This window comes from Trinickia terrae (assembly GCF_005144415.1).
Taxonomy (GTDB): Bacteria; Pseudomonadota; Gammaproteobacteria; order Burkholderiales; family Burkholderiaceae; genus Trinickia_A; species Trinickia_A terrae.
Map to the genome: position 1 here is coordinate 282,914 of NZ_SWJE01000004.1, position 57,671 is coordinate 340,584.

The 57,671-nt window shown below is 66.4% G+C and carries 40 protein-coding genes and 1 pseudogene (2 of these 41 running past the window's edge); 24 read left to right on the forward strand and 17 right to left on the reverse strand.

The genetic code is table 11. The features are described 5' to 3' along the window. The 4 genes from FAZ69_RS09065 to FAZ69_RS09080 all read right to left on the reverse strand — a co-directional run. On the reverse strand, positions 1-798 hold the 5' portion of the coding sequence (locus FAZ69_RS09065) for a C45 family autoproteolytic acyltransferase/hydrolase (protein WP_136893611.1). Its footprint begins 540 nt before the window's first position; 798 of the gene's 1,338 nt are visible here — the first part of the coding sequence; it begins with the start codon at positions 796-798; its stop codon lies off the left edge, out of view. Between the two features lie 171 nt (positions 799-969). After that, positions 970-2,703 (reverse strand): ClcB-like voltage-gated chloride channel protein, encoded by a 1,734-nt coding sequence (locus tag FAZ69_RS09070; protein WP_136893612.1) that lies wholly within the window; start codon positions 2,701-2,703, stop codon positions 970-972. A gap of 60 nt (positions 2,704-2,763) precedes the next feature. Next, the gene (locus FAZ69_RS09075) at positions 2,764-3,486 is read right to left on the reverse strand and encodes a glutathione S-transferase (protein ID WP_136893613.1); all 723 of its coding nucleotides are present in this window, start codon (positions 3,484-3,486) and stop codon (positions 2,764-2,766) included. Positions 3,487-3,627: 141 nt separating this feature from the next. Further along, positions 3,628-4,722, reverse strand: coding sequence for a YeiH family protein (locus FAZ69_RS09080; RefSeq protein WP_136893614.1), 1,095 nt, complete (start codon positions 4,720-4,722; stop codon positions 3,628-3,630). Positions 4,723-4,833: 111 nt separating this feature from the next. Here FAZ69_RS09080 and FAZ69_RS09085 point away from each other — a divergent pair, with 111 nt between their 5' ends. The 8 genes from FAZ69_RS09085 (at position 4,834) to FAZ69_RS09120 (ending at position 12,718) form a co-directional block, all read left to right on the forward strand. Then, complete coding sequence (locus tag FAZ69_RS09085; RefSeq protein ID WP_136893615.1) at positions 4,834-5,745, forward strand: LysR family transcriptional regulator; 912 nt, start codon at positions 4,834-4,836, stop codon at positions 5,743-5,745. Positions 5,746-5,837: 92 nt separating this feature from the next. Next, the gene (locus tag FAZ69_RS09090) at positions 5,838-6,653 is read left to right on the forward strand and encodes a TIM barrel protein (RefSeq protein WP_136893616.1); all 816 of its coding nucleotides are present in this window, start codon (positions 5,838-5,840) and stop codon (positions 6,651-6,653) included. A gap of 81 nt (positions 6,654-6,734) precedes the next feature. Next, positions 6,735-7,733 carry a sugar kinase gene (locus FAZ69_RS09095; protein WP_136893617.1) on the forward strand — a complete coding sequence of 333 codons (999 nt, stop codon included), beginning with the start codon at positions 6,735-6,737 and terminating at the stop codon, positions 7,731-7,733. 43 nt (positions 7,734-7,776) lie between these two features. Further along, a complete protein-coding gene (locus FAZ69_RS09100) occupies positions 7,777-9,057 on the forward strand; it encodes an MFS transporter (protein WP_136893618.1) in 1,281 nt (426 codons plus the stop codon). 15 nt (positions 9,058-9,072) lie between these two features. Then, positions 9,073-10,059: an NAD(P)-dependent oxidoreductase gene (locus FAZ69_RS09105; RefSeq protein WP_136893619.1), complete on the forward strand. Its 987-nt coding sequence runs from the start codon at positions 9,073-9,075 to the stop codon at positions 10,057-10,059. Positions 10,060-10,323: 264 nt separating this feature from the next. Then, complete coding sequence (locus FAZ69_RS09110) at positions 10,324-11,394, forward strand: LacI family DNA-binding transcriptional regulator (RefSeq protein WP_136893620.1); 1,071 nt, start codon at positions 10,324-10,326, stop codon at positions 11,392-11,394. 105 nt (positions 11,395-11,499) lie between these two features. Further along, positions 11,500-12,324, forward strand: a complete 825-nt coding sequence (locus tag FAZ69_RS09115; protein ID WP_136893621.1) for a YhfC family intramembrane metalloprotease — start codon at positions 11,500-11,502, stop codon at positions 12,322-12,324. A 28-nt stretch (positions 12,325-12,352) separates the two neighbouring features. Then, complete coding sequence (locus FAZ69_RS09120) at positions 12,353-12,718, forward strand: DUF3022 domain-containing protein (protein ID WP_136893622.1); 366 nt, start codon at positions 12,353-12,355, stop codon at positions 12,716-12,718. A gap of 15 nt (positions 12,719-12,733) precedes the next feature. On the opposite strand, the gene FAZ69_RS09125 is transcribed toward FAZ69_RS09120, so the two are convergent. Further along, positions 12,734-13,168, reverse strand: a complete 435-nt coding sequence (locus FAZ69_RS09125) for a PGDYG domain-containing protein (RefSeq protein WP_136893623.1) — start codon at positions 13,166-13,168, stop codon at positions 12,734-12,736. A 104-nt stretch (positions 13,169-13,272) separates the two neighbouring features. Here FAZ69_RS09125 and FAZ69_RS09130 point away from each other — a divergent pair, with 104 nt between their 5' ends. Next, positions 13,273-14,070 carry a sulfite exporter TauE/SafE family protein gene (locus tag FAZ69_RS09130; RefSeq protein WP_136893624.1) on the forward strand — a complete coding sequence of 266 codons (798 nt, stop codon included), beginning with the start codon at positions 13,273-13,275 and terminating at the stop codon, positions 14,068-14,070. A 99-nt stretch (positions 14,071-14,169) separates the two neighbouring features. On the opposite strand, the gene FAZ69_RS09135 is transcribed toward FAZ69_RS09130, so the two are convergent. Then, the gene (locus tag FAZ69_RS09135) at positions 14,170-14,619 is read right to left on the reverse strand and encodes a Spy/CpxP family protein refolding chaperone (protein ID WP_136893625.1); all 450 of its coding nucleotides are present in this window, start codon (positions 14,617-14,619) and stop codon (positions 14,170-14,172) included. A gap of 185 nt (positions 14,620-14,804) precedes the next feature. Here FAZ69_RS09135 and FAZ69_RS09140 point away from each other — a divergent pair, with 185 nt between their 5' ends. The 5 genes from FAZ69_RS09140 (at position 14,805) to qhpG (ending at position 19,342) form a co-directional block, all read left to right on the forward strand. Next, positions 14,805-15,695, forward strand: coding sequence for a LysR family transcriptional regulator (locus FAZ69_RS09140; protein WP_136893626.1), 891 nt, complete (start codon positions 14,805-14,807; stop codon positions 15,693-15,695). Positions 15,696-15,808: 113 nt separating this feature from the next. Then, complete coding sequence (gene panE, locus FAZ69_RS09145) at positions 15,809-16,750, forward strand: 2-dehydropantoate 2-reductase (RefSeq protein WP_136893627.1); 942 nt, start codon at positions 15,809-15,811, stop codon at positions 16,748-16,750. Positions 16,751-16,805: 55 nt separating this feature from the next. Beyond that, positions 16,806-17,267, forward strand: a complete 462-nt coding sequence (locus tag FAZ69_RS09150) for an Lrp/AsnC family transcriptional regulator (protein WP_136893628.1) — start codon at positions 16,806-16,808, stop codon at positions 17,265-17,267. 45 nt (positions 17,268-17,312) lie between these two features. Continuing rightward, positions 17,313-17,813 (forward strand): radical SAM protein, encoded by a 501-nt coding sequence (locus FAZ69_RS09155; RefSeq protein WP_240702157.1) that lies wholly within the window; start codon positions 17,313-17,315, stop codon positions 17,811-17,813. Further along, positions 17,810-19,342 (forward strand): flavin-dependent monooxygenase QhpG, encoded by a 1,533-nt coding sequence (gene qhpG / locus FAZ69_RS09160; protein ID WP_136893629.1) that lies wholly within the window; start codon positions 17,810-17,812, stop codon positions 19,340-19,342. The genes FAZ69_RS09155 and qhpG overlap by 4 nt, the downstream gene beginning before the upstream one ends. 46 nt (positions 19,343-19,388) lie before the next feature. On the opposite strand, the gene FAZ69_RS09165 is transcribed toward qhpG, so the two are convergent. Together FAZ69_RS09165 and FAZ69_RS09170 are read right to left on the reverse strand one after the other, a co-directional pair. Next, entirely contained in the window at positions 19,389-22,361 is a 2,973-nt protein-coding gene (locus FAZ69_RS09165) for a bifunctional diguanylate cyclase/phosphodiesterase (protein WP_136893630.1), read from the reverse strand. Further along, positions 22,358-22,627: pseudogene (locus tag FAZ69_RS09170) on the reverse strand (carbohydrate ABC transporter substrate-binding protein); the annotation flags it as partial. The pseudogene FAZ69_RS09170 and the gene FAZ69_RS09165, both read right to left, overlap by 4 nt. 469 nt (positions 22,628-23,096) lie before the next feature. On the opposite strand from FAZ69_RS09170, the gene FAZ69_RS09175 reads away from it, so the two are divergent. The 3 genes from FAZ69_RS09175 (at position 23,097) to FAZ69_RS09190 (ending at position 27,043) form a co-directional block, all read left to right on the forward strand. Further along, positions 23,097-23,498 (forward strand): hypothetical protein, encoded by a 402-nt coding sequence (locus FAZ69_RS09175; RefSeq protein ID WP_136893683.1) that lies wholly within the window; start codon positions 23,097-23,099, stop codon positions 23,496-23,498. 88 nt (positions 23,499-23,586) lie between these two features. Continuing rightward, positions 23,587-24,825, forward strand: coding sequence for a Bd3614 family nucleic acid deaminase (locus tag FAZ69_RS09180; RefSeq protein WP_136893631.1), 1,239 nt, complete (start codon positions 23,587-23,589; stop codon positions 24,823-24,825). A gap of 337 nt (positions 24,826-25,162) precedes the next feature. Next, entirely contained in the window at positions 25,163-27,043 is a 1,881-nt protein-coding gene (locus FAZ69_RS09190; protein ID WP_169708599.1) for an F-box protein, read from the forward strand. Positions 27,044-27,090: 47 nt separating this feature from the next. Here the strand turns inward: FAZ69_RS09190 and FAZ69_RS09195 are convergent, their stop codons facing one another. The 8 genes from FAZ69_RS09195 to FAZ69_RS09230 form a co-directional block, all read right to left on the reverse strand. Continuing rightward, positions 27,091-27,633, reverse strand: a complete 543-nt coding sequence (locus tag FAZ69_RS09195) for a hypothetical protein (RefSeq protein WP_136893684.1) — start codon at positions 27,631-27,633, stop codon at positions 27,091-27,093. Positions 27,634-27,642: 9 nt separating this feature from the next. After that, positions 27,643-28,806, reverse strand: coding sequence for an NAD(P)/FAD-dependent oxidoreductase (locus FAZ69_RS09200; RefSeq protein WP_136893633.1), 1,164 nt, complete (start codon positions 28,804-28,806; stop codon positions 27,643-27,645). After that, positions 28,803-29,489 carry an adenylyl-sulfate kinase gene (gene cysC / locus FAZ69_RS09205; protein ID WP_136893634.1) on the reverse strand — a complete coding sequence of 229 codons (687 nt, stop codon included), beginning with the start codon at positions 29,487-29,489 and terminating at the stop codon, positions 28,803-28,805. The genes FAZ69_RS09200 and cysC overlap by 4 nt, the downstream gene beginning before the upstream one ends. Next, a complete protein-coding gene (locus FAZ69_RS09210) occupies positions 29,401-30,603 on the reverse strand; it encodes an MFS transporter (protein ID WP_136893635.1) in 1,203 nt (400 codons plus the stop codon). The genes cysC and FAZ69_RS09210 overlap by 89 nt, the downstream gene beginning before the upstream one ends. 50 nt (positions 30,604-30,653) lie before the next feature. Next, positions 30,654-31,508, reverse strand: coding sequence for a family 3 encapsulin nanocompartment shell protein (locus FAZ69_RS09215; protein ID WP_136893636.1), 855 nt, complete (start codon positions 31,506-31,508; stop codon positions 30,654-30,656). A 50-nt stretch (positions 31,509-31,558) separates the two neighbouring features. Continuing rightward, positions 31,559-32,284 carry a sulfotransferase-like domain-containing protein gene (locus FAZ69_RS09220; RefSeq protein WP_136893637.1) on the reverse strand — a complete coding sequence of 242 codons (726 nt, stop codon included), beginning with the start codon at positions 32,282-32,284 and terminating at the stop codon, positions 31,559-31,561. Between the two features lie 17 nt (positions 32,285-32,301). After that, positions 32,302-33,285, reverse strand: coding sequence for an aldo/keto reductase (locus FAZ69_RS09225; RefSeq protein ID WP_136893638.1), 984 nt, complete (start codon positions 33,283-33,285; stop codon positions 32,302-32,304). A gap of 179 nt (positions 33,286-33,464) precedes the next feature. Continuing rightward, on the reverse strand, positions 33,465-37,028 hold the full coding sequence (locus FAZ69_RS09230; RefSeq protein ID WP_169708600.1) for a non-ribosomal peptide synthetase: 3,564 nt from the start codon (positions 37,026-37,028) through the stop codon (positions 33,465-33,467). 1,292 nt (positions 37,029-38,320) lie between these two features. Between FAZ69_RS09230 and FAZ69_RS09235 the strand changes: the two genes are divergently transcribed. Both FAZ69_RS09235 and FAZ69_RS09240 read left to right on the forward strand, forming a co-directional pair. Continuing rightward, positions 38,321-39,301, forward strand: coding sequence for a hypothetical protein (locus FAZ69_RS09235; RefSeq protein WP_136893640.1), 981 nt, complete (start codon positions 38,321-38,323; stop codon positions 39,299-39,301). After that, positions 39,282-40,280, forward strand: a complete 999-nt coding sequence (locus FAZ69_RS09240) for a hypothetical protein (protein WP_136893641.1) — start codon at positions 39,282-39,284, stop codon at positions 40,278-40,280. Before FAZ69_RS09235 ends, FAZ69_RS09240 begins: the two co-directional genes overlap by 20 nt. 290 nt (positions 40,281-40,570) lie before the next feature. On the opposite strand, the gene FAZ69_RS09245 is transcribed toward FAZ69_RS09240, so the two are convergent. Then, a complete protein-coding gene (locus FAZ69_RS09245) occupies positions 40,571-41,638 on the reverse strand; it encodes a purine-nucleoside phosphorylase (protein ID WP_136893642.1) in 1,068 nt (355 codons plus the stop codon). A gap of 662 nt (positions 41,639-42,300) precedes the next feature. On the opposite strand from FAZ69_RS09245, the gene FAZ69_RS09250 reads away from it, so the two are divergent. From FAZ69_RS09250 to FAZ69_RS09265, 5 genes are all read left to right on the forward strand, one after another. Then, positions 42,301-42,807: a VOC family protein gene (locus tag FAZ69_RS09250; protein ID WP_136893643.1), complete on the forward strand. Its 507-nt coding sequence runs from the start codon at positions 42,301-42,303 to the stop codon at positions 42,805-42,807. A gap of 123 nt (positions 42,808-42,930) precedes the next feature. Next, positions 42,931-44,214, forward strand: coding sequence for an aminotransferase-like domain-containing protein (locus FAZ69_RS09255; protein WP_240702158.1), 1,284 nt, complete (start codon positions 42,931-42,933; stop codon positions 44,212-44,214). 50 nt (positions 44,215-44,264) lie between these two features. Next, positions 44,265-44,861 (forward strand): anthranilate synthase component II, encoded by a 597-nt coding sequence (locus tag FAZ69_RS33565; protein WP_206171181.1) that lies wholly within the window; start codon positions 44,265-44,267, stop codon positions 44,859-44,861. 47 nt (positions 44,862-44,908) lie between these two features. Further along, positions 44,909-46,402 (forward strand): aminodeoxychorismate synthase component I, encoded by a 1,494-nt coding sequence (pabB, locus tag FAZ69_RS09260; protein ID WP_206171182.1) that lies wholly within the window; start codon positions 44,909-44,911, stop codon positions 46,400-46,402. A 64-nt stretch (positions 46,403-46,466) separates the two neighbouring features. Beyond that, positions 46,467-57,671, forward strand: the 5' portion of a protein-coding gene (locus tag FAZ69_RS09265; RefSeq protein WP_136893644.1) for a non-ribosomal peptide synthetase. 6,033 nt of this gene lie beyond the right edge of the window; the window shows 11,205 of its 17,238 coding nt (coding positions 1-11,205); it begins with the start codon at positions 46,467-46,469; the stop codon falls past the right edge of the window.

Consider the following 57,671-nt stretch of genomic DNA (forward strand, 5'->3'; position numbering starts at 1 on the left):
GCGCGCGATCTCGCCCGTCTTCCAGTCGCCGAGGAGCCAGCTGTTCGCGTAGCCGCCGTTGTTCGAGATCGCGAACATCTCGCACCAGTCGCCGATGCTGTTCGCGTATTGCGTCGCGCGGCGCGAGCGGTAGAACTCGGGCGCGCCCGCGGCGTTGTAGCCGGCGAAGTTCGAGATCGTCGTTTCGGTAATCATCAGGCCCGCCGACGTGATCCAGAAGTCGGTGAGGCTCGAGATGCAGCCGGGCAGCCCTTGCATCAGGAGGCGGTGGCCCGACTCGGGGACGATGTCGAACACGACGTTGAACGCGTCGCCGGCCGCGTAGCGGTCCCAGGAGTTGTGCGCCATCACGATGCGGCCGTCGCGCGTCGCGCTGCCGGTGGCGATGAAGGCGCTGCAGTGATGCCCGCGCCGGCCGCGCCACGGCTTGATCGTGAGGCGCGGATCGCGCGCGGCGGCCTGGCTCGGCCACCAGCTCTGCAGCAGGTCCATGTAGCCGTTCCAGGCCAGCACCTCGTCGAAGCGCAGCTTCGCGCCGTCGGCGATGCCCTGTATCTCGTCGGCGAATTCGGTGTCGAGCTTGGGCGCGAATTGCGCGACCGCGGCTTTCGTGAAGGTTTCGAAGTCTTCGCCCGTGTCCCAGCGCGCCAGATATTTGGCGGTGTGGATCGCGTTGCGGATCTCGGTGGCAAGGAGTTGGCCGTGCTGCTCGCCGCGGTCGTAGGGCTCGCCTTCGATATGGACAAAGATCCAGCCGGCGTGGTCGCGGCGCACGGCATCGAGGGAGGGTTCGCTCATCTTCGCTCCGAGATGATTGACTGGCCGCGTGAGGAAGCGCTTTGAATCAATTGTAGAAAATATGCCACGCTTTGCCATCGCCCGCGGCGGGGATGGCGAGGTCTTGGCGGCGCGCGATGCGGCGCGAGCCGGGCCTGGCGGGAGGCGTGAGCGCCGCTCCCTCCCGGGCCGTCAGAACGCCGGATTCATCCGACGGTAGGCGTCGAGCAGCGCCGTCTTGTAGACCGCGCCGACCAGCTTCGGCACCGCGGCGCTCTCGATCACCGGCAGCCGCTCCCCCTGGAACGCCATGAAATGCTGCAGTGCGACGCCGATCGGCATGTCCGGCGTGAGCACGTCGAATTGCTGCTGCAGGTAGTCGGCGGCGGTGCGCGTGGAGGTGTCGCGCTTCTCCAGCAGGTCGGAGGTGATGTCCTTCAAGGCGACCACGCCTCGAAAGCAGCCGTTGTCGTCGGTGACGTACAGGTACTTCACCGGGTACTCGAGGAAGATGCGCGTCATCTCGTCGACGCTTGCCGTGAGCGGCACTACGGTCTCGGCCGGCTGGACGAGCTCGCGCAACAGCAGCGTGCGCAGCCGCAGGCGCTCCTGCTCGTCTTCGAGGCGGCGCAGCGTGATCTCGTACATCGACGTCTTGCCGATCGCGCGCGCGGCGAAGTAGGCGACGACACACGACAGCATCAGCGGCAGCACGACCTGATAGCTGAGCGTCATCTCGAAGATCATCAGGATCGCCATCAGCGGGGCCTGCGTCGCGCCGGCCAGGAACGCGCCCATGCCGACCATCGCGTACGCATAGGCCGCCGACGTGCCGTGCGGCCAGATCGCGTGCGCGGCGAGGCCGAACAGCGAGCCGACGACCGCGCCGACGAACAGCGTCGGCGTGAACACCCCGCCGACCGCACCCGAGCCCACGGTCGCGGCGGTGGCGATCACCTTGAACGCGAGCACGGTGACGAGCGCGGTCCAGGTCCAGGGCGAATGCAGGATGTGGTTCACCACGCTATAGCCGTTGCCCCACACCTCGGGCACCCACACCGAGATCACGCCGACCACGAGGCCACCCGCCGCGAGCCGCACGGGCAGCGGCACGGGCAGGCGCCTGAACTGCTTCCTGGCGGCGTCGAGCAGGTGCAGAAACTGCGGCGCGGCCGCGCCGCACAGCAGGCCGAGCGCGACGAACAGCAGCACCTCGACGCCCGTGATCGCCGGAAACTCCGGCATCTCGTACGGCGGCTTGTAGCCGGTGAATTCGCGCATCGTGATGTTGGCGACGACCGAGGACACGACGATCGGCCCGAAGCTTTCCATCGCGATCGAGCCGAGCACGATCTCGGTGACGAAGAACGCGCCCGCGATCGGCGCGCTGTAGGCCGAGGTGATGCCGGCCGCCGCGCCGCAGGCGACCAGGAGGCGCAGCCGCGCCGGATCGAAGTGCACGGCGCGCCCGACCGCCGAGGCGGCAAGCGCGGCGAGCTGCACCATCGAGCCTTCGCGGCCGATCGAGCCGCCGAAGCCGATCGTGAAGAGCGACGACACGCTGCGCCACAGGCTCTGCCCGACCGGCACGACGCCTTCGCCGATCGCGATCGCCTCCATGTAGTCGGAGTTCGCGTTCTTGCCGGCGCTGCGCCGCGCCATCACGAGCGCGCCGCCGGCCAGGAGGCCGCCGGCGGCCGGCAGCCAGAAGCGCACGGTCCACGGCAGCTCGCGCGCCATCCGCACGAAGCTGCCGGTCTTGCCCGTGAAAAGCCATTGAAAGAAGTCGATGCCTTGGCGAAACGCGATGGTCGCGAAGGCGCCGAGGACTCCGACGATCACCGACCAGACGAGCATCGTGTGCGCGTCCGAGAGGCGGAACAGTTCTTTGGCGCGGGTGCGCAGGCGAAGCAAGAATGAAAGCACGGGTGAAAGCGCTGAGCGTTGGCGGTTCCGGATCGAGCGCAAGGATAGCATCGGGTGCTCTCAACGAACCGTCTTGTCGAGCTCCGGATAGTGCCGGAAGATGCACGACTCGTTGTGCCCTCCGCGCCGTTCGGAGGCCAGATAGGCGGCGATGTTCGGGCGCGCCGCCACGGCGTCGCAAAGCGCGGCCAGCCGCGGGTAATGCTCGCCGAAACGCTTCGTCGCGCGCGGAAACGCGTAGTGCAGGCCGTCGATCACCTGGAACATCGACAGGTCCGCATAGGTCAGCGCATCGCCCACCAGATGGCGGCCGCCGTGCGGATTCTGCTCGAGCACGCGCTCGAAGTAGCGCATGAACTTGGGCAGACGCTCGTCGATGAACGCGGTGGCGCGCACCTTGGCCGCTTCCTTTTGCTCTTCGTAATACTGGCCAGTCGACAGCGGGTGATGCGTGTCGTGGACTTCGGTCACGAGGTCCGCGATCGTCAGCTGCACGCCGTGCACGAGAAAGCGCGCGTCGTCCTTGGGCGCGAGGTGGAGCTTCGGCCCGAGATAGAGCAGGATGTTCGCGACGTGCGGGACGATCAGGTCGCCGTGCTTCAGGAAGGGCGGCGCGAACGGCGGGCAGGGCTCGCCGTCGCCGTCCATGATCTCCAGCATCCGCGCCGAGCCGCCGGGTTCGCGCGCGATGTCGACATAGGGCGCCTGCGCTTCTTCGAGCGCAAGCCGCACGAATTCGCCGCGGCCTTGCAGGCCGTCCCAGTAATAGAGCTCGTAGGCCATCGTCTTGTCCTCGCTGAAGTCGGCGGCGTCGCGCGCCGCGGGTTCACATCGAACAACGGGAAGTATGAGCGCGGGTTGCCAATGCCGCTAACGCATACGCCCCGCGCGAGGCGGGGCACAGGAGACCGGCGGGCGGCGCGATCAGGCAAACAGGCGCTCGACACCCCAGGTGATGGCGAGGCCGCCGACGGCCAGCCACACGTACAGGATGAATCCGGTCATCAGCGCGCGGGGGCCCGCTTCGCGGATCTGCGAGATGCGCGTCTCGATGCCGAGCGCCGTCATCGCCATCGTCAGCGCGAAAGTGTCGAGCAGATTGATCGCATGCGTGGCGGATTGCGGCAGCACGTGCAGCGAGTTCACGACGACGCAGGCGAGAAAGCCGATCGCGAACCACGGCACCGAGAGCTTGCGCGGCTTGGCGGCGGCGCCGGCCGCGTGCTTGCGCGCATCATGCGCATCCGCCGGCTTGGCGCGGTTGATCCACATCCCGAGCGCGAGCAGCACCGGCACGAGCAGCATCACGCGCGTCATCTTGACGATCGTCGCGACGTGCGCCGCTTGCGCGCTCACGTTGCTCGCGGCGCCGACCACCTGCGCCACCTCGTGGATCGTGCCGCCGAAGAAGAGCCCGGCGCCGAGCGTATCGAGATGCAGCCAGCCCGCACGATACAGCACCGGGTAGAGGAACATCGACAGCGTGCCGAACAGCACGACGCTGCCCACCGCCATCGCGCTCTTGTGCGGCTTCGATTGGAGCGTCGACTCGAACGCGAGCACGGCCGCCGCGCCGCAGATCGCGCTGCCGGCGGCGGTGAGGATCGCGGTGTCGCGATCGAGCTTCATCAGCTTCATGCCGGCCCAGGTGCCGATCGCGAGCGTGCTCACGACGATCAGCACCGATTCGGTGAGGCCGGGCAGGCCGACTTGCGCGATCTCCTGCAGGCTCACGCGCAGCCCGAAGAAGCCGACGGCGATGCGCAGCAGCTTGCGCGCCGAGAAGTTGACGCCCGCGGCCCAGCTGGCGGGCATGCCGTCGCGCAGCGCATTGCCGTAGATCGCGCCGGCGACGATGCCGACGATCAGCGGGCTCATGCCGAGCCCGGCGATCGCGGGCAGCGAGGCGACGCTCGTCACGGCCGCGGCGAACAGCGCGACGAACAGGATGCCGTTGAGCTGGCCGCGGATCGGCGAGTCATGCGCGGTGAGCGGGGCGGAAACGTGTGGAGTGGACATGATCTTGGGTCCTGTCTCTGATTTCGATGGCCTAATCCTAATTGGCGTATATCGATATGAGAAATCGTCATTTGCGACGTAAAATATCGAGATCGCCGATATTTCAATACCATGACCCCCGATCAGCTGATAACGTTCGCCGCCGTCGCCGAGCACCTCAACATCAGCCGTGCCGCCGTGGCGCTGCATCTGTCGCAACCCGCGGTGTCGGGGCAACTGCGCCAGCTCCAGGAGGAATTCGGCGAGCCGCTCTATCAGCGCGACGGCCGCGGCATCCGGCTCACGCCGAGCGGGACGCAGCTCGCCGAGTACGCGTCGCGGCTGCGTGACACCTACCGCCAGGCCCATGCCTATCGCGACGCCCTGCGCGGCCTCGAGCGCGGCACGCTGCGCGTCGGCGCGAGCACGACGCTCGCGAGCTATCTGCTGCCGTACCTGATCGCCGAGTTCCAGCGGCGTTTTCCCGAGGTCTCGATCCAGACCGCGGGCGGCAACACCGGGGATATCGCCGGCTCGCTGACCGCGCTCGATATCGCGATGATCGAAGGTCCCGTCGGGACCGATCTGCCGCCGGGCACCGGCGTGCATGCGTGGCGCGAGGACGAGATCGTCGCGATCGTGCCGAGCGAGCATCCGCTGGGGCAGCGGGAGTCGACGGAAGCGCAGACGCCCGGCGTCTTGCCTGCGACCTTCGCCGAACTCGGCGCTTATCCGCTCGTGCTGCGGGAAGAGGGCTCGGGCGTGCGGCAGGTCGTCGAGCGCGCGTTCACGCGCCACGGCGTGCCGATGCGCGTCGCGCTCGAAGTCGCGGGCGTCGAGGGCGTGAAAGAGGCCGTGCGGGCCGGAATGGGCATCGGCTTCGTGTCGGCGATGTCGATGCGGCACGAGGACGACGCTTTGTGCCGGGTCTCGCTCGCCCCCGAGCCGTTGACCCGGCGCTTCACGATCCTGGTGCCGCATGAGAATGCGCCGTCCCGGGTGGCGGAGCGGTTTCTCGAGATGTGCCTCGAAGGTTTTGGTTGATTCGCCCTAGGGATTTCCACTATGGCGCGGCGATGCGCGGGCGGCGCAAGATCCATTCACCAGCGCAGACCGCGCTTTTTTAAATCCTACAAATGGAACCGGTTCCAATCGATGGTTCGGCACGAAACCCGGGCCAAAACCAGGCGACGGAAGTCGTCATCGTCGCCAGCGCATTCGGCGTCGATGCGATCCGGCGCGACGGTCATCTCGCCTGGCTCGGCGCCGCGGCTGAAGCCGGGGCAACCGGGTTCGAGGTGCGCCGCGAATTGTTCGGGCTGGACGCGGAGGCCTCCCCCGAGGGGCTGGCGCTGCTGGGCCGTGCGATCGCGCGGCTTGGCATGTGGTCCGTCTATTCGACGCCCGCGTCGCTCTACCGCGAGGACGGAACCCTCGGTGAGGCCGCATTGAAAGCCGCGCTGGCTGAGGCCGATGCCCTCGGCGCCCGCTTCGTCAAGCTGCAGCTCGGCGCGTTCGGCGGCCGCGCCGACGGGGTCCGGCTTCGCAACTGCGTGGCCGGGAGCCGCGCGCGCCTCGTCGTCGAGAACGGGCAGGTGCGAGAGGGCGGCTCGCTCGGGCAGTTCGTCTCGCTGTTTGCGGCGCTCGAGCGGGAGGAGGCGGCCGGTGCGCTCGGCATGACCTTCGACATCGGCAACTGGCAGTGGACGGACGAAGCGCCGCGCGAGGCTGCGAAGTCGCTCGCGGCGCACGTCGAATACATCCATTGCAAGGGCGTCGCGGGCGAGGGCGCACGACGCTTTGCTGTCGCGCCTGCTGAAGGAGACCCGCTCTGTACCGAGCTTTTTGCCACACTGCCGCGCCACGCGCCGCGCGGCATCGAGTTTCCGTTCGATGTAAAAGCCCTGGCGGCCGACGCCAGGCGTCGCGTCGCCTGGCTTGCCGCGTTATGAGCCGGGCTTGAGCCGGACCTGACCCGCCGCCGTCCCCGGCCCGGCGCAACATGTGCAGCACAGCGTGAAGAAGGAGATTGCATGTCCACCCAGCTCGATGTCCTCACCTATGGCGAAGCGATGGCGATGCTCGTCGCCGACGAAGCCGGGCCGCTCGCCGGAGTCGAACGGTTCACGAAGCGCATCGCAGGCGCCGACCTGAACGTCGCGATCGGCTTGTCGCGGCTCGGCTTCAAGGTCGGCTGGATGAGCCGCGTGGGACACGACTCGTTCGGACACTACGTGCGCGACACGCTCGCCAACGAGGGCATCGATGCAAGTCATGTGACCGTCGATGCGCGCTACCCGACCGGTTTTCAATTGAAGTCGCGGCACGACGACGGCCGCGACCCGGCCGTCGAGTATTTTCGCAAGGGCTCCGCGGCGAGCCACCTCTCGCTCGACGACTACGACGCCGATTACGTGCTCGGCGCGCGCCATCTGCATCTGACTGGCGTGGCTCCCGCGATCTCGGCGACCTCGCGCGAGCTCGCGTTCCATCTCGCGAGGCAAATGCGCGCGGCCGGCAGGACGATCTCGTTCGACCCGAACCTGCGGCCGGTCTTGTGGCCGTCGCGCGAGGCGATGGTCGCCTCGCTCAATGCGCTCGCGGCGCTCGCCGACTGGGTGCTGCCCGGCATCGGCGAAGGCCGCATGCTCACCGGCTTCGCGCAGCCCGAGGACATCGCGAGCTTCTACCTCGACTCAGGCGCGCGCGGCGTGATCGTCAAGCTCGGCGCGCAGGGCGCGTACTATCGCACCGCCTGCAGCGACGGCGTGATCCCGGCGCAGGCGGTGGCGAACGTCGTCGACACGGTCGGCGCCGGCGACGGCTTCGCTGTCGGCGTCATCAGCGCGCTGCTCGATGGCTTGACGCTGCCGGCGGCGGTCGCGCGCGGCAACCGTATCGGCGCGCTCGCGATCCAGGTGCGGGGCGACTCCGAAGGCCTGCCGACGCGCGCGGATCTCACGCGTCTCGAGCGGCTCGACAGAGTCGAGCTGTCCGACGGCGCCGATGTGGCGCCCTTGCCCACGGCATGACGAAGGGCGCCGATTTGGAATCCGAGAGACAGAGGAGACAACCATGACTACCACGCTTGCCCCACGCCGCTGGTGGGCGATCATGCCGATCGTTTTCATCACCTACAGCCTCGCCTATCTCGACCGCGCGAACTTCGGCTTCGCCTCGGCCGCCGGGATCAACCAGGATCTCGGCATCGGCAAGGGGCTCGCGTCGCTGATCGGCGCGCTGTTCTTCCTCGGCTACTTCTTCTTCCAGATTCCCGGCGCGATCTACGCCGAGCGGCGCAGCGTGAAGAAGCTCGTGTTCGTGAGCCTGATCTTGTGGGGCGCGTGCGCGGCGCTGACGGGCGTCGTCAGCAACATCCCGTCGCTGATGGCGATCCGCTTCGTGCTCGGCGTCGTCGAGGCAGCGGTGCTGCCAGCGATGCTGATCTTCCTCTCCAACTGGTTCACGAAGTCCGAGCGCTCGCGTGCGAACACGTTCCTGATCCTCGGCAATCCGGTGACGGTGCTGTGGATGTCGATCGTCTCGGGCTATCTCGTGCATGCGTTCGGCTGGCGCAACATGTTCATCGCCGAAGGCGTGCCGGCGGTCTTCTGGGCCGTGTGCTGGTGGTTCATCGTCAAGGACAAGCCCGAGCAGGCGCCGTGGCTGTCGGACTCCGAGAAGCGTGCGCTCGACGCCGTGCTCGCGGCCGAGCAGGCGGCCATCAAGCCGGTGCGCAACTATCGCGAGGCGTTCAAATCGCCCGCCGTCGTCAAGCTCTGCGCGCAGTATTTCTGCTGGAGCATCGGCGTGTACGGCTTCGTGCTGTGGCTGCCGTCGATCCTCAAGAACGGGTCGACGCTCGGCATGGTCGAGACCGGCTGGCTCTCGGCGCTGCCGTATCTCGCCGCGACGATCGCTATGCTCGCGGCCTCCTGGGCCTCCGACAAGCTCGATGCGCGCAAGGCCTTCGTCTGGCCGTTCCTGCTCGTCGGCGCGGCGGCGTTCGCCGGATCCTGCGCGCTCGGCTCGACGCACTTCTGGACCTCGTATGCGCTGCTCGTGATCGCGGGCGCCGCGATGTACGCGCCGTACGGGCCGTTCTTCGCGATCGTGCCGGAGCTGCTGCCGAAGAACGTCGCGGGCGGCGCGATGGCGCTCATCAACAGCATGGGGGCGCTCGGCTCGTTCGTCGGCTCCTATGTGGTCGGCTACCTGAACGGGGCGACCGGCTCGCCCGCGGCGTCGTATGCGTTCATGAGCGCGGCGCTCGTCGTCGCGGTGATCCTCACGCTCGCCGTGAAGGCGCAGGCCGCGCCGTCGCATGCGTTCGCCGCGCATCTGCATGGAAAATAATCACGATTGACCACCATGAAACCCACGATCCTTGCCTATAAGACGTTGCCCGACGACGTGCTCGCCTATCTGCGCGAGCACGCGGAAGTCCTCACGCTCGATGCCGGCGCGGCGCGCTTGCCCGATGCGCTCGCGGCGGCGTTCAAGGAGGCCGACGGCGCGATCGGCTCGAGCATGAAGATCACGCCGGCGATGCTCGAAGGCGCGGCGCGCCTGAAGGCGCTGTCGACGATCTCGGTCGGCTTCGACCAGTTCGACGTCGACGACCTGACGCGGCGCGGCATCGTGCTCGCGCACACGCCGGACGTGCTGACCGAATCGACGGCCGATACCGTGTTCGCGCTGATCCTCGCGAGCGCGCGGCGCGTGGTCGAGCTGGCGGACTGGGTGAGGGCGGGGCAGTGGCGGGAGAGCCTCGGCGAGGCGCAGTTCGGCGTCGACGTGCACGGCAAGACGCTCGGCATCGTCGGGCTCGGGCGCATCGGCGGCGCGCTTGCGCGGCGCGCGGCGCTCGGCTTCGGCATGCGCGTGCGGTACACGAACCGCAGCCCGAACGAAGCGGCCGAACGCGCGTTCGGCGCGAAGCGCGTCGCGCTTGGCGAACTGCTTGCCGAGTCCGATTTCGTCTGCCTGCAAGTGCCGCTCACGCCCGAGACCCGCCACCTGATCGGCACCGCCGAGCTGAAGGCGATGAAGCGAAGCGCGATCCTGATCAACGCGTCGCGCGGCGCGACCGTCGACGAGGCCGCGCTGATCGAGGCGCTGCGCGACGGCACGATCCTCGCGGCCGGCCTCGACGTGTTCGAGCGCGAGCCGCTGCCAGCCGATTCGCCGCTGCTCGCGATGAAGAACGTCGTCGCGCTGCCGCACATCGGCTCGGCGACGCGCGAGACCCGTCACGCGATGTCGCGCTGCGCGGCCGAGAATCTCGTCGCGGCGCTGGCGGGCACGCTCGCGCGCAACATCGTCAACCCCGAGGCGCTGGGCCCGTCGCGGCGTTGAGCCGCCGCCTCCAGTGGTGCCGCCCGGCGGCGTGCGCTATGATGCGCGCACTGATGCAGTTCGAAAGCGCGCCTTGAGCGCGCTTTTGTCTATTGCGGCGCGGGCGGCGGGCGATCCTCGCGCAGCCGCTGCGATATCGCTTTCGCTTTCGACGATGAGGAGTCTTGGGTTGGCTGACGCATTTCTGCCCCTCTTTGCTGGCTGCCACGCTGCCCGCGTTTTTTGCGCCGGCGGGCGTTGCTACCCTGCTCGCGGGGACGCGCGATGAGCCTCCTGCGTGCGGGCGCGCCGCGCCGCGCGACGATCAGCGACGTCGCCCGCGAAGCCGGCACCGGCAAGACCAGCGTCTCGCGCTACCTGAACGGCGAGACCAACGTGCTGTCGCTCGATCTGCGCGAGCGGATCGAGGCGGCGATCAAGCTGCTCGACTACCAGCCGAACCAGATGGCGCGCGGCCTGAAGCGCGGCCGCAACCGCCTGATCGGCATGCTCGTCGCCGACCTGACCAACCCGTTCACGGTCGAAGTGCTGCAAGGCGTCGAGGCCGCGTGCCAGGCGCTAGGCTACATGCCGCTCATCTGCCACGCGGCGAACGAGGTCGAGATGGAGCGGCGCTACCTGCAGCTTCTGACGACGTACCGCGTGGAAGGCGTGATCGTCAACGCCCTGGGCGTGAAGGACGAGACCTTGCAGTCGCTCGGCAGCGGCGGGATTCCGGCGGTGCTCGTCGATCGCAAGGTGGCGGGGCTCGATGCCGACATCGTCGGGCTCGACAATGCCGAGGCCGTCAGGATCGGCACGCAGCACCTGTTCGAGCGCGGCTTCGACGAGATCCACTTCGTCGTGCAGCCGTTCGAGCGGGTCAGCTCCCGGCGCGTGCGCGAAGCGGCGTTTCGCGCGGCGATCGAGCAGGCGGCGCGCGCTGCGGCAGGCGATGAGCCCGCTGTGCGAGGGCAGACCGTGGTGCTCGATCTTGCCGACGCCGAGGCCGTGATGCGCGTGCACACCGCGCTCGATAGCCGCATCGATGCGGCCATCGGCGGCTCGGCCAAGCGCATCGCGCTCTTCGCGGCGAACGCGCCGGTCGCGCTGTCGCTCGCGCGGCATCTGAATTCGCGTTACGGGCCAGGCTGGCAGGACCGCGTCGCGCTGATGTCGGTCGACGATCCCGAATGGGCCGAACTGACCGGCGTCACGACGATTCGCCAGCCGACCTATGCGATCGGCTACCGGGCCGTCGAATTCCTGCACGAGCGCATCGACGGCGCGCTCTTGCCGACGCGCGAAGCGATGCTGCCGGGGGAGCTCGTCGTCAGAGGCTCGACGGCGCGCTGACTCAAGCACTCAAGCGCGGCCCGCACGCGCTATTCATCGAAGGTTTCATCGGCCGCCGCGCCGCTCGCGAGGGCGATCGGCGCGGCGACATCAACAAGGACGTTCATGGTTGCCCCTTTCACGCTCATCTGTCTCGCGATCGCGACGCTGTTCGTCGCCGCCTTGCCCGTCGCGCTCTATTGGCGGCTGCGGGGACCGACGGCGCTCGGCCGGCGCTACGCGATCGCCGGGGTCGCTGTCTTCGCGCTCTTTGCGATGGTGATCGAGCGCGGACTGAACATGTATCTGCTCGGCCGCAATCCGGCGACCGCGACGTGGCTTGCGATGAACCCGGCCGCCTTCGTCGTCTACGGCGCGCTGATCGCCGGCGTCTGCGAGGAAGGGGGGCGCTGGCTCGGCATGCGCTGGCTCATCAAGCGCAACGGCGCGGCGAATGCGCCGGACTCGGACGGCCCCGCGCTCAGCTACGGCCTCGGCCACGGCGGGGCGGAGGCGTGGCTCGTCGGCGTGCTGGTGCAGGTGCAGTGGATTGTCTACGCGCTGCTCGCGAGCTATGGCAAGCTCGATCCCGGCATGACGAACCTGCCCGACGAAACGGTGATGCAGATTCACCTGCTGCTGACGACGCTGTCGGTGCCGATGGCGCTGATCTTCGCGCTTGAGCGCACCTCGGCGCTGGTGTTCCAGATCGCGTTGTCGGTGCTGATGTGGCGCGGCCTGCGCGCGGGCTGGCGCGGCATCCTGCCGCTCGCGATCGCCGTGCACGCGCTGATCGACGCGCCGGCGGCGCTGTTCCAGGCGGGCAAGCTGCCGCTGATGGCGGTGGATGGTGCGTATGCGCTCGCCGCCGTTGCGGTGGCCGGCGTGCTGATCCGGATTTTCCGGCGTCCGTCGCAAGGCGGGACGAGCGCTGCGGCCGGCCAGGCCTGACACTAACGCTCTAACCACGAAAGCGACGATGGAAGCCTATCAATACGAGTGCGCAAGCCGCGATATCGAGGAACTGGCGCGCGTCGTCAGCGACCTGTTTCCCGAGCAGACGCGCTTTGTCGAGCAGCCCGCGGAAGACGGGGCGCCGACGCTGTCGATCCAATGGGTGGCGATGCGCTTCGGCGCGACGGCCAAGCGCATTTCGATGGAGGTGCGCTTCGCGCCCGCTGTGCTCGCCCGCTATCGCGCGACGCCGCCGCGCGCGCGGGGCCGCAGTTTCGCGGTGCTGCGCGCGTACGTGGAAGCGATGCTCGGCTCGCTCGAAGAGCAATACGCGAAGGGCGAGGCGGTGCCGCGCGAAGTGACGGTCGAGCTCGGGGACGAGTTCGCGTGATGCCGCGCGCGGCGCTCAGTCCGCGCGGCGATAGACCTTCGCGAAGCGCAGCGCCTGCACGACGCCATAATCGCCGGGTGCGTACTGCATGACCCAATCGCCCGCCGTGCCGCGCAGCACGTCGCCCGCTGCCGAGCGCGCGATCGAGAACGGCGCGTCCATCTGCTTGGCGAGCACGATTGCGGGACGATTGCGATACGGCCCAGGCGCGCCATGGGCGAGCGAAGGCTCGGCAGGCACGTACTTCGCGTCGAAGCGATCGCGCGAGACGACCCAGCGCTCGCCTGTCGAGCCCGTGATCAGCGCGTCGCCGCGCAGGTAGCGGTTCGGGCCTTCGAGGCTCATCAGTTCGCCGTCGCCGGCGGCAAATTCGACCGCGACGGTTTCGTCCTTGATATAGCGCTGCGCAGCGGGGTCGGTGCGCAAGTCGACGTCTTTCAGTTCAATCATCGGAAGCAAAAAAAGCGGAAAGTCACGGGGCGAGAGATTATCGCGAAAGCTCGGCGCGTGCGCGTTTCGGACAAAATTCCACCTATCTCCAAAGGCGAATACCCATGCTCCACCTCAATCTTTCCACCGGCATCCTGAGCCCGAGCCTGCAGGCGCTGGGCGCGCAGGCGCTCCTTGGCGTGATCGTCGCGCTGGTGCTCGGCGGCATGGTCAAGGGCGTCGTCAGCATCGGCGTGCCGCTCGTCGCGATGCCGATCCTGAGCCAGTTCCTGCCGATCAAGGACGCCGTGCTGCTGCTGTCGATGCCCATCATCCTCGGCAATATTCCGCAGGCGCTGGAAGGCGGCGAGACGGTCGCCACCGCCCGCCGGATCGTCGCGCCGCTGATCGGCACGGTGCTCGGCAATCTGGTCGGCGTGACGATGCTGGTTTCGCTCGCGCCGCATCGCGCCCAGGCGATCGCCGGCGTGCTGCTGATGGTTGCCGCGCTGCTCCTGCTCGCGTCGCCGAGGCTCGCGCTCGCGCCGCGCTGGGCCAAGCCCGCGGGCTTCGCGATCGGTTTCGCCGCGGCCGTGATGGAAAGCATTGCATCGGTGCCGGGCCCGCTGCTCGCCATGTACCTGATTGCCACGGGCGCCACCGGCCGCGTGTTCACGAAGCAGATCGCGATCATCCTGGTCGTCTCGATCGTCACGCTCGTCGTGGCGTTCGGAGGCGGCCTGCATGCGAGCTGGGTCGATGTCGCGATCTCGGCGCTCGCGAGCGTGCCGGTCATTGCCGGCATCGTGCTCGCGCGGCCGCTGCGCGACAGGCTGCCGCCGGCCGCGTTTCGCAGCGTCGTGCTGCTGTTCGTGCTCGCGGCGGCGGTGCAGATGATCTGGAAGTCCGGCGTGCTGCGCTAGCAGGCCAGGGCGGGAACGAGCCTGCCGGCGAATGCTTGAAACGAAGACGCCCGCCATGGAAGGCGGGCGTCGACTGACGAAATCAGCGAAGCTCGCCGATTACTCCTTGCCGCCGCGCTCGTGCTTGCCGCCATGCTCGCGGAACGTCGTGTCCGCCAGCTTCTTCTGTTCCGGCGAGAACGAGTTGTAAAGCGGCTCGAACGCCGCGACGAGCTTGCTCATGCCGTCCGCATGCGCCTGCGCGATCTGCGTATATTGCTTCATGTCGTCGAGCGCCGACAGATTCTTGCCAGCCATGCGCTGGCGGTACAGGTTGCCCATCGTTTCGCCGTTCTGGCGCATCGCGTCGGCGAACTGCTGCCATTGCGTTTCCTGAGCCGGTGTGATCTTGAGCTGCGAGTGCAGCGTGGCGATGCGTTCCTCGACGCGCGCCTCGTGTCCCGCTGCGGCCGATGCGGCAGCGGGTGCAACGGCCGGAGCCGAGGCGGCCTGGGCGAACGCGCCGCTCATGGCGAACGTGGAAGCGAGGATGACCAGTGCTTTTTTCATCGAAACTCCTACTTGACGTGTGATAGTCCCAGGCGAAAGCGGGCGCTGCCGTTGTATGAGGCTTGGGGCACCGGCCCCTTCGCCGGTCGCGCTATTTGTATCACGATATCGCGGCAATACGTCCACAATGCGACATCTGCTTACAACCGAAACGAATTACAACCGAAATAAACAGGACAGCGAAGGTGGATCGACTCGTCAGCATGGAAGTCTTCGTGGCCGTGGTCGAGGCGGGCAGCCTGACCGCGGCGGCCGAGCGCTTCGACATCTCGTCGGCGATGGTCGGCAAGCATATCCGCTCGCTCGAGGCGCGGCTTAACGCGCGCCTCATCACGCGCACGACGCGCCGCCAGAGTCTCACCGAGATCGGCCGGCAGTATTACGAGCAGTGCCGGCAGATCCTCGCCGACGTGAAGGCGGCCGAGACGCTCGCCGAGGCGATGGCCGCCGCGCCGCGCGGCGTGCTGAAGGTGACGGCGCCGCTGACTTACGGCGTCGAGGTGTTCTCGCCGCTCATGACCGATTATCTCGGCGCGCACCCCGAGGTCACGCTGGAGCTCGATCTGTCGAACCGGATCAGCGACCTCGTCGAGGAAGGGTTCGATGCTGCGGTAAGAATCGGCAAGCTTGCCGATTCGAGCCTCGTCGCGCGGCCGCTCAAGCCATATCGGATGCGGGCGTGCGCCTCGCCCGAGTATCTCGCGCGCGCCGGCACGCCGCGTACGCCGGTGGATCTCGCCGGGCACGAATGCCTCGGCTTTCTGCATTGGGGCAAGGAGGGGACTTGGCGGCTTCCCGGCGACGGCGACGACGCGTCGGTTTGCCGCCCGCGGCCCGGACGCTTTCGCGCCAACAACGGACAGGCCCTCAAGATGGCCGCGCTGCGCGGCTTCGGCATCGTGCTGCAGCCCGAGGCCTTGCTCGCGAAGGAAATCGAAAGCGGAGCGCTCGTATCGGTGCTCGAAGGCTATCTGCCCGAAGCCGCGCCCGTGCATCTGCTGTATCCGCGCGACCGGCGCACGACGCCGAAGCTCGCGAGCTTCATCGATTTCGTGCTGGAGAAGCTGGGGGCATGAAGGCATCCGGCGACTCGGCGCGATTTATATTACATTGATCATCTTTCGGTGCGCGAACGGCAGCCTGTCAGCGTGTGGCCTTCGTGCCCAACAGCGGAAGAGAGAGGAAGACGATGCGAATTCTCGTAGTGGGCGCCGGAGCGACCGGCGGATATTTCGGCGGCCGCATGGCGGCAGCCGGTGAGGACGTGACGTTTCTCGTGCGCGAGAAGCGCGCCGAAGAGCTCGAGCGCTCGGGGCTCGTCATCAAGAGCCCGAAGGGCGACGCCACGCTCACCAACGTGCAGACCGTGCTCGCCGATCGCATTGACGCGCCGTTCGATCTCGTGCTGCTCAGTTGCAAGGCCTACGACCTCGACAACGCGATCGAGTCGTTTGCGGCGGCTGTGGGTCCGTCGACGGTCATCCTTCCGCTGCTCAACGGCATGCGCCATCTGGACGTGCTGCAGCAGCGCTTCGGCGCGTCGAGCGTGGTGGGCGGCATCTGCTTGATCGCCGCAACGCTCGATGCGAACCGCGCGATCGTGCATATGAACGAGATGCACGCGATTGCCTTCGGCGAGCTCGACGGCACGCGCACCGAGCGCGTGGGCGCGATCGCGAAGGCGCTCGCCGCGGGCGGCTTCGATGTCGATGCGAGCGAGACCATCGTCCAGCAGATGTGGGAGAAGTGGGTGTTCCTCGCGACGCTCGCAGCGAGCACGTGCCTGTTCCGCGGGACGGTCGCCGATATCCACAAGGCTCCCGATGGCAGCGTGGCGATTGCGGCGCTCCTGGCCGAATGCGGTGCGATCGCGGAGGCCAACGGCCACGCGATGCGTCCGCCGTTTTCCGAGCGCACGCGCGGGCTGTTGTTCGCGCCGGACTCGACGCTGTCGGCATCGATGATGCGCGACATCGAGAACGGCCTGCGCACCGAGGGCGATCACGTGCTCGGCGACTTGCTGGCGCGCGAGCGTGGCGCCGTGCAGGCGCAAGGCGGGCTATCGATCCTGCGCATCGCCTACAACCATGTGAAGACCTACGAGGCGCGGCGCGCGCGCACCTCGTCTTAGGCCCAAGGCCGGGCGATAATCCGGCTCTCGCCATCAACCGCACGGCCTTCCATCGATGAGACCCCCGCGCCTCGACCAGCTCGACGACCTCGACCGCAACCTGGTGGCCTTGCTCCAGGCCAACGCCCGCGAGAGCGTGGCGAATCTGGCGCGCCAGCTGGGGGTCGCGCGGACCACCGTGATCGCTCGCATCGAGCGGCTCGAACGGACCAACGTGATCGCCGGCTACAGCGTGCGGCTCGGCCAGGATGTGCTCGATGCGAGCATCTACGCGTACGTCGGCATCATCCTGGCGCCGAAGTTCGGGGCGGACGTGCTCAAGCGCCTCTCGAAGATGCCGGAAGTGCAACTCCTGTGCGCGGTCAGCGGTGAGTTCGACTACGTCGCCTGGCTGCGCGCCGATTCTCCCGACCGCCTCAACGACTTGCTCGACCAGATCGGCGGGCTCGACGGCGTCGAGCGCACGACGACCTCGATCATCCTGGCGCGCAAGATCGACCGCGGGATGATCGGCTAGCCGGCTCGTCACCTAGGGGATCGCTCCGTTGCGAAGCAGCGGCGCATGCAGGTCTCGGCCCGCGTCACGGTCACGCCGTTCAATCTCGACTTGCCGAGCACGCTCGATACCTTCATCGGCATGGGGTTCCATAGCGTCGGATTTTCGCCGCTGCTGCGCGCTTCGAACGGCCGCGCGGAAATGGGACCCGGCGACATGGCGGACATGCTGCAAGGGATGATTGCCTGCGGGCTCGCGTTCGAGCAAAAGGTCATGCGCGGCGAGCGCTACCCTTTCTCGAACATGCAGAACGCACTGCGCGAAATTCAGCGCGGCACGCATCGGCCGTATCCGTGCGGCGCGGGTGCGGGATATTTCGGCGTATCCGCCGATGGCGAGCTGGCGGCTTGTCACCACGAGGTCCTTGCGCGTGGACGCAGCGCCTGCGACTACATCCGCGGCTGGCTGCACTATGTGATCGGCGCGCACGGAAGGCTCGCGCGTTATGCACCCGCCTGGTTTGCCGGGCCGCCAGACACGCCGTCGAACGGCACGGGAGTCGCGTGACTCGCGCGTTCGACATGCTCGTGATCGGCGCCGGCCCTGCCGGTCTGTGCGCGGCGCTTCGCTTGAACCAGCTCGGGCATCATGTGCTGCTAGTCGAACGAAGCCAGCGATGGCCTCGTCCGCAGATCGGGGAGGCCCTGACGCCGGGCGTCCGGAATATCATCGATTACCTCGACGCGAACGAGGCGCTCGAGTCCGTTCCCATCCTTGCAGGCAAGCCCGCGCGCGTGCGCTGGGCGAGCGAAGCGGTCGAGACGGTTGCGCACGATGGCGCCGTCGTGGAGCGTGCCGCGTTCGATGCGGCTCTTCTGCGTTTGGTCCTGGCGCGCGGCGTGGAAGTGCTGCGGCCTGCGAGCCTCACGCAAGTCGACGGAACGCCCGGTGCCTGGCGTGTGCAAATCGTCACGCCCGACGGCTTGCGCAACGCAGAGGCGCATGTGCTGCTCGACGCCCGGGGCCGGCAGAGCCGGCGCGAGCCGCAACGCTTGCATGCGCCTCGGCTGTCCACGGTGTGGGCCGAAACCGCGATGGAACCGCTGGCTCCGCACGCCGATTTCGCCACTCGCGTGGAGGCGCTCGGTGACGGATGGATGTGGGGCGCCGCGTTGCCGGGCGGCCGTTACCGGGTCATGTTCACGTTCGATCCATCCACGCGCGATGACGCGCCCGAGCGCGAACCGGAGTCCGTTTTGCGCAACGCCTGCGCGCGGAGCGCCTTGTTTCAGAGCATGGCTGGTTTGCCCTGGTGCGGCCCGCCTCGCATGTGCGTATCGACGCCCTATGTCGACACGCTCTCCTGGCAGGACGGACGCATCAAGCTCGGGGACGCGGCATTCGCGCTCGACCCGATCTCGTCTTCCGGCGTCGAGAAGGCGATGCGCTTCTCGCTCCAGGCTGCAATCGCGATCAACACGTGGTGCCGGGCGAGCGATGCCTCGGAGCGGGAATTGGCGCAGCGCTTTTACGAATCGCGTCTGGTCGAAAGCGCTGCGCGTCACTTCGCATGGAGCGCCGGGTACTACGGCCAGGCATGGTGTGCCGAATCGCCTTTCTGGCGCCGGCGTTCGACGCCGGCATTGACGCCCGGTACGGCTGCGATGTCCTCACTCGGCGACGATGCCGCGGCACGCGTGGACATCATGACGCGCGCGCTGAGAGCCGAATTGGCGCATGCGTCATCGATTCGGCCGCTGCCGAACGAGCCTGTGCCTCCGTTGCCCTTGCACAGTCCGATCCGGTTCGCTCGCGCTACCGGCATTGTCGTGATGCCCTGCGCGACCGGCGACCGTGTCACCGCTCACCCCGCCTTGCAGCATCCGAGTCTCGATCATCCCGTCGCGTTTTGGAATGGCGTGGCGCTTTTTCCGCTCCTCGACATGTTGACAAGGGCGACGCATCCTCTCGAGCTGATCGCGTTTCTCTGCAGATCGATGGAAGCGGCCAAGGCGCGACAGCTTCTGGAATGGCTGTGGAGCAAGCGAGTGGTCGAGCCCGCCGTCTTCGGCGCGAATACCTGTCCAACCTCATAGGATTCGTGCCGGCGCGGCGTTTCCGCAGCGTCGAGCGGAGCATCGGCTACTGAGCGTTCGAACTCACTGCCATCGACCCCTGAGCATCGGCGGCCCGTTCTGCGAGCCGCGGCCACGCCAGCAGTTCGAACTCATCCGGCGGAACCGGCATCGAATACAAAAAGCCCTGAGCAAAATCGCAACCGACAGCCTTGAGAAAATCCCGTTGCTCGGCGGTTTCCACACCCTCGGCAATGACTTTGAGCCCCAGTTTGTGCGCGAGCACGACCATCGCCTCGCAAAGCGCCTGGTTGTCTTCGTCGACGCTCAGGTTCTGGACGAATGAACGATCGATCTTCAGGTAGTCGATGTCGAAGCGCTTGAGATAGGCGAGCGACGAGTAACCGGTCCCGAAGTCGTCTATCGAGATCCCGATGCCCGCGCGGCGGAAGGTCAGCAGCTTCTCGTCGATCTTCGATTCGGCCTGCAATAGCAGCCCTTCCGTGATTTCCACCGCAACGCTTTGCCCCGGCATCCCTTCGCGCGCGAGGTAGTCGGACCATCGCGCGCACAGCAGGCTGTCTTGACGAACCTGGACCGGAGACATGTTGACGCTGATCTGGAAAGACGGATGGAATTGGCCGCGCCATTGCCGGGCCTGTTGCACGGCTTGCCTGAATACCCAGTCGCCGATGGGAACGATGAGGCCCGTGTCTTCGGCCAGGGAAATGAAATCGAGCGGGCTGATCGTGCCGCGCTCGGGGTGCAGCCAGCGGATCAGCGCCTCGGCTTTGCAAATCTGGCCCGTCGCGAGGTCGACGATGGGCTGGTAACAGACCTGAAACTGCTTGCCGGGCAGGGCGATGCGCAAATCGCTGGTGAGCCGCAGGCGCCTTTCGGCCTCCACCTGCATATCGGGCGTAAAGTAGCTGAAGCGATTGCGCCCGGCGTTCTTGGCCGCATACATCGCTTGATCGGCGTTCTTGAACAGCACGTCGAGATCGCTGGCGTCGTCGGGGTAGAACGTGACGCCGACGCTGGCGGAAATGAAGGCCTCGTCCGCGCCGAGCCGGAACGGCTCGGCCAACTTGCCGTTGATGGTCTTCGCGATCCGTTCAATGCTTTCGGTGTCGTCGAGATTGGGCAAAATGACGGTGAACTCATCGCCGCCAAGACGGGCGACCGTATCCGATTGGCGCACGCACGAACTGATGCGCTTGCTGGCCTCGATCAGCAGAATATCCCCCATGTCGTGCCCCAGGGTGTCGTTGACCTCCTTGAAGCAGTCGAGGTCGATCAGCATCAAGGCCATGCGCTGCCCGGGGCGGCCCGGCTTCCCGGCCTCCTGAACGAGACGGTCATGGAACATCTGGCGATTCGGCAGGCCCGTCAGGGCGTCGAAATTGGCCTGTTTCCAGATGGTTGCCTCGAACGCCATCCGGTCGGAGAGATCGCGGCCCACCGCCAACACGGAAGTCACATTGCCGGAACGATCGACCTCCGGCGTGATGCGGATGTGCGAGCATTGCTCCTTCCCGTCCTTGCCGGCCCATCTCAGCTCGAATTGCGCGCTTTTTCCGCTTGAAACAACGTCGCTGATGATCTTTTCGTAGATGAGCGCGTTGGGGCCGCCTGGGAGCTCCGAGGGCCGCTTGCCGAGCGCTTCGGCGAGGCTGCATTTCGCCAAGGCGCAGAACGCGGGATTGGCGTAAATGCGGCGAGACTCGCGGTCGTAGCGCGCAATGGTATCGGGCGAGTTCTCGATCAGCGTGCGCGACTCCCGCTCCCGCGCGGCGAGTTCCGCCATTCGTTCGGTGACGGCTTGCTCGAGCGAGGCGTTGATCTCGCTGATCTTCTGGATCTTCTGCCTGATCGCCTCGCGCATTCTTTCGAAGCGCTGCGCGAGCCTGCCCAATTCGTCCTGTGCGCCGGCCACGGTTCCCGCCGGCGCCCCGTCGTCCACCTGGGCGCCTGCATCGTCGCCGGTATCGTGCACCTTGCGCGCCAGCTCCCTGAGAGGCGCGGAAATGCTGTGCGAGATGAAGTAGGCAAGGAAGATCGACAGCAGGAGCCCCGAGATGCCGACCAGCACGATCTGGTTTCGTACCGCCTGCGCCTCGACCGTCAGTTTTTTCTCGGCAATGGTGCTGACCACGATCCAGGTCGTGCCGGGGATTCTCGCGTAGGCGGCCAGGTAACGTTCTCCGCTCTTTCCTGCGAACGCGGCGAAGCTTCGCGCCTCGCCCGATGCCGCGTTGTGCGCGATGCTTTCGATGAGGCCGGGTTCGGGCATCGCGCCGGTGTTGGCCGATGCGTCGTCGGCCCGGATGATCACCTTGTTGCCGCTCGCATCGAGAATGTAGATTTGCGTGCCGCTGCCCGTGGCAACGTCGTTGAATATCGTCGAGAAATACTCCGGGCGAACGATCAGAACCAGATTGCCGAGCTGCTCGTTGCTGTTCTTGTCGACGATGGCGCGCACCATCCCGAGGTTTTGTTGTCCGACGCCGTTGCCGTAACTGCCCCAGTAAGTGCGTTCATGCCGGTCCTGAGCCCGCCCGACGAGGCTCGTCACGCCCCGGGGCAATTGCGCGAATGCTTGCGTGTCCAGAATCCGGTTGTTCTTGTCGAGCAGATATTTCTGGTCGATGTAATCGACCGATCCGAAATGCTCGAGGAGCAGGCGCGCCATGTCCAGGCGCGCCTCGCTCTGTTCCTTGGCGCTACCGCTCGCGGCCTTGGCAAGCGCGCCTTGAACCCGATCGGAAAGCACCAGCAGGCTGCTTTCCGTCTCGATCTGCTGCATGCGCAACTCGATGTTTCTCGATACCTGCTTGACCACCTCCTTCGAGAATATCTCAGCGTTCTCCTTGATCGCCGCGACCGACTTCACATACGCGATGCACCCCGAAATGAAGATCGGCAGCAGAGCCAGCAGAATGAAAGCGGCAATCAGCCGGTAGCGAATCTCGACGCGGCGAAGCAGGTCCTGTGAGAGGTAGTCGAAAGCGTGTCGCAGCAACCTTGGAATTGAATTCATTTGTAGTGCATCTTCGCTTCGTTCTTGACCGATTCATCGAGCTGCTTCGCCGCCTCCCTGGGCGTCACTTTCTTGAGCAGCACGTCTTGCATCAATCCATGCAGCAACTCGAGCGTGTTCGAAGGCAGCGCCGAATAGTACGGGCTGGCGGTTACCGAATAGCGGCTGACCGCCTTCGTGTAGTCGACGATTTCCGGGTCGCTGACGGCCGTTCCCGCATCTTGCCGGAACGGCGAGATGTTGTGGCGCTTTCGCTGCAGAATCGGGCGATTGAACGCAGTGGACCGGAATCTGCATATCGGCAGTGGGCATGAATCCTTTAGTTATCGGGGGGCGGGGGTTTTTACGAGGCGGGTTGCGGGCGCCATCAGGCGATCGCGCCCGCTTCCGGCAGCATGGGAAAGAGGGCGCCGAGATCCGCACTCGACCGCGCCCCCGGACTGCGCGAATGCGCCGGTGGCGAGCGTCGCGAGGACACGGCTGCGCCGATGAGCGCGGTGGCCGAATTCCGGCTCTTGTCGAAACGACGGTGGTCCAATCGCGGTGTAGTATTCGGGCACGGCTACGTTGCTATTTGGGCTCGACGGCACGCAGGGCCTCCGTTCCATGACAACGCTGGCCACGCTGATTCCAACTGGCGAAGAGATAGAAGAATGGACCTGGAGACAGCCTCGACGACGCGTGGGGTGGCGTCATGCTGTCATCAGCGGCGGTGGCATCGATCGGAAACACATCATGACAATCGATTGGAAGAGCCGTGTCAGGCTATTTGCCCGGCGTCTCTGGCAGCCTACCAGCGCATGCATGACTTGCATGCCGGGGAGTTGGGCCAATGTAATGAGCCTTGCCCACTGGGCGATTGCAATCCAGACGGGGCTGCTTACTGGAATCCTGGCCGTACTTTTGACTTTTACGCCGGCGGCGAAACTCTACGCGCATCGATTTGGCAATGCGCTGGTCGTCGGCTGCTTGACGGCGTTAGGTGACGCTTTTTCGCACACGGGACACTACCGCATCCCAGCTGTCGAACACATCGTGACGGGTATCGTTTCAGGTCTATTCGCGCTGGCCGCCTCCTATCTCTTCGAAGACCGCGCGCGGCGCATTCGTGCGGTTTGGGCGCGGGTTTTCGGTTAGCTCGTCGGTTGGCGGTCCGAGCCGTCCTGGCCGACCCGACGGAAGTACGCCTGCTTTGACGTTCGCATAACACTATCCAGGATCCGCCATGCCCCTGTCCTTGCATGAAAAAGGCCTGTACTTCGCGCATTCGCTCGCCGATCTGACGGGCAAGCCAGTCGCGGTCTATATCGAACCCACCGGCGTGAAAGCAGGCGGGATCAGTACCGCGACAGACGGCTACCAGATCCGCACGGCGCTGGTGAATTTGCTGCGCAATGGCAATTGCGGGCGCACCGGTTTGATTTGCCTGAGCTATGTGCCGGGGGAACTGGATCGGGGCATGTTCCAGATGAATTCGGTGACTGGCGGACTGTTCTGGGCAACCACCTCGCAAATCCACAAAGCAACCGTCGCTTCATTCGCGTGGACGGCCGGCGTGGTGGCGTATTCGGAAGACGCCCGCCCTTGGGTGACCGCCAGCGAGAGTAACCGCGTGGTGATGGCCAATAGCTGGCTGCGCACCAATCGGCTGGATGGCAAATTGCTGCATCCGCCCATGGTCTCGACCGAAGTCAGCGATATGCGCGGCCGGCTGGCGCGTGAATACACACCGCCCACGGTGGTCGAGGTGCCTGACCTTACCGGCGCGCCGCCGGGCTATCGCCCCACCCCGCTGAGCGACGCAATCTTGATGGCGCTGGCGTATGCGATTGTGCGGGTGTCATGGTCTGAGGGCGCCATCAAGGACGCTGAGCACAGCACGCAGGCCGAGGAGTTCGGCGGCCACAACATCGGCTGCGTCATGATCGACGGCACCGGCAAGATCTTCGGCTGGGGGCTAAACCTGAACGCTGTCGGGGCCAGCCTGCACGGCGAAACGATGGCGATCCTGACCCACCAGCGCACCAACGGCGGACCGCTGCCTGCCGGCACGCGCATCTATACCACCTTGAAGCCTTGCTATATGTGCGCCGGCACCATCGTGAGCGCAGCGCCGGACTGCACCGTCATTTACGGCCAGGACGACCGCAACATCACCAACAGCGCGCTGGATCGACGCGTGAACAACTGCAGCAACGTCATGCGTGCGGGCGAAACAACCGGGCCTGCGCTGCTGCGCATCCAGGGCCGGCAATCCACTACCGGCAGCCTGGCGACCGAAGCCGCGCGCGGGCTGATGGGCGATGCGCTCGAAGAGTTCTTCAGGATCGGCGCAAATATTCCGCCGCACCGATGGGAAAGCGATCTGTGGATGCAAGCCATGGATTTGCTGTGTGCAATCAGCCCGTTTGCCAAGACGCTGTATGGCTATTACTTGAAGGGGCTGGAGGCGCAGTCGAGCTGAGGGCTTGCTTGCGAGGTGTGGCACATGCTCTCCGGCGGTGTCGGCTATACGGGCCCCGGCACCGACTACTTCAGCCGGCTCGACTCCAGCAAAACCATCCGGCGCCTGCTCAGGCGGCTCGCTGATCTGGGCTACCACCCTCAGCCGACACCTGGCGAGTCTTACTCATTGGCTCGTGGCCGTCAAAAGCTCAGGCCTAACAGACCGACGCATCGGAATTGCACCGCAACCACGCGTTTCTGCATTCGCAAAACAGGCCGGGAATTCGTTCGAGCCGTTCGCACATGGAAAGATTGGCGCATGCTTGCTTGCAATTCACGTTATGCGGGAGATAAACATGAGCCGAACGATTTCGTCTAGCTTTCCGACGGTAAGCACGGATACGGCGGCTCATGGCGATGCGCCGCCGCGGTCGGCGCCGGCGAGCGGCGCTTCCGGCCGGAACCCGGATCGCTCCGCGCAGGCCTCAGGCGCACTCGCGGGGCTGAGTCGGCGGAAGTCACAAGGTCCGTCGAGCGAGCAACGTGCCGCTCCTGACGTGACGGCGCCGTTGCCGCTGGAGACGAAACGGGAGGTTACCAATCATGTGCTCCACCTGGACCCGCGCACTTTGGCTGCCTTGTCGCAGACGTCTCGCGCATGGCGGGATGCCATCAAGGGGGATGTCTTTTTGCCCTTGGACGTCATGCCCGGAATCGCGAACGCGATCCACACGTTGACTCAACAAGTGCTGCAAAGCGGATATCAGGGCGATCTCCCCGAGAAGCTGTTGCCAATTTTGTCGCCGCGCAATCGCGAACGGTTCGTCGACGCGACCATCGGCATCCAGGATGAAACGGATAAGAGCTATGCACTGCTCAGGCTGGGTGCCGGGATGGCGCACCTGAGCGAGCCCCAGCGCAACCGCGTCGTCAAGGCGGCCATCGCCATCCAGGATGAATCCGCCAAGGGGCGGGCACTGGGCGGACTGGGTTACCGGATGGCGCACCTGAGCGAGGACCAGCGCAATGGCGTCGTTGACGCGGTCATCGGTATCCGGGGCGAAGATCACAAGGGGTATGCAATGGCTGGACTGGTTGCCGGGATGGCGTACCTGAGCGAGGGCCAGCGCAACCGCGTCGTCAACGCGGTCATCGCCGTCCAGGATGAATCCGCCAAGGGGATGGCACTGGGCAGACTGGGCGCCGAGATGGCCCACCTGAGCGAGGACCAGAGCAACCGCGTCATTGGCGCGGTCATCGCCATCGAGGATAAATTTACCAAGGGGCTGGCACTGGCCGGACTGGGTGCCGGGATGGCCCACCTGAACGAGGGCCAGCGCAACCGTGTCATTGGCGCGGCCATCGGCATCGAGGATGAATCCGTCAAGGGGGCGGCACTGGCCGGACTGGGTGCCCGGATGGCGGACCTGAACGATGCCCAGCGCAAATGCGTCGTTGACGCGGCTACCGGCATCAGGGATGCGGGGTCGAAGGTGTGGGCACTGGTCGGGGTGGCTGCCGGAATGGCGAACCTGGGCGAGGGCCGGCACGACGGCGTCATCGGGGCAGCCATCGGCGCCATGGAGAGCATTACGGATGAAATGTTCAAGTCGATGGCACTGGACAGGCTGGTTGCCGGAATGGCGCTCCTGGGCGAGGACCAATGCGACCGCGTCGTTGACGCGGCCATCGGCATCGAGAATGAATCCGCCAAGGGGCGGACACTGCGCGGACTGGTTGCCGGGATGGCGCACCTGAGCGAGGGCCAGAGCAACCGCGTCGTCAAGGCGGTCATCGCCATGCAGGACGAATTCGCCAAGGGGCTGACACTGGGCACACTGGGTGCCCGGATCGCCCACCTGAGCAAGGACCAGCGCGACAGCGTTGTTGACGCGGCCGTCGGCATCAACGAGGAATCGTACAAGGCAGAGGCGCTGGCCGGGTTGGGTGCCGGGATGGCGCACCTGAACGATGCGCAGCGCAAACGCGTCGTTGACGCGGTCATCGGTATCCAGAATGAATCTGCCAAGGGGCGGGCACTGGCTGGACTGGGTGCCGGTATGGCGGACCTGAACGATGCCCAGCGCAAATGCGTCGTTGACGCGGCTACCGGCATCACGGCTGCACAGCCGAAGGCGACCGCGCTGGCCGCGTTGTGGGAGGGGATGACCGTCCGGCGGAACATAAATACTGGGACTCCTGGATCAGCAGAGGTTACCGGGGGCTCTGTCGCTTAGGAACTCCGCTCCTTCCTTGCGACCAGCGTATCGAGGGGCTTCCGCGCCTAATTCCCCGCCCCCACCGGCAGCTTCTCCGGCTCCGCCAGCGTTTTGTACGGAAGCGTGGATGCCTTCGGATCCGTCGTCGTATCGTCGATGACCCGCTCGACATCGGCCGTCTTGGCGAGCTCGGAGAGGAACTTCTGCTTGTCGAAATCCGGCGCGACGCATCCCTGCACATAGATGAACCGCCGCTGCAGCATGAGCCAGATCGTGGTGTTATCGCGCCAGTGCGTCGCGTAGTTGATGTTCGCCAGCCGCCGATCGACGGCCTCCTTGATCTCCTTGTCGTAGAGATAGCCGTTCGACAGGCGGCAACGCCCCTCGATCCAGCAGCTGTTGCCGCGCTCGATCCGGTAATGGGCCTCGTCGTTCCATTCCTGCTCGTTCTCGAGCGGCCCGAGCGGCTCCGGGCAGTCCGCGATCGCCTTCGAGATCTGAAAGAACGGATCGTTGCCGCGATTCGATCGTGTGCCGTCGGCGAACGCCGCGTGGCTTGCCGTCGACATCATCAAGGCCCATGCGCCGCAGCGGATCAGGCGTTTCATCTCCATCGTTCAGATTCCTCCTTGGTCGTCATCGTGACTTGCGTATTTCGTGACGTGCGCCGGCGACAGCGCCGTTTCGTCCACATCGTCCGGCAGCGCGCCGCCCGCGACCAGTGCGGCGACGGCCCGGCCCACGGCCGGCGCCGTCTGGATGCCGAAGCCGCCCAGCGCCGCGGCCCAGAAGAATCCGGGCGCATCGGGCGCTTCTCCCAGCACGGGAAGCTCGTCGGCCACCACGCTGCGCAGCCCCGCCCATTTGTGCGTCACGCGCGCGACCCGCAACGTCGTGACCGCCTCGAGCCGGGCGACGGCAATCGCCACATCCAGCTCCTCCGGCTGCGCGTCGCAAGGCGGAGCAGGCGTCTCGTCCGACGGGCTCACCATCAGCTTGCCGCTTTCCGGCTTGAAGTAAAAGGTGTCGGCGACGTTCGTCACCATCGGCCACGTCGGCAGCGCGGCGCGCCAGTGCGCATCGCCGGCGGCATCGACGAGCACGGCGGTGCGGCGCTTCGGCATGAGCCCGATCGGCGCGGCGCCGGCCAGCGCCGCCACGTCGTCGGCCCATGCCCCCGCCGCATTGACGAGGCGGCCGGTGGCGAACGCATGGCCGCCCGCCGTCACGACATGCCAGACGCCGGCCTCGCGCCGGATCGCCGTCACGGCTTCCCCCCGCATCGTGCTGCCGCCTCGCGCGCGCACGCCGCGCAGGAAGCCCTGGTGGAGCGCGTCGACATCGATATCCGCGACCGCGGGCCGGGCGAGCGCCCGCGCATAGCCGTGAGGCGCGAGTATCGGACACATGGCGCGAGCGTCGTCGAGCGTGATCTCGAACGCCGCGATCCGCGCATCGCGCCCGGCCGCGAGCGCGGCATCGAAGCGGCCCGTCTGCACGTCGGATTCGGTCGCGAGCGCCACGACGCCGCGCGGCGACAACAGCGGCGCGTCGGCGAACCCGCCCGGCGGCGCTTCGAAAAAAGCGCGGCTCGCCGCCGTCAGCAAGCGCACGGGACGGCTGCCGAAGTATTCGGAGAACAGCGCGGCCGAACGCCCCGTGGCGTGATAGCCGAAGGCGTCCTCGCCTTCGAGCAGGGCGACGCTTCCGCGCTGCGCGAGGAAGTATGCGCACGCGGCGCCGGCAATGCCGCCGCCCACGACAACGACGTCGACGTTCAAATCAATCCTTCGCGGAACAGATAGGCAACGATCTCGTCGGCCGCTTCCTCGGCTGTCGATCGCGTCGTATCGATGCGCATCTCCGGCTGCTCGGGCGCCTCGTAGGGCGAATCGATGCCGGTGAACTGCTTGAGCCTGCCGCTGCGCGCCTTGCGGTAGAGCCCCTTCGGATCGCGGGCCTCGGCGACGGCGAGCGGCGTATCGACATGAATCTCGACGAATTCGCCCTCGCCGAAGAGGCGCCGCGCGGCGAGCCGCTGCTCGCGGAACGGCGAGATGAAGGTGACGAGCACGATGAGACCCGCCTCGACCATGAGCGACGCGACTTCGCCGGCGCGCCGGATGTTTTCGGCGCGGTCGGCATCCGAAAAACCGAGATCGCGGTTGAGCCGGTGGCGCACGTTGTCGCCGTCGAGCACGAAGCTGTGGCGCCCGTGCGCGAACAGGCGCTCATCGACGAGATTCGCGATCGTCGATTTGCCCGCGCCCGAGAGCCCCGTGAACCAGAGCGCACAGGGCCGCTGGTTTTTCTGCTCGGCGCGCGCGGCCTTGTCGATTATCAGTTCGTGCCAGACGAGATGGTTTTCGCTCATGTCAAATCCTCTTGTTGTGGCTTGCGCTTCGAGGGCCGAGCGCAAGCACGAGGCCGGCCGACGCAAGCGCCGAAGCGAGCATGGCCGCATAGATCATCGGGTAGCCGAGCCGGCTCGCCACGAAGCCCGCGGCGATGCCGCCCGCGGCCACGCCGAGGTCCCAGAACGACGTGAACATGCCGAGCGCGGCGCCGTGGTGCGACGGATCGGTGGCGCGGATCACGGCGAGCGCGAGCGACGGGTAGAGCAGCGACAATCCCAGCCCCACCCCTAATCCGCCCATCACCGCCACGGCGAGGTTCGGCGCCATGCCGACGAGCGCAAGCCCGAGCGCTTCGACGAGCGCCGAGCCGAACGCGACGCGATAGGGGCCGAGCTTGTCGGGCCAATGGCCGAGAAAGAGCCGCGAGCCGACATACGCGAAGCCGAACACGTTGAACGCCAGGATGCCGTTGTCGATGCCTTTCTTCGCCATGTGGAGCGAGACGAACGAGGCGAGCGCGGCGTACCCCATCGACGCGAGCGCGAGCGCGATGCCGGGTGCGATGGCCGCCGCGGGAAAGAGCGCGCTCTTCTTCGCCGGGGCCGCGTGCGCCGGCGCCGCCTTCGATGCGATGAACAGCGTGCCGACGAGCGGCACGACGGTGCAGATCGCCCAGACCGGGCCGAAATCGAGCGCCTTCAGAAGCGTGGCGCCGGCCAGCGCGCCGAGCGTCACGCCGGTCCACATGCTCACGCCATAGAGGCCGACGATCTTGCCGCGGCGCTCGGCCGGGGCGAGGGCGACGAGCCACGTCGCGCCCGCGGTGAACACGGCGCCCTCGCCGATGCCGTGCAGCGCACGCACCGCGATCAGCGCCGGCACGCTCGCGGCGAGCGCGTAGGCGGCGCCCGCGAGCGCGCAGAGCAGAGCGCCCGCGAGCATCAGCACCTTGTGTCCGATGCGGTCGGAGAGGCGTCCGGCCACGGGCCGCGTCAGCACGACGGCCACGGCGATCGCGGCGATGACCGTGCCCACGTCGACATCGCCGCCGCCGATCCTGCCCCGCACATAGAAGGGCAGGACCGAGAGCGTCGCGCCAATGCCGAAATGGCAGAAAAAGAGACCGAGAAAAAGCGGCAGGTACGGCCGATAAAACCGCAGCCCGCTACCCGTGGCCTGAGCCACGCCCGCTTCCGATGTCCCTGCCGCGCTTCTATCCATCGATGCCTCCGCTTTCGTTGCGTCGTCGATCCCGATCCGCCGTCCGCTGCTCAGCCCGGAATGGCGTGGAAGAAGTGCGTCGGCAGATGCACGGCCAGCCCTTCGTAGATCTCCGCGCAGACGGCCAGCCCGTCCGACGCGAAGGTGCCCTCAGGCGGTGTGCCGACGCGGATCACCGATCTGCCCCAGTGCAGCAGGCGCGCGGCCACGGCGAAATCGCCGACGAGCGCGCAGCCGGGCGCGACCATCCGCGTGCGCACGATCAGCGTGCCGTTGCCCTTGAGATCGGCGAGCAGGGTGCCTTTGCCCATCATCAGGTGGTAGTAGTCGACGGGGTTCACGATCATCGCGTGCGCGGTCGCGCCGTTCTGCTCGATCTCGTTGCACGCGGCCATCACGCCGTCGACGTAGCCGCCCGAGTACTTGAGCTCGGTCACGCCGGGACAATTCAACAGCCCGTGAGGCCCGAGCGTCAGCGCCTGGTTTTCGGCCGTGGCGAGGCGCACGAGCAGGCGATAGTCGATGAACTCGGCGAGCGCGCGTTCGTCCTTGAAAAGCGCTTCGGGAATCTGCACCCAGGCGGTAATGGGCCGCACGGACGCCTCGCTCGTGCCGAAGCGGAACGTCGCTTCCTGGCGCAGCGCGCCTTCGAAAATGCCGGACGCCTGGTCCTTCGACGGCCGGCTCTCCGACCAGAAGCGGCTCGTCGGCTCCTCGATGCGCCGTTTCTTGAAGAGCTGGCTCACCATCAGGCGCGGCCGGTCCTGGGTCGGCTTGAAGGCTTCCGTGATCGTGTAGTCGAAATGGACTTCGGTGTTCGGGCCGTGCTCGAGGAATGCACGAGCGAACACTTCGCCCGAGGAGAGCTGGTCGACGGTATCGGCGGCGATGGGTTTGCCTGACATGAAGTGGCCTCGCTAAGCGGAAAACAAGCGTTCAAAAAACGGAACGGAAATCAGCGGATCGCGTGACGGATCAGCTTTTCGTAAAAGGGCTGGTGGTGCTCGAAGTACTGCTTGAGCAGCGGGTGGTTGTCGGCCGTCACCTCGTAGTCCCGGCTCGGCGCAAAGAAGCCCGAGCTCTGCGCGACGCCGGTGTGCCACGCCTGCGTGCGCCGCCATTCGGGACGGTCCTCGGGCGCCCAGGCGAGCGCGCGCTCGACGAACGGCAGGTCCACTTCGCCGCACCAGCGGGCGACGACGGCGCGAGGATCGGCGACGAGCCGCTCGGCGTCGATCACGGCCGGCAGCTTCGGCTTGAGCCCGCGCACGAGTTCGAAGATCTCGAACAGATGCTCGTAGCCGACCTCCTTGCAGGTGATGGTCGGCTTCATGTGATAGAGCGAGCTGATCGTCCGATGCGGCTCGCGGACGATGAACGTGTGCTCGAAATCGGCGATCTCCTCGGGATGCGCGAAGAGGTACTCGTAGCGATGCTCGACGGTGTCCTTGAAGAACACGGTGCGCGTGCGCGCCAGCTCGCGCATCTGCCCGAACAGCGCCGCCTCCGAATCGACTTCCAGCAGGCCGCCGCTGCCGTCCGGCACGCTCACGCGCCCCTCGTCGATGAGCGTGACGAGCGGCTCGTGAATGACCGTCACGTCGCCGCGCTCGATCATCATCCGCAGAAATGCCGTCGACATCGCGCGCTGATGCGCCCACATTGCGATGATCTTGTTCATGTTCGGCCTCCGGATGCTCATTGCGACCAGGCGGTCGGCGTGCGGTCCCAGCGATGCTTGCGCAGTTCGGCGAGCAGCTCGGGCGGCAAGGGCGGCCCGTCGCTCACGGCCATGTTCGCGTGGACGTTGGCAAGCTTGCGCATGCCCGGGATCACCGTCGACACGGCCGGGTGGTGGAGGATGAAGCGCAGGGCGAGCTCGGGCAAGGTCGAGCCCGCGGGCACGATGCGCTTCGCCGCATCGGCGCGCTCGACGGTCGGCCCGAGGTTCTCCGGGCCGAAATAGGTGCTGCGCCAGTCCTCGGGCGGGAAGGTGGCCGCTTTCGTCAGCGTGCCGGTCAGGCCGCCTTCGTCGAACGGCACGCGGGCGATGATGCCGATGTCCTTCTCCCGCGCGACGCGAAAGAGCACGTCTTCAGGCGCCTGGTCGAAGACGTTGTAGATGACCTGGATGACGTCGATGAGGCCCGTCTCGATTGCCTTCAGGCAGTTCGCCGGCTCCCAGCGGTTCACGCTGATCCCGATGCCTCCGATGAGCCCCTCGGCGCGCAAGTCGCTCATCGCGCGCTGCCACGTTTCGTCCTCGGCCCAGCGGTCTTCCCAGACATGGAACTGCATCAAGTCGATCGTCGCGAGCCCGAGGTTCTCGAGACTGCGCTCGGTGTATTCGCGAATGTGGGCCGCGGGAAACACGTCCTCGAGCGTGTCGCCGGGCCGCGGCGGCCATTCGCGGTTCTTCGGCGGAATCTTCGTCGCCACATAAAGGCGCTTGTCCGGATGCGCGCGCAGCAGCTCGCCGAGCATGCGCTCGCTGATGCCGCGGCCATAGACCCATGCCGTATCGAAGAAATTGCAGCCGGCCTCGACGGCCGCGTTCAGGCAGTCCGGCGCCGTCTCATAGTCGGCGCCCGTGAAATTGCCGGGGCCGCCAGCGATGCCCCACATGCCGTAGCCGATCTCGCTGACCTGCCATCCCAGGCGTCCCATTCTCCGGTATTGCATGCATGCTCCTTGTTTGTGGTCCTTGGTCTACGAATGCAAACGATGTCTCAGTGCGCGCCGGGCCGCCCCAAGCGTACTGAGACGCCCCCTCGGGGGGAGCGCTGCATGGGACCGGAGTAAGCGCTAAAGCGCCAACTCCGGTCGACAGCGAACGAAGTGAGCGTGGGGGGAGTTTCATCTCAGCAAAATTGCGCGAGATGGCGGCCATACGCGGCGATCGCCTCGGAGAGGTCGGCTTCCGCGAGCCCGTGAGTTCGTTCGAGCGCCTCGCAAGCGCTTCGGGAAAAGAGACTCGGATTGTTCGTCAGCGCGTTCGAGAACGCCTCGGCGAGCGCGGCCTCGCCGCTGTCCGCGCGCGGCAGCAGCCGGCGCAGATAGCCGAGCTCGCGCGGGCCGCCTTGCGCGATGCGCGCTTCGAGCGCGGCGAGCCATTGCGTGCAGGTGAGCGTGTCGAGCGCATGGCCCGCATGTTCGAGCGCACCCGCGAAAGAGACGCTTTGCGCATGGAAGACGTGATAGGCCCCGTTCCACGCGGCGGGATCGAAGATCGCCGAGACGACGCGGTTTGCCACATAGTCGACGGGCGACCAATCCGAATACATCGCCACGGCAGGCCGCGCCTTCAGCAGCGCAAACGCCGTCAGCAGGAAATGCGTGAGCGCCCGCGCGTTCGGGATGCCTTCGGCGGCGGAGGGCATCACCTCGCCGAGCCGGAATATCGTGACGGGCGCTCCCTCGCGGCGCGCTTCGAGCAGCATCCGTTCGGCGGCCCACTTCGAGCGGCTGTAGCCCGACTTCGGGCGCTCGGCGAACTCGGGATCGAACGCTTCGTCGAGCAAAGCGGTGTGGCGCAGCGCCTGCGCCTCGAGCGCGCCGAGCGTCGAAATGAAGAAGAGCGGCTTCATGCGTCCCGTGAGCGAGAGACGCAGCAACTCCTGTGTCGCGAGCACATTCGACGCGCGATGGGCGCGATAGTCGTAGACGAAATTGACGAGCGCCCCGCAATGGAGAATCGCGTCGCATCGCGCGGCGAGCGCGTCGCGGCCGGCCGCATCGAGGCCGAGCCCCGGCGTGGCGAGATCGCCCTTGACGGCGTGCAGGCGGCCCGCGTAGCGGTCGTCCCAAAGACGCTTGCGCTTGAACAGGTCGACGAGGGCGTGCTGCGCGTCGCCTTCGGCGCGCGTCAGCACGAAGACCTGAAGATCGTCGCGGCGTTCGAGCAGCGCCTTCGCGAGGTAGCTGCCGACGAAGCCGGTGCCGCCGGTCAGGAGCACGCTCGCGGGCGCCGCGGCTTCATGCGAGGCCGCGGGCAGCGAGCGCAGATGTCCGTGCGCCGTCCCGAACAGCTCGGCGCGTGCGGTTCCGGCATAGCGGGCGTCGCGCTCCAGCGTCTCTTCCTCGGATTCGCCGGTCTCGCCGCCGGCCAGCAGGTGTTCGATTCGCGCACCGGCCCTCGCCGCGCTCGCGTGAGCGAGCAGGTCGTGGACGCTGAAGCGCACCGGAAACAGGCGTTCGAGCTCCGCCGTCGCCGCGAGTGCTTGCAGCGAATCGCCGCCGGCCTCGAAGAAATCGTCGTCGGCCGCGAGGTCGGGCCGCGCGATGAGGCTGCGGAATACCGCCAGGACGCGCCCGGTCACGCCTTCTCCGGATGACGGCGCCGTCCGTTCCTGCTCGGCCAGATGCGCGTCGAGCTGCGCCTGAAGCTGCTTGCGGTCGACCTTGCCGTTCTCCGAGAGCGGCATCGAGACGAGCACGAAATAGTGGCGGGGCAGGCTGGCGCGCGGCAGGAAGCCGCGCAAATGGCGCTCGAGCGCGGTGCGGTCGAGGTCCGGTTCGCCCGTCACGAACAGCGCGATCGACTTTGCCCCGCGATGCGTCGCGACGAGCGCCTTCGCATGGCGGACCTGCGGGCAGCGCTCGGCTGCCGCCTCGACCTCGCCGAGCTCGATCCGCACGCCGCCCACCTTGACCTGGAAATCCTTGCGCCCGACGAAGCGCAGCTTGCCGCGGCTGTCGAAGTAGCCGAGATCGCCCGTGCGGTAGAGCAGGGCGCCCGGAATAGCCGGGAACGGATTGCCGACGAAGGCGCGCGCCGTGACTTCCGGCTGCTTGACGTAGCCCGCGCCGACGCAGATACCGCCGATCAGCAGCTCGCCGCACGCGCCGGGCGGCAGCGGCCGCAGCTCGTCGTCGACGACGACGACATAGCAGTTGTCGATCGGACGGCCGATCGGAATCGACATGCCGTCGGCCGCCTCGACGGGATGGAACACCATGCCGATCGACGTTTCGGTCGGGCCATAGGCATTCGTGATCCGCAATTGCGGGAGGAGCGCGCGAAGCTTGTGCACCATCGGCGGCGTGATCTCCTCGCCGCCGACGATCAGCTCGGTGAGCGTCGCGAGCTTCGCGGCGGCACGAGGATCGCGTTCGGCCAGCGCGACGACTTCGTTGAAGACGCTCGGCACGAAGTCCGTCATCGTGATGCGATGGCGCGCGATCGTCTCGACGGTCGCTTCCAGATCGAGGAAGGCGTCTTGCCTCGGAATCACCACCTCTGCGCCCGAGGTCAGCGGCCAGAAGAGCTGCCAGACCGACGAGTCGAACGTGTGCCGGCTGTTCTGCAAGATTCGCCGCTCGCCCGCGTTGCGGTCGAAGTAGCGCGACATGAAGCGGAAGCGGTTCGCGAGGCCGCCGTGAAGGTTCAGTGCGCATTTCGCACGGCCCGTCGTGCCCGATGTGAAGATGCCGTAGATCGCGTCGTCAGGGCCGATCTCGACGCCGGGACGCAATGGCAACGACAGCGGCAGCGGCGCGAGCGCGCCGATATCGAGCGGGAGGGCGCAATGGCGGAATGCGTCGGGAAGATCGCCGGCGTTTGCGCAGACGACCACGTCGCTCGCGAGCGTCTCGATCGCTTGCACGAGGCGCTCGGCGGGCCACGCCCGGTCGAGCGGCACGAAAGCCGCGCCGAGCTTCATGAGCGCGTGATAGGCGACGGGCATCTCGAGGCTGTTGGCGAGCAGCACGGGAACGATCGCGCCTTTCGCGACACCACGTGAGCTCAGTTTCGCCGCGAATGCATTGGCGAGACCGTCGAACTCGCGATAGCTGAGGGAGCGGCCCTCGAAGCGGTAAGCGGGACGCTCGGGATGGCGCTCGGCGTTCTCCTCGATCATGTGCGGGATCGCGCGCCACGGGCCGTAGTCGCGGGCCTCGCCGGCCAGCCAGCCGAGCACCATCTGCCGCGACGCCGAACCGAGACCGCGCGCCTGCCCGGGCGTCGCCGCCGGATCGGTCAGCAGCTCGTGAAGGATTTCCGCATAGAGTTCCGCGACGGCGTCGCAGGCTTGCGCCCAGGGATCGTCCTCGGCGCAGACGGCGATCACCGAAAGCATGTCCTCGCCGAGCCGGAAAAGGATGCGCACGGCGGCCTGGCCGGCGTTCAGCTCGACGGGCCGGTCGATGAGGTCGACTTGCAGTGCGCGCCGGGGCGCCTCGGCTGCGCGCGCGGCATCGAGCATCCCAAGCGCCTCGGCCACGGGAACGCGGCTTAGTCGATCGTGCTCGAAATGCGTCCAATGCGCGCCCTGATGCATCGCGGTGTGTGCGGCGCCGCGCCAGTGGCGGGTGCCGACGCTGACGGGCAAGTATCGGCCGAGCCGGGCGCTCACCTCGATCGCGGCAAGCGCGGCGATGAGGACGAGCGAACGAAGTTCCGTGCCCGGCTCGATGCGCCGCATCGGTCTCGCATAATGACCGAGCATTTGCACGGCAAATGGAGATTCAATCGCCGCTTCGCCGGCATCGAAGGATGGATTTACATCCTCGCTTCCAGCAGACATCAAGTGGATTCTTGCCATTTTTATATTGGCGGACATCAATGAGTCACAACTGTTGATTAAGACGAGCTCCACCCGGCCATATATGACCAGTGGCCTCGTTACCGCGAGACGTGCCATTTCCTTCAACGCTCTGGCCAAGCCGGAGCATCGAAATTCTCCACTTCGATACTGCTTTCCGATTAAGACGAGCTCCACGGACTTTATATAGTTCCAGTGGCCTCGTAACTGCGAGACGTGCCAATGCTTTCAGCGGTCCGACTCAAGCCGGAGCATTGAAATATTCCACTGCGATGCTGCTTTTCAGGTTTTTCAGCGCGGTGATGCTATGGCCCTCGATTCGGCTCGAGCGTTAAGACGCAAGAGTCGCGTTTCTTCAAACCACCAAGTCTTCTTTTCGTTCGATTAAGTAGATGGACTGGGCGCGATTGAATCATGCCATTTTCAGCTTGGCAATAGTTCAGATGAATAATTTTCTGGCGTAACTAAGCGGTTAAATCCATCGGCTTATACGCAAGCCGGCTCGCGGCGGCGCAGCATTGCGTTTGCGATCAATGGGATCGATGAGGTTTTTAAACAAAACGCATAAAACCTTTGCGCCATTGAGGCTCGCAACCCCGTCCGGCAGCTCCTCGGACGGCGCCGGATAGCCCGTATCCACGGCACGCCCATGGCCGGACGGCAGTTGCGAGGCTCGCCAAGGGGCCGCGTGGGTCGACTCCGCCTGAACTTTCAACCATCGCGGGCTCCCGAATCGCGCCAACAGACGCCGGGTCGAACTTCCCGCATGGCCGGCTCCCCGGCAGGGAAACCTTTCGGCCAGCAATTGTGACGTTATTCGGATCAAGCGATCTCATTGTTTGCGCTGCGGTCGGTCTAAGACATCTGTTGAGTCCCTATGGACAAACACTGCGATATCGATTATATGGTAAGAAGAATACAAATCAACGGGGGTATAAATGCGTGTAAATACGTTGTCGGCCTATATAACATTAATATTTCTTCTTTCCGGGTGCAGCACTTATTTGCTTGACGTCCAGAATGTGCACAATTCGCCCGATCCAAATGGCGGCACCATATCCAGCACGTTTCCATCGACACAGATATACACTTCGGTTTATGTGCGAGCGGATGAGGGAAGCAGTCAAGACGTTGTCAATGTTTGCAAGACGGCGTTTGTTGCGGACTTGGTCATGGCCAAACAGACGAACATTGCAGTGACAGCCATTTTGCCAAACAGCAGTGTTGAATTACCCATTTACGTTGCAAGCAAAAATGGCAACAATTGCCAAGTCTCTTACAAACAACTTTTTCTTGTCACGCCGCAGATGATGGCTGCGGCGGGGCACCCGCAAATCAGCGGAAAATTCGAATACGACGTCAAATCTGAAGAAAAAGTTTTGCAATATCTAAACGAAGCGTCTGCACTAGCGGCGTTATTTGTTCCGACAGCCTCTGCACCAGTGCTGACGTCCATTGACACGGTATCGACCACGTCACTCGCCAAAAACGTTGAAACCGACTTGAACAATGCATTTAGCCAAAGCATTGGACTTGTGCGCCCGATACTGGATTTCGATGACGTTGCCCCGCTTTCCAGAGTTCAAAAATCATTGTGGAACGTCGAGGCCGACGAGATTGGTGTTGACGGCAAGATCAAAACTAAAACCGCGCTTGGCACAATTACGCTAACTGTTACTCACTCGACAACCCTGCTAGGTGAGGAATCGGATGATGCCCCGACATATTCCGACCCAAGAATAGTCCAAACCAAGCAACTTATTTCAATTTCTGCAGGCAGCTCTGCGCCTCAACCTGTCTATCTTTACGATTTGGTCAACAAATCGCCCTACGATGCGGCATCGAAAGTTGCGCAGCTGAATTTCAACGCGGATCCTGGGGTTGTCAATGGTTATTGTTCCGTTCTCCGCTCACAGCTGCAAACTCTGGGGCTAAACGTTTACGATGCTACCGCTTATCTATGGGCTATCTACAGCCAGGCAGCATATCAATTGCATGACGATTTTTCGGCGTTGAAGAGCGATTGCCTGGATACCACCGAAATGAAGCTGATAAAGAGCCTCAAAGTGACTGGTTCAGCCACGGCACTTCAGTCGTGGGGAATCGCAAAGAGCGCCAGTGGCGACATAAAAAATGACCCATCCCACCAGTAAGCGATTCGACCGCGCTTTTCGTCTTTCCAAGGAGCGTATTTTGTACAACAGCACGGATTGTTGTGTAGGGCGAATCCACAACCCACATAAGGCGGGAAAAATGCGACTGTTAACCACGGCAATCGGCCTATCGTTTTTCCTGGTGCTCGGCCTTGCGCCCTTCAGATCGGCCAATGCCCAGGGTAGCGAATCGGGTTCAGATGGTATTGCCGCCATCAAGAATGCAGCGGCGAAGTCATCTTGCGCAGCGATCTACTGGAAGAATCATCGCGGGTTTGCTCCGAAGTCATACATTGAAGGCATGGCTCTTGTTTTCGCCCGATCGCTCTGTCATCCCGACCGCCCGGACGTGGCGGTGGTTTCACAGGCCGTCGACACCACGAAGGCAAAAACAGATGCCTTGGCAGCCTACGACCAGAAATTCAAGCAGCTTCACCTTAACAACGACTCAACCGGTCTTGATACTTTCCGTCATAGCTATGTTCTGCTGCTCGGACTCGGCATGATGGAGAGTTCCGGAAACTACTGCGAGGGACGAGATGTCAGCCAGTGTTTCAATGACGCCGACAGCGCCGAAGCAGGTCTTTTCCAGACTTCGTACGGCGTACGAAGGGTGAGCCACGTTCTGAACGAGCTATTCCAACACTACAGCCAGGACCAGCATGGGTGCATGCTCGATGAATTTAAAGGAAACCTTTCTTGCAAAATCGTCAAGAGCCACAATCCAAAGTGTCCCGACGCCACCAGTGATGTCGTTGGATCGGGGGCTGGGGCCGATTGGCAGAGGCTGACCAAGTCATGCCCAGCGTTTGCCGCGGAGTACGCGGCCGTCGTGTTGCGCACAAGCGGGGGACTGAAAGGAGAGTTCAATCCTGTCAGAAAGATGCAGGCGGACGTCAGGCCCGAGTGCGACGAGATGTTCAAGGACGTCCAGACATACGTGCAGCGTAACCCTCAAGTTTGCGCGGCACTGAACTGACCAATGCACCCACTGGTGCCGGTATTGGGATGAGCCGGATGATTTCGCGGCTGTCTGTCGGAAGCACGGGCGAGCGGTTCGCGAATTCGGTTTCGAACAGGGCGAAATGATCGCGGGGTACGGCGGCGGGAAGTGCAGCGCTGAGCCGTGGTAACTGGACCAAAGTTATGCCGGTCTGCGTTGGCGTATGCGTGGCCACCGCTCGCGATGCGGCAGCTGACGACAACGGTGGACACGATCGATCGCTGGGCAGACCGGCACGCGGTACGCTTTATCACGCCGCAAACGCGCTACCGCTGCGGTACGCCGTTGCGCCACTCGCCCCAATGCGTGACGATGTCCTGCACGAGCGGATTGCCCGCGAGGAACAGATTGTCGATCGCGATCGTGAAGCCGCCCTGCGACGCGTAGTTGAGCAGATTGTCCGCGCTCGATTGGCCCGCGTACGGCCGGTCGAAGTCCGAGCCGGCGCGCAGCACCGCGACACGGTTCAGGTCGACGCGATGCACGGTCGCCGCGCGCGTCAGCGCCTCGAAGGTGGCGTTGTCTTCCTGCTGCGTCGTGCAATAGGTGCCACGGCCGTCGGTCAGGATCTTCGTCCATTGCCGCGCTCGCTCGCCGAGGCCGGTGCCCGACCACCAGGTATCGCCCGCCAGGGTGTCGCACTGGATCACGGTCGGCGGACGGTTCGCGGGCGCATAGCTGTATTTGGCGCGGGCGGCCTGCGCCTGTGCGTCGTCGGTCAGCGTCACGTTGCGCGACAGCGCAAATGCCGCGTTCGAAAGCGCCGGATTGAGCTGGAACACTTCGGTGCGATAGTCGAGCGGCGGCTTTTGCGCCGGGCCCGTCGTGTTGATGCCGAGATAGCCGGTGTTCCAGCCCGGTGGAATTTCGCGTCCGTCGATTTCCCACTGAATGCCGAAGTCGACGAGCCAGTTAGCCCAGGCAGCGGAACCGACGGTCCCCTGAAGCGGATCGATACCGGCGATGCCCGCCACCATGAAGTACGTATGACGCAAGTCGAAACGTGGCGAGAACGTCAGCGCCATGATCGACGCGGCGGCATTCGCGTGCCCCATGCCCGTCGTCATCACGCAGACGTCCTGCCGATTGCAGTGCACGGCCGGGTAGTCAGGAGACAGACCCGCGACGGTGATGTCCTGCCACGGTCCGAGATGATCGAGCCACACCTGGCCTTCCGGGCCGAACATCGAAACGATCATCACCTTGACCGGACGGCCATGCGACGCGCCGTCGTCCTGCGCGAAGCTGTCGTCGGCATGCGCGATGGCCGGTGCAACGGCTGCGCCGGCCACGAGCAACGATGAAATCACTGCGCCAAAAGCACGATTTAGCATGAGAGGCCCCACCTGTTATGTAAGAACTGCGGTTGCGAAACGTGAATCGCGTGCCGTGTTGTCGACTGTCGTCGTGTTTTTTGTCGGCGTGCAGCGTGGGACCTGGGCGTGAGCCATTCAGGCGACAGTGAGTATAAGCAAAGAAAAATGTGTATTGGCAAGCGGCAGCGAATTTCAATGCGGACGACGCGGCGAGGTGCGACGGACGTGCGCGCCATCCTGTCTCGCTGTGCAAAAGGCAGGATGTAATCACAAATTCTTAAATGTAAACAACCGCTGGGCCGCACACCGGGTGATTGATATTCAACCGCGCACATTCAATTGCTTTACAGTCGTGCTTTCAGATTGTCATGTTTAAAATGCGGATGGGAAATATTTCTGATATCTCATCTCGATCATGAGATATCAGTAAAATCAGCTCCCGCCACGCAACCTAAATTCAAATAAAAAAGCGTGCGAAATTATTTATTTTTTGAGTTGAATAAGCTGTGCTATCTTTGCGCCCACGCTTGATCGACCCATTCAAGACGGCGAAATCATGTCGTCGCGATTGCCCGAGAAAATGCGTTGATTGAAATAAAACTGAAACAAATCCGGTATTCATCATTCGTGGCGGCCGCGAGCACAACTCGACGGTTGCTGACGAGCAGGTGCTGATAAAAATGGAAAACACCCATTCACTGGAGACATCCGGCATCGTTTATCGCGCGATCGACCATATCGCGCTGGCGGTCATTGACCTCGAAGCCGCGATTCGATTGTTCACCTCCGTTCTCGGATTCAAATTGATCGGTCGCCGGCATATCCGGGGCGCGAAAACCGGCATGCATTCCGCCGAGCTCGAGCACGGCGGCCTGAGATTCGTGCTCTGCCAAGGCACCGAACCCGAGTCGCAAGTGTCCCGCCTGGTGAGCGAATACGGCCCCGGCGTTGCGCACATCGCCCTCGAAGTCGACGACGTCGCCAAGACGGTCGGCGAACTCGGCACCCGCGGCATGCGCTTCGACACTTCGGTCATCGAAGGTCCCGGACTGACGCAGTCGTTTACCGCAAGAGACGCGAACACCGGCCTCAGCTTCGAGATCATCAAGCGCAGCGGCGAGCACGGCTTCGTGGACGACAACATCCAGTCGCTGTTCGACCAGTTGGAAAAGTCGAATTCCTATTAGTGATCCGTTGGCCGGAACCGTTGCAGGCCCGGGGCCAAGACCCGGGCTTCGGACGGCGCGGCATGCCCGCGCCGACGATTTGCGCGTCCGGCCTTGCGACTCCATGCCACCAGGAGCAGGGCCGTGTTGAATCAATCAGTCGTCGAAACGTCGCGTCTGTCGGTGATGAATTTCTTGAACGAGGCCGCGAACGATTACCCGGGCGCCATCTCGTTCGCGTCGGGCCGCCCCGCGGAGGAATTCTTCTCGCTCGACAGTTGGCTCTCCGCCGTGCCGGTGTACCAGGCGCATGCGGCAAAGGTGTCCGGCGAAAGCTTGCCGCTGGCCGGCCGGCGGCTCGCGCAATACGGACGCACGGCAGGCATCGTCAATGCGCTGATCGCGCAACAATTGCGCAATGACGAGCGCATCGAATGCGATCCGCAGCAGATCGTGGTGACGGCGGGGTGCCAGGAAGCGCTGGCGCTCATCGTTCCTGCGCTGTGCCGCGCGTCCGGCGACGTCATGCTGGCGCGCAATCCCACCTATATCGGCATTACCGGAGTGGCGGATTTCGCGGGCATCGAGATACGGCCCGTCGAGCGCCACGCGAGCGAGAGCTGGGAGCAGGCGCTCGAGCGGACGACCGCCAGGCTGCGCCAGGAGGGCAAGACGCCGCGCGGTTTCTATCTGACGCCGGAATTCGACAATCCTACCGGCACCGTGCTGAGCGAAGCGGAACGGCGATCGATCATCGCCGGCTGCACGGCGCACCGCATCGTCGTGCTCGAAGACAACCCATACGGGATGTTCCGCTTCGAAGGCGAACCCACCGCGCCGATGATGACGCTCGACGACAGCGGCTGCGTGATCTACCTCGCGACCTACTCGAAGACGCTGTGTCCTGCGGTGCGGGTCGGCGCGGCGGTCGTGCCCAAGCAGCTCTTCGGCAGCGCAGCGGCGGCCGGGCGGCTTCGCGCGGAGCTGTCGGAACGCAAGAGCTTCGTCACCGTGAACACGAGCCAGGTCACGCAGGCGCTGGTGGGCGGGGTGCTGCTCAACGAGGACGCAAGCCTCGCGCGGCTCGTCGAAGCGCCGAGAGCCCATTACCGCCGCAACCGCGACACGCTCCTCTCCGCGCTCGAAACGGCGTTCGGCGAGCGGCGCGGCGAAGTGGCGTGGAATCGTCCGGAGGGCGGTTTTTTTCTCAGCGTCACGTTGCCGTTCGACTTCGGGGAGCGCGAGACCATCGAGTGCGCGCGCGATCACGGTGTGATCGTGATGCCGATGACGTTCTTTTCCCTCGACGCGACGCGCCGGCGCGAGGTGCGCCTCGCGTTCAGCAACGCCGGCGTTGCCGACATCGAAGCAGGGGTGGCGCGCCTGGCGCGCTATGTCGACGAAAAGTGCTGCGTGGCAGCGCCTTGAACTCGAGGCTCGTCGAATCCCTTCAATCCCGTTCAAAGGTTCGCGCGCAGATGTGTAAAGCCCTCGTCATCGACAACTTCGATTCGTTCACTTACAACATCGTCCAGCTCATGGGGCAGGCTTGCGGCGTCGAGCCTGCTGTCGTGCTGAACACGGCGCCGCTCGGCGAAATCGACTTCGCCCGCTACGACTGCGTCATCGTCTCGCCCGGGCCGGGAACGCCGGCCGAGCCCGCCGACGTGGGGATCAGCGCCAGCGTCATACGCGACACGCACTTGCCGCTGCTCGGCGTGTGCCTCGGTCACCAATGCATGGCGCACGAGCACGGCATGGAAGTCGTGCTGGCGCCCGAGCCGATGCACGGCCGTGTGAGCGTGATTCGCCATGACGGGCGCGGCGTGTTTGCGGGTCTGCCCGCCGACCTGCACGTCGTTCGCTATCACTCGCTGACGGTGAAGGAAGTCAAGGGCCCGTTCGAGCTGTGCGCGTGGGGCGGCGATGGCGTGATTCACGGCATCCGTCACAAGACGCGCCCGCTGCACGGCGTGCAATTCCATCCCGAGTCGATCTGCACCGAGACGGGCGCAGACCTGTTCCGCAATTTCCGGGACCTCGCGCTCGCGCACAGGGCCCTCAGGGCCGCATGACCCTCCGGGCTTCGAAGCGCGGCAACAGGATCTTCAAGGAATCGGCGATGAACGCATTCAAGGTCGAAGTGACGGTGCTCGACGGGTGCCGCGATGCACTCGCGGTCTTCGAGCGATTGTTTCGGGGCGCGCCAGGCACGTTCCTGCTGGAGAGCAGCGTGGTGGTGCCGGGCTTTTCCCGCTTTTCGTTCATGGGCGAGGCGCACGGCCCCTACGGCGAGCGCATCTCGTACGACGTGCGCTCGCGGACGGCGACGGTGGAGCAAGGGGGCGTGCGCCGCACGCAGCGCGTCAGCGGCATTTTCGATTTCCTGCAGGCGAATCTCGCGCAGCGCACGGCGAGCTGCGGCGTCGACCTGCCTTTCGGTTTCGATCTCGGCTACGCAGGCGTGTTCGGATACGAAGTGAAGGCGGAAACGATAGGCTCGCATCCGCATGCTTCGGCCGTCGCGGACGCGGCTTTCGTGTTCGCGACGCGCCTCGTGGTGCTCGACCATATCGAGCGCAAGACCTACCTGCTGCACCTCGCCACCGACGAAGCGTCGCGCGTCGACGCGCGACGCTGGCTTGACCGCGCGGCGGCGGCGATCGGCGCGGCGCCGCCCGCTTCGAACGCGCTCGCGGCGTCGAATCGCGCAGAGCGGCGCCGGCTGACGCTCGCGGAGGTGGAGTCGTGGATCGCGTCGAACGCGTGGATCCGCCATGACCGGCCCACGTACGTGGGCAAGATCCGCGAAGCGTTGAACGAAATCGTCCACGGCGAAAGCTATGAGATCTGCCTCACGAACGAAGTCAGCTTTCCGTTCGCCGACGATCCGTTCGATTTGTATCGCGCCATGCGCGAGCTGACGCCCGCGCCTCATGCGGCCTATGTCAACGGCGGACGCTTCGCGCTCGTGAGCGCCTCGCCGGAGCGGTTCCTCTGCGTCGACCGGGAGCGGATCGCGGAAGCGAAACCGATCAAGGGAACCCGTCCGCGCGGCCGCACGGCCGCCGAAGACGCCGCGCTGGCCGAGGAACTGCGGGCGAGCGAAAAGGACCGCGCGGAGAACCTGATGATCGTCGATCTGCTGCGCAACGATCTGGGACAGGTGTGCGAGATCGGCTCGGTGCACGTGCCGACACTGTTCGACGTGGAAACCTACTCGCACGTGCACCAGCTGGTCTCCACCGTGCGGGGCCGGCTCAAGCCCGGCGTGTCGGCCGTCGACTGCATCCGCGCGACGTTTCCGGGCGGCTCGATGACGGGCGCGCCGAAGAAGCGAACGATGACGATCATCGACCGGCTCGAGGAAGGGGCGCGCGGCATCTATTCCGGCGCGCTCGGCTGGTTCGGCCTGTCGGGTGCGTGCGACTTCAGCATCGTGATCCGCTCGGTGACGATCAGCGAAGGTCTCGCGCGTCTCGGCGTGGGCGGCGCCATTACCGCGCTGTCGGACCCCGCCGGGGAATTCGACGAGACGATCGTCAAGGCGCGCGGCGTCGTCGAAGCGGTCGAGCATCTGCGCGCCGGCCGGCGCCAGGCCGCATCCGCGAGCTGACGCGGCCGACGGCCGCCCGGTGCCGGCCGCGCATCGCTCTGTCCAATTTTCCGGAGTCACATGCATGAACCGCAGCCCTTTTCTCGGCAAGGTGTTCCCGTTGACGACCGCCCAGCGCGAAATCTGGTTCGACCAGCTCGTGCACGGCGACGCGCCGGTCTACAAGATCGGCGGCTACGTATGCATCGACGGCCCTGTCGATGCGGCATTGTTCGAGCGGGCGGTGAATCTCCTGGTCGAGAAACACGACGCGCTGCGCACGGTGCTCGTGCCCGCGAGCGACGAAAGCGGCGTGCCGCAACAGGCGATCGCCGCAGCGCTGACCGTGGCCGTGCCGCTGCGCGACTTCTCCGCCAGCGAGGACCCGCTGGCCGCCGCCACGGCGTGGGCGCAGGCGCAGTTGCGCGAACCGTTCCCGCTGAGCGGCGCCGATCCGCTGTTTCGCTTCGAGCTGCTGAAGCTCGGCGAGCGGCGCCATGCGTTCACATTGAACTTCCATCACTTGATCGTCGACGGCTGGGCGATCGGCCTGCTCGCCGATTCGCTGGGCCGGATCTACAGCGCGCTCGCCGACGGGAGCGAGCCGCCATTGTCAGCGCCCTCATACACGGAGTTCGCCGAACAGGACTGCGCATACCGCGAGTCGCCGCAGTTCGAGCGGCAACGCGCCTACTGGCTGGACAAATACCGCACGCTCCCCGATCCGCTGTTCGCGCCTCGCCATCGCGAACGCTACGGCGACGCCGTGCCGCCAAGCGGGCATCACACGCTTGCCCTGCCGCGTGCGTTCTACCGGCGCATCGCCGACTTCGCACGCGAGCGCGAGTCCACGCCGTTTCACGTGATTCTCGCGCTGTTGCAGATCTATTTCGCGCGCACCCTGCAGCGCGGCGAGCTCGTGGCGGGCCTGCCCATCCTGAATCGTTCGAACGCGCGGCTGAAGGAGACCGCCGGCATGTGCGCCGGCGTGAGCCCGGTGCGGCTGCCGTTCGACGGCTCGCTGCCGTTCGATGCGCTGCTGGGCTCGCTCGCGCGCGTGCTCAAGCAGGATTACCGCCACCAGCGCTTTCCGCTGAGCGAGCTGAACCGCTCCCTCGACCTGTGGAAGGCGCAGCGCGCCCAGGTATTCGACCTGTCGGTGTCGTACGAGCGCGACGACTACGACCTTCGTTTCGGCGAGGGCCGGGCGCAGATTTTCATGCTGTCGAACGGCCACGAGCAGACACCGTTGATGCTGCACATCCGGGAGAACCGCTTCGACGACCACGCGTGGATCCACTTCATGTACAACCGCGCGTGGTTCGACGGCGATGAGATCGAAGCGGCGGGTGAGCGCCTCTTGCACCTCATCGAGCAGGTGCTCGGCGATCCGGCGGCCGGCGATCCGGAGGCCGGCTATCCGGCGGCCGGCGACCCGGCGCAGCCGGTCTGCCGGCTGACGCTCACGACGGCGGACGAAGCGCGCCTGCTGGCACGCTGGAGCGCGCCGGGAGCGGCTTTCGAGACGAACCGCACGATCCATCAGTGCTTCGAGGACGCCGTGCGGCGCGCGCCGGATGCGCCAGCGCTGCTGTGCGACGGACAATCGCTGACCTATGGCGAGCTGAACGCGCGCGCGAATCGGCTGGCGCGTCATCTGATCGGACACGGCGTCCGTCCGGACGGACATGTCGCGATCTGCGCCGAGCGCGGTGTCGGGATGATCGTCGGCCTGCTGGCGGTCCTGAAAGCGGGCGGCGGCTATGTGCCGCTCGATCCCGCGTATCCGCCGGAACGGCTCGCATGGATGCTGGGCGATTGCGCACCGGTCGCGATACTCGCGCAGGCGTCCACGCGCGCGCTCGTCGAGGGCGCCGGCGCGCCGGTGATCGATCTGGACGACGCGCGGTGGCGCACGGGCGGCGCCGAAGGCGAGGCGGCCGGCGATCCGGCGGCCGGCGATCCGCGCGTCGAGGGCATGCACCCGAACCGTCTCGCGTACGTGATCTATACGTCGGGCTCGACCGGCCAGCCGAAGGGCGTGATGGTCGAGCATCGCAACGTCGTGCGTCTCTTCGCGGCGACGCACGCCCGGTTCGGCTTCGGCCCCGGCGACGTGTGGGCGCTATTTCATTCGTTCGCATTCGACTTCTCGGTGTGGGAAATCTGGGGGGCGCTGCTGCACGGCGCACGGCTCTTGATCGTGCCGTATCTGACGAGCCGCTCGCCGCGCGACTGCTACGCATTGCTGTGCGAGGCCGGCGTCACGGTGCTGAATCAGACGCCGAGCGCGTTCCGGCAACTGATCGCGGCGCAGGGCGAGACGCAGCGCGAGCACCGGCTGCGCCAGGTGATCTTCGGCGGGGAGGCGCTGGAGCTCGCGATCCTGAAGCCATGGTTCGAGCGCGCGGTCAATGCGCGCACTCGGCTCGCCAACATGTACGGGATCACCGAGACCACCGTCCACGTGACCTATCGGGCGATCACGGCCAGTGACGTGCTCGACGGCGAGCGCCAGGCGGTGAACTCGGTCGGCGCGCCGATTCCCGACCTCGGGGTGTACGTGCTCGACGAAGCGCGGCGGCTCGCGCCGATCGGCGTGACGGGCGAGCTGTATGTCGGCGGCGCGGGCGTCGCGCGCGGGTATCTGAACCGTCCCGCGCTGACGGCCGAGCGCTTCGTCGCCGATCCGTTCGGCGCCGATCCGTCGGCGCGGCTCTATCGGAGCGGCGACCTCGGACGCTGGCTGCCGGACGGCAGCCTCGAATATCTGGGCCGCAACGACGACCAGGTGAAAATCCGCGGCTTCCGCATCGAGCTCGGCGAGATCGAGGCGGCCCTGACCGGCGCGGACGGTGTGCGCGAGGCGGTGGTGGTCGCGCGGCAAGAGGCGGGGGACGTCCATGCGCCGGGCGACAGGCGGCTCGTCGCGTACTACCTCGGCGAGCTGCGCGAAGCCGGAGCGCTGCGCGCGCAGCTGCTGGCGAGCCTGCCGGAATACATGGTGCCCAGCGCCTATGTGCATCTGGACCGCTTCCCGCTGACGCCGAACGGCAAGCTGGACCACAAGGCGCTGCCGGCGCCGGGGCGCGAAGCGCTAGGCTCGGATGCCTACGAAGCGCCGCAGGGGCCCGTCGAGGAACGGCTCGCGCAAATCTGGTCCGGTGTGCTGGGCGTCGAGCGCGTGGGCCGCCACGACCATTTCTTCGAGCTCGGCGGTCATTCGCTGCTCGCCGTGAAGCTCGTCGAGCAGATGCGGCGCGCCGGGATGAGCGCCGACGTGCGGGTGCTGTTCAGCCAGCCCACGCTCGCGGCGCTGGCCGCCGCCGTCGGAACGGCAGGGGCGCCGGGCGTTCCCGGGAACCGCATTCCCGCCGATTGCGCGCGCATCACACCGGACCTGCTGCCGCTCCTGGCGCTTGACCAGACCGCGATCGACCGTGTCGTCGCCCAGGTGCCGGGCGGCGCGGCGAACGTCCAGGACATCTATCCGCTCGCGCCGCTGCAGCAGGGCATCCTGTATCACAGCCTGTCGGCGGCCGAAGGGGATCCGTACGTGATGCAGGTGCTGTTCGGCATCGAGAGCCGCGAGCGTCTGGACGCGCTCGCCGATGCGCTGCAGCAGGTGGTCGCGCGCCACGACGTGTTCAGGACCGTCTTCGTCTGGGAGGGGCTCGACGAACCGGTGCAGGTCGTGTTGCGCACCGCGCGCCTGCAGATGGAAGCCGTCGACTTCGGCCAGGACGCGACGGATGTCGCGGCGCGGCTGCAGGCGCGCTTCGACCCGCGCGGCATCCGTCTCGACCTGAAGCGCGCGCCGCTGATGAAGGTCGCGTACACGCGGGATCCGGCCCACGGCCGCTGGCTCGCGGTGTTCCTGTTCCATCACCTCGTCGACGATGCGACTTCGCTGCGGCTGCTGCGCCGCGAAGTCGCACGCATCCTCGCCGGCGAGGCCGGCCGGCTACCCGAGCCGCTTCCCTATCGCGACTATGTCGCGGGCACGCGCGCCGGGGCCGGCGGCGACACGCACGAGGCGTTCTTTCGCGCGATGCTCGGCGACGTGACCGAGCCGACGCTGCCGTACGGCAGCGCCGACGTGCGAGGCGACGGGCGCGGCATTCGCGAGACGAGACACGGCGTCGCGCCGGCGTTGAGCGCGCGCGTGCGGCAGCACGCGCGGCGCCTCGGCGTGAGCATCGCCAGCCTGTATCACCTTGTGTGGGCGCGGGTGCTGGGCACGTTGTCGGGGCGCGACGACGTCGTGTTCGGCACGGTGCTGATGGGCCGGCTGCTCGCGGGCGGCGACGTCGACCGCGCGATGGGCATGTTCATCAACACCCTGCCGGTGCGGGTGGATGCGGGCGCGCCGCTCGTGCGGGACGCTGTGCTCGCGACGCATGCGAGCGTCACTGCGCTGCTTGCCCACGAGCATGCGACGCTGGCGCTGGCGCAGCGGTGCAGCGGAGTGGCCGCGCCGCTGCCGCTGTTCGGCGCGCTGCTGAATTTCCGGCACAGCGATGCGAGCCTGGCGCCCGGCGCGGGGCAGCAGGCCTGGGAGGGCATCGAGGTTCTCGATTTCGTCGAACGGACGAACTATCCGCTGGTGCTGTCGGTGGACGATCTGGGCGAGGGGTTTGCACTGACGGTGCAGGCGGCCGAAGGCATCGACGCGCAGCGCGTGGGCGGCTACGTGCTGCAGGCGCTGGAGAGCCTTGCCGATGCGCTGGAGCACGCGCCGCACACGGCGATGCGGGCCTTGACGATCCTGCCGCCGCACGAGCGCCACGAAGTGCTGGAGAGGTTCAACGCGACGCAGGCGGACTATCCGCAAGGGCAGACGGTGCATGGGCTGTTCGAGGCGCAGGCGGCGCGCACGCCCGATGCGACGGCGGTCAGCCACGAGGGACGCTCGCTCAGCTACGGCGAGCTGAACGCGTGCGCCAACCGGCTCGCGCACCGGCTGATCGCACTCGTCGGCGTGCGGCCGGATGCGCGGGTGGCGATCTGCGTGGAGCGCAGCCTGGAGATGGTGGTGGGGCTGCTGGCGATCCTCAAGGCCGGGGGCGCCTACGTGCCGCTGGATCCGGGCTATCCGGCCGAGCGGCTGCGCTACATGCTGGCCGACAGCGCGCCGGCCGCGGTGCTGGTGCACGCTCGCACGGCGGGTGCGCTGGAGGCGCCCGGCATCGCGAAGATCGACATCGGCGACGCAGCGCTGGCCGCGCCGCCGTCATGCGGCGCAACGGACACGCCCAACCCGGCGGTGGCCGGTCTCGATGCGCACCATCTCGCCTACGTCATCTACACCTCGGGCTCCACCGGCCAGCCGAAAGGCGTGATGAACGAGCACCACGCGGTCGTCAACCGGCTTCGATGGATGCACGACGCGCTCGGCATGCGCGCGGACGACACCGTGCTGCAGAAGACACCGTTCAGCTTCGACGTATCGGTATGGGAGTTCTTCCTGCCGCTGATGACAGGCGCCCGGCTCGTGCTCGCACGCGCCGAAGGCCATAAAGACCCGGCCTACTTGAGCGGCTTGATCCGCCAGGAGCGGGTCACCACGGCGCACTTCGTGCCGTCCATGCTGCAGGCGTTCGTCGATCACGCGCCCGCCGCGCGGTGCGAGAGCCTGACCCGGGTGGTGTGCAGCGGCGAGGCGTTGCCCGGCCATCTGCTGAGGCGTTTTGGCGAGCGTTTTGCGGCGAGCACGCTCTACAACCTGTATGGACCGACCGAAGCCGCGGTCGACGTGACCGCGTGGGTCGCCGATGGCGGTTCCGGCGCTGCGGCCGGCAATCCGGACAATCCGGACAATCCGCCGATCGGCCGGCCGATCGCGAACACGCGGATCTATGTCCTCGATGCGCACGGGCAGCCGGTGCCCATCGGCGTCGCGGGCGAAATCCATATCGGCGGCGTGCAGGTTGCGCGCGGTTATCTGAACCGGCCCGAGCTGACGGCCGAGAAATTCGTCGACGATCCGTTCTCGCCCGCGCCGCAGGCACGGATGTACCGGACGGGCGATCTCGGGCGCTGGCTGCCGGACGGCAACATCGAGTACCTGGGCCGTAACGACGACCAAGTGAAGATCCGCGGCTTCCGGATCGAACTCGGCGAGATCGAGGCGAAGCTGGCGGAGATCGAGGGCGTGCGCGAGGCGGTCGTGATCGCGCGCGAAGACGGGTGGGACGGCCATCTACAGGGCGGCCATCCGCGGGGCGGCAAACGGCTCGTCGCCTATGTCACCGGCGAGGACGTGCCTCCCATCGACACGCTGCGCGAGCACCTGCTGTCGCGGCTGCCCGACTACATGGCGCCGGCCGCCTGTGTCGTGCTGGGGGCGCTGCCGCTGACGCCGAACGGCAAGCTCGACCGCCGTGCGCTGCCGGCGCCCGAGCAGGCAGCGTACCGGCGAGGACGATACGAAGCGCCCCGCACGGAGGTCGAACACACGCTGGCTTCGATCTGGGCGGCGTTGCTGAAAGTCGAGCGGGTCGGCCGTCATGACAATTTCTTCGAGCTGGGCGGGCACTCGCTGCTGATGCTGGGCCTGATCGAACGGATGCGGCGCGCTGGACTGCGTGCGGACATCCGGTTGCTGTTTTCCGCGCCGACGCTTGCCGAGCTCGCGGCCCGCGCCGTGGCCGGACAGCGCGACGTGCCGGCGCCGCCGAACCTGATCCCGGCCGGCGCGCGCCGGATCACGCCGGCCATGCTGAATCTGGTCGAGCTCGACCAGCCCGCGATCGATGCGATTGTCGCGACGGTGCCCGGCGGCGCCGCGAACGTGCAGGACATCTATCCGCTTGCGCCCTTGCAGGAAGGGATCCTGTATCACCACCTGGCGGCGCCGCACGGCGATCCCTACCTGCTGCACGGCATGTTCGGCTTCGCAAGCCGGGCGCTGTTCGACCGCTTCGCCGATGCGCTGCGGCGCGTGATCGAGCGGCACGACATCCTGCGCACCAGCTTCGCGTGGGAAGGACTCGACGAGCCGGTGCAGGTGGTATGGCGGCATGCCGCGCTTCATATCGACGAAGCGGCGCTGGACGCGGGCGCCGGCGATGTCGCGCAGCAGTTGCGCGCGCGCTGCCATGCACACGGCACGCGGCTCGACGTGCGGCAGGCGCCGCTGCTGCGTCTCGCGGTCGCGCACGACGCCTCACAGGGCCGCTGGGTGGCGCTGCTGCTGTTCCATCACCTCGTGCTCGATCATGCGGCCCTGGCCGTCGTGCAACAGGAGGTGCAGGGCTGCCTCGCCGGCGAGGCAGCCCATCTGCCGGCGCCGGCGCCGTACCGCGCGTATGTGGCGCAGACGAGGCTCGGCGTGAGCCGCGAGTCGCACGAGCCATTTTTCGGCGAGATGCTGGGCGCTATCGACGAGCCGACGCTGCCGTACGGCCGCAGCGACGTGCAGGGCGACGGCAGCCGCGTGACCGAGCACAGCGAGGCGATTCCAGGGCCGCTGACCGCGCGTCTGCGCGCGAACGCCAGGCAGCTCGGCGTGAGCGCGGCGAGCCTGTTGCACGTCGCGTGGGGCCGCGTGTTGTCGGCGCTTGCCGGCGGGCGCGATGAAGTCGTGTTCGGCACGGTGCTGCTCGGCCGTTTCGAGAGCGCGGCGGACGCGTCGCGAGCGCTCGGCCTCTTTATCAATACGTTGCCGCTGCGGGTCGATCTGGGCGCGTCGAGTGCGCACGCCTGCGTCAAGGCGACGGGCGCCCGGCTGGCCGGGCTGCTGCAGCACGAGCATGCGACGCTGGCGCTGGCGCAGCGGTGCAGCGGAGTGGCCGCGCCGCTGCCGCTGTTCGGCGCGCTGCTGAATTTCCGGCACAGCGATGCGAGCCTGGCGCCCGGCGCGGGGCAGCAGGCCTGGGAGGGCATCGAGGTTCTCGATTTCGTCGAACGGACGAACTATCCGCTGGTGCTGTCGGTGGACGATCTGGGCGAGGGGTTTGCACTGACGGTGCAGGCGGCCGAAGGCATCGACGCGCAGCGCGTGGGCGGCTACGTGCTGCAGGCGCTGGAGAGCCTTGCCGATGCGCTGGAGCACGCGCCGGAGACGGCGATGCGGGCCTTGACGATCCTGCCGCCGCACGAGCGCCACGAAGTGCTGGAGAGGTTCAACGCGACGCAGGCGGACTATCCGCAAGGGCAGACGGTGCATGGGCTGTTCGAGGCGCAGGCGGCGCGCACGCCCGATGCGACGGCGGTCAGCCACGAGGGACGCTCGCTGAGCTACGGCGAGCTGAACGCGTGCGCCAACCGGCTCGCGCACCGGCTGATCGCACTCGTCGGCGTGCGGCCGGATGCGCGAGTGGCGATCTGCGTGGAGCGCAGCCTGGAGATGGTGGTGGGGCTGCTGGCGATCCTCAAGGCCGGGGGCGCCTACGTGCCGCTGGATCCGGGCTATCCGGCCGAGCGGCTGCGCTACATGCTGGCCGACAGCGCGCCGGCCGCGGTGCTGGTGCACGCTCGCACGGCGGGCGCGCTGGAGGCGCCCGGCATCGCGAAGATCGACATCGGCGACGCAGCGCTGGCCGCGCCGCCGTCATGCGGCGCAACGGACAAGCACAACCCGGCGGTGGCCGGTCTCGATGCGCGCCATCTCGCCTACGTCATCTACACCTCGGGCTCCACCGGCCAGCCGAAAGGCGTGATGGTCGAGCATCGCCAGCTCGGCAACCTCGTCCATTGGCATCTCGATACGTTCGGCCTGAAGGCTGGCGAGCGATCGGCCTCCATGGCCGGCGTCGGCTTCGACGCGGCCGCGTGGGAGATCTGGCCCGCGCTCGCCGGCGGGGCGGCGCTCACGCTGCCGCCGGCAACGGCGGCGGCCGATCCCGAGCGGCTGCTTCGCTGGTGGCGCGACGAGGCGCTCGACGTCGGCTTCCTGGTCACGCCGCTCGCGGAGCTCGCTTATGCGACGGGGCACGGGAATCCGCATGCGCGCGCGGTGCTGATCGGCGGAGACCGGCTCAAGCGCTGGCCGGGCGAGTTCGGCGCCCACCAGGCCCTCGTCAACAATTACGGCCCGACGGAAGCGACCGTCGTCGCGACGTCCGGCAGGCTGCGGCCGGACGATGCGGTGCTGCATATCGGCAAGCCGATCGCGAATGCCCGCGTCTATATTCTCGATGCCGTCGGTCAGCCGGCGCCGCTCGGGGTGGCGGGGGAGCTTCACATCGGCGGCGAGCAGGTCGCGCGCGGCTACCTGGACCGGCCCGCCTTGACGGCCGGCAAGTTCGTGCACGATCCGTTCTCGGCCGTGCCCGGTGCGCGCATGTACCGCACGGGCGACCTCGGACGGTGGCTGCCGGACGGCAACATCGAGTATCTCGGGCGCAGCGACGGCCAGCTGAAGATCCGCGGCTTCCGGATCGAGCCGGGCGAAATCGAGGCCGTGCTGCTGGCCACGGAGGGGGTGCGCGCCGTCGCGGTGATCGCCCGGGAAGAGGCCGGGGATCGTCCGCAGGGCGACGCGTTCCTCGTTGCCTACTACGCGGCGGCGGCGGACCTCGGCGTTGCCCTGCGCGAGCGCGCATCGCGCAGCCTGCCGCCGCACATGATCCCGGCGGCCTACGTGCGGCTGGAGGCGCTGCCGATGACGGCCAACGGCAAGCTCGACCGCCGTGCGCTGCCGGCGCCCGGCGCGCACGCCGATGCGCCGCCCGGCTTCGCCGCTCCCGCAAACGCCGCCGAGGAGACGCTGGCGCGCATCTGGGCCGGGCTGCTCGGCGTCGAGCGCGTGGGCCGCCACGACAACTTCTTCGAGCTCGGCGGGCATTCGCTGCTCGCGGTGCGGCTCGTCGAGCGGATGCGCCAGGCCGGCCTCTCTGCCGACGTGCAGACGCTGTTCAGCACGCCGACACTCGCCTCGCTCGCGCAAGCCGCGCAGGCCGCGGCCCACGCCGCCGTGCCGCCGAATCGGATTCCCGAGGCGGCCGGGCGCATCACGCCGGAGATGCTGCCGCTCGTCGAGCTGACCCAGGCTGAAATCGATTCGATCGTCGCCGCGGTGCCGGGCGGAGCGCCGAACGTGCAGGACATCTATCCGCTCGCGCCGCTGCAGGAAGGCGTGCTGTATCACCATCTCGCTTCCCGCGACGGCGACGCCTATCTGCTGCGCAGCCGGATCGCATTCGACAGCCGCGAGAAGCTCGACCGGTTCGTTGCGGCCTTGCGGGCGGCCGTCGCCCGCCATGATGTCCTGCGCACCGGCGTCGCCTGGGAAGGACTGCGCGAGCCGGTCCAGGTGGTGCGCCGCGCAGCGGACCTGCCGGTGAGGGAGGTCGAAGCCGGCCCGGGCGACGTGGACGCACAGCTGCGGCATCGCTTCGATGCGCGGCGCTATCGGCTCGACATCCGCCGCGCGCCGCCCCTGGAGGCGCATTTCGCCCACGATCCCGCGCATGGCCGCTGGCTGCTCGTGCTGCTGTTTCACCATATCGCACTGGACCATACCGGCATCGACGTCTTGCTGCAGGAGGTGCAAGCCCATCTGCTCGGCCGCAGGGAAACCTTGCCTGCGCCACCGCCGTTTCGCGACTACGTCGCGCAGACGCGCCTTGGCGCGAGCCAGCGCGCGCATGAGATGTTCTTTCGCCAGATGCTCTCCGATGTCGGCGAACCGACGCTGCCCTATGGGCTTGCCGCTGTCGAAGACGAGCGCGGCGCGGTGTCGGAGGCGCGTCTCGAAGTGGACGGTGGGCTGTCGGAGCGCCTGCGGGCGCTGGCTCGCGGTCTCCACATCAGCGTCGCGAGCCTGTTCCATCTGGCCTGGGCTCACGTGGTGGGCAAGCTGTCGGGGCGCGAGGACGTGGTGTTCGGCACGGTGCTGCTGGGCCGCTGGCAGGGCGGAGCGGGCGTGGAGCGCGCGCTCGGACTCTTCATCAATACGCTGCCGATTCGCCTGAGCGTCGGCGCGCTCGGCGTGCGCGACGCGGCGCTGCAGGCCCATCGGCGCGTGTCGGACCTGCTCGGCCACGAGCACGCGCCGCTGGCGCTCGCACAGCGTTGCAGCGGCGTGGCCGCGCCGCTGCCGTTGTTCAGCGCCTTGCTGAACTACCGGCACAGCGCGCCGCGACGGCCGTCCGGCGACGGGGCGCCGGACGGCTGGCAGGACATCGAAATCCTCGACGGCGAAGAGCGCACCCACTATCCGTGCGCCATGAGCGTCGACGATCTCGGCAGCACGTTCGGCCTCACCGCGCAGATCGTGCCGCGTTTCGACGCGGCGCGTGTCTGCGGCTATCTGCACCGGACGCTGGAAAGTCTCGCGCACGCG

Bases quoted from the DNA above. Each gene is read 5' to 3' on its own strand.
- FAZ69_RS09245 (WP_136893642.1), bottom strand. From the start codon at position 41,638: ATGCTAAATCGTGCTTTTGGCGCAGTGATTTCATCGTTGCTCGTGGCC.
- FAZ69_RS09120 (WP_136893622.1), top strand. From the start codon at position 12,353: ATGGAAGCCTATCAATACGAGTGCGCAAGCCGCGATATCGAGGAACTG.
- FAZ69_RS09225 (WP_136893638.1), bottom strand. From the start codon at position 33,285: ATGCAATACCGGAGAATGGGACGCCTGGGATGGCAGGTCAGCGAGATC.
- FAZ69_RS09095 (WP_136893617.1), top strand. From the start codon at position 6,735: ATGTCCACCCAGCTCGATGTCCTCACCTATGGCGAAGCGATGGCGATG.
- FAZ69_RS09150 (WP_136893628.1), top strand. From the start codon at position 16,806: ATGAGACCCCCGCGCCTCGACCAGCTCGACGACCTCGACCGCAACCTG.
- FAZ69_RS09250 (WP_136893643.1), top strand. From the start codon at position 42,301: ATGGAAAACACCCATTCACTGGAGACATCCGGCATCGTTTATCGCGCG.
- cysC (WP_136893634.1), bottom strand. From the start codon at position 29,489: ATGCGGCCATGCTCGCTTCGGCGCTTGCGTCGGCCGGCCTCGTGCTTG.
- FAZ69_RS09080 (WP_136893614.1), bottom strand. From the start codon at position 4,722: ATGTCCACTCCACACGTTTCCGCCCCGCTCACCGCGCATGACTCGCCG.
- FAZ69_RS09165 (WP_136893630.1), bottom strand. From the start codon at position 22,361: ATGAATTCAATTCCAAGGTTGCTGCGACACGCTTTCGACTACCTCTCA.
- FAZ69_RS09130 (WP_136893624.1), top strand. From the start codon at position 13,273: ATGCTCCACCTCAATCTTTCCACCGGCATCCTGAGCCCGAGCCTGCAG.
- FAZ69_RS09090 (WP_136893616.1), top strand. From the start codon at position 5,838: ATGGAACCGGTTCCAATCGATGGTTCGGCACGAAACCCGGGCCAAAAC.
- FAZ69_RS09175 (WP_136893683.1), top strand. From the start codon at position 23,097: ATGACAATCGATTGGAAGAGCCGTGTCAGGCTATTTGCCCGGCGTCTC.
- FAZ69_RS09190 (WP_169708599.1), top strand. From the start codon at position 25,163: ATGAGCCGAACGATTTCGTCTAGCTTTCCGACGGTAAGCACGGATACG.
- FAZ69_RS09155 (WP_240702157.1), top strand. From the start codon at position 17,313: ATGCAGGTCTCGGCCCGCGTCACGGTCACGCCGTTCAATCTCGACTTG.
- FAZ69_RS09075 (WP_136893613.1), bottom strand. From the start codon at position 3,486: ATGGCCTACGAGCTCTATTACTGGGACGGCCTGCAAGGCCGCGGCGAA.
- FAZ69_RS09180 (WP_136893631.1), top strand. From the start codon at position 23,587: ATGCCCCTGTCCTTGCATGAAAAAGGCCTGTACTTCGCGCATTCGCTC.
- panE (WP_136893627.1), top strand. From the start codon at position 15,809: ATGCGAATTCTCGTAGTGGGCGCCGGAGCGACCGGCGGATATTTCGGC.
- FAZ69_RS09125 (WP_136893623.1), bottom strand. From the start codon at position 13,168: ATGATTGAACTGAAAGACGTCGACTTGCGCACCGACCCCGCTGCGCAG.
- FAZ69_RS09115 (WP_136893621.1), top strand. From the start codon at position 11,500: ATGGTTGCCCCTTTCACGCTCATCTGTCTCGCGATCGCGACGCTGTTC.
- FAZ69_RS09100 (WP_136893618.1), top strand. From the start codon at position 7,777: ATGACTACCACGCTTGCCCCACGCCGCTGGTGGGCGATCATGCCGATC.
- FAZ69_RS09195 (WP_136893684.1), bottom strand. From the start codon at position 27,633: ATGAAACGCCTGATCCGCTGCGGCGCATGGGCCTTGATGATGTCGACG.
- pabB (WP_206171182.1), top strand. From the start codon at position 44,909: ATGAACGCATTCAAGGTCGAAGTGACGGTGCTCGACGGGTGCCGCGAT.
- FAZ69_RS33565 (WP_206171181.1), top strand. From the start codon at position 44,265: ATGTGTAAAGCCCTCGTCATCGACAACTTCGATTCGTTCACTTACAAC.
- FAZ69_RS09220 (WP_136893637.1), bottom strand. From the start codon at position 32,284: ATGAACAAGATCATCGCAATGTGGGCGCATCAGCGCGCGATGTCGACG.
- FAZ69_RS09105 (WP_136893619.1), top strand. From the start codon at position 9,073: ATGAAACCCACGATCCTTGCCTATAAGACGTTGCCCGACGACGTGCTC.
- FAZ69_RS09135 (WP_136893625.1), bottom strand. From the start codon at position 14,619: ATGAAAAAAGCACTGGTCATCCTCGCTTCCACGTTCGCCATGAGCGGC.
- FAZ69_RS09235 (WP_136893640.1), top strand. From the start codon at position 38,321: ATGGCCAAACAGACGAACATTGCAGTGACAGCCATTTTGCCAAACAGC.
- FAZ69_RS09110 (WP_136893620.1), top strand. From the start codon at position 10,324: ATGAGCCTCCTGCGTGCGGGCGCGCCGCGCCGCGCGACGATCAGCGAC.
- FAZ69_RS09240 (WP_136893641.1), top strand. From the start codon at position 39,282: ATGACCCATCCCACCAGTAAGCGATTCGACCGCGCTTTTCGTCTTTCC.
- FAZ69_RS09210 (WP_136893635.1), bottom strand. From the start codon at position 30,603: ATGGATAGAAGCGCGGCAGGGACATCGGAAGCGGGCGTGGCTCAGGCC.
- FAZ69_RS09215 (WP_136893636.1), bottom strand. From the start codon at position 31,508: ATGTCAGGCAAACCCATCGCCGCCGATACCGTCGACCAGCTCTCCTCG.
- FAZ69_RS09085 (WP_136893615.1), top strand. From the start codon at position 4,834: ATGACCCCCGATCAGCTGATAACGTTCGCCGCCGTCGCCGAGCACCTC.
- FAZ69_RS09230 (WP_169708600.1), bottom strand. From the start codon at position 37,028: ATGCGGCGCATCGAGCCGGGCACGGAACTTCGTTCGCTCGTCCTCATC.